Here is a 56693-nt window from a genome sequence, read left to right as displayed (position 1 = left end):
CCCAGGACGTGTGGCTGCGGGCGGCCGGAGCGGATCTGCAGGACGTCCGTGATCTGCGGGCCTGGCTGGTCACGGTGGCCGTGGTTGCCGGAACCGTTGTTGACGGGGCCGGACGCGTCGGAGCCGGTTCTGGTCGATGAGTGCGTCAGTTCGGCGATGCTTCTGATCATGGAGGAACTGAGCCCGCCGGAGCGGGTGGCCTTCGTCCCGCACGATGTCCTCAGTCTTGGGTTCGGCCGGATCGCCGAAGTGCTGGACGTCTGCCGGGTGCCTGGCAGCTTGCCTCGCGGGCACGGCGACGGGTGGCCAAGGCGAAGCAGCGCATGCCGCAGGCGCCGAAGGCGGAGCGTGAACGCGTGCCAGCAATCTTCCGCGCCGCGTACGAGGCCGGGGACCTGACCGGCCTGGTCAGGCTGCTGCACCCGGACGCCGTATACGTCACCGACGGCGGCGGCAAGGCCGCGGCGGCGCGCGAGCTCATCCACGGTGGTGAGCGCGTCGCCGAGGTGATGGTGCGCGAACTGTCACACCCCGAGGGGCTGTCTCGTCTCCCTGATGAGAACGCATACAGGACGACGGAGGGAATGCCCGCGGGCAGGTGAGATCGATCATGCGGGACGGCATACATCAACCTGCTGCGCTTCTCTCCGGTGATGCGCCGCTGCGAGCCCTGTGTGTGAACGGGCCGTGCGCTCGTCGAAGCCCCCTCCCAGTAAGGACTGTCATGCAAGCCATCACTGTTCGGGACCGTGACGCCGGTATCGCCGGGCTGTCGTTGTCGGACATGCCCTACCCCCACGCGGCCGAGAACGACGTCATCGTGCGGGTGCACGCCGCGGGCTTCACCCCCGGAGAGCTGGACTGGCCGGGCACCTGGACCGATCGCGCGGGCCGCGACCGGACGCCGAGCGTGCCCGGACACGAGTTGTCGGGTGTCGTTGAAGAGCTGGGGTACGGCACCACCGGCCTGAGTGTCGGCCAGCGGGTGTTCGGCTTGGCCGACTGGACCCGCAACGGCACGCTCGCCGAGTACACCGCGGTGGAAGCCCGCAACCTCGCTCCGTTGCCGGCGGACATCGACCACACGGTGGCCGCCGCGCTGCCCATCTCCGGGCTGACCGCCTGGCAGGGCCTGTTCGACCACGGCCGCCTCACCACAGGCCAGACCGTCCTGATCCACGGCGCCGCCGGCGGTGTGGGCTCGATCGCGGTGCAGCTCGCCCGCGAGGCCGGCGCCCGCGTCATCGGCACCGGCCGCCCGGCCGACCGGGACCGGGCGCTCGCACTCGGCGTCGACACCTTCCTCGACCTGGAAACCGAGAAGCTGGAGGACACCGGCGCGGTTGACGTCGTGTTCGACGTGATCGGCGGGAACGTCCTCGACCGGTCGGCCGCACTGGTGCGCGCCGGCGGCACGCTCGTCACCATCGCCATGCCGCCCAAGGTCCAGCCCACCGACGGGCGGGCCGTCTTCTTCGTGGTCGAGCCCGATCGCGCGCGGCTCACCGACCTCGCCCAGCGCCTGAGGGACGGCCGGCTCAAGCCGGCCGTCGGCGCCGTGCGGCCACTCGCCGAGGCACCCGCCGCATTCGCCCCGGTCACGCGCATCCCCGGCAAGACGATCATCCGCGTCATCGAAGACTGAAAGGAGGCTCCTCGTGATCACCATGCGGATCGCCGGTGGCCTGCTGGCCGTTGCCATGCCGGCCGGGGCCACCGGCTTTACCGCCTCGGCCCACACCGCCCAAGCCAAGGCGCCGACCGCGGCCGGGTCATCGAAGCGGCCCACGTGAAGGGCAAGACGTTCACCTCGGAGACTTTCCGCCCGGCGCACGCGCGATGCCGCACCGGCACGGCTTTCGTCTACGCCTACTTCGACGACCCCCAACGATGGGCACCGGTCCCAAGACGCGCCCGCGGCGCAGGTCACACGTACAGGGAGCGGCCCGTCGGTGCGGCAACTCCCCAAGGCGATCGGGATGCTGAGCACGGCGTCGGTTGCCTACCACCTGGCCAACCGGAGCGGGCGTGCGCGGTGGCTGCGTGCTGGGGTCCTCGCGCGGGTGGGGGGACGAGTCGTGGGCTGGGACAGACGCCGACGGAGGCGCGGTGTGTGCGTGTGTTCCGACTGGAGAGCCGCACAATGGTCACACACCGCGCTCCGATCGTGATCAGCGGCCGCCTCCGTGGCCGCCGCCTCCGTGGCCGCCGCCGCCGTGGCCGCCGCCTCCGTGGCCGCCGCCGCCGTGGCCGCCGCCGCCGTGGCCGCCGCCGCCGTGGCCGCCGCCGCCGTGGCCGCCGCCACCGTGACCGCCGCCACCGTGACCGCCGCCGTGGCCGCCGCCATGGCCGCCACCGTGGCCGCCGCCATGGCCGCCACCGTGACCGCCTCCGTGGCCGCCGCCTCCGTGGTCACCGTAGGAACTCACCGAGGTCTGCGGCGCGTGAGTCGGAGCGGCGGCAGCTGCGGTCCCCGCCGCGCCGATCGCTGCACCACCGGCCACGAGCACGCCTGCTGCGGAAACCGCAAAGAGGTGCTTCAGACGCTGTGCCTGCATGATCTGTACCTTCTCTGTTTCATCGACTTGCGCGTTGTCGGACACGCGAATGTCGGCCGCAGCCATAGCAGATGCGCGGCGTGATCTTGAATTCGCCACGTGTCATGAGGAAGAACTCCCCTGCCCGGCTCCGTAATCCCGCAGTGCGGGGCTTCACGAATGCGCGGAGGCCGCGGTCTTCAAAGAGGGTCTGCCGGAAGGGGCATACTGCCGGTTTCCGGCCCCTACTCACACACGCTAGTCCCCTCTTGAGCGATCGCATCTTGAGCGGACCGTCAACCGTTTGCCGCTTTGAGCGTGGCGGGTTCCTGCCGGCGCATGCCAAGCGCATCCAGGTCGGCCCGGTGGTCCGCGCTCAGTCTCGCTGAGCGCCTGCGGCTGTCGTCAACGAACGTGTCCAGCTTGACCGGGACCTCCTCCTCGCCGCCGTCGATGTCGATCGTCTCGACGTGTTGCGGGTTGCACCCGTAGGTGGCTTTCTTCGCGGGCGTGGAACTGGCGGGACGGTGGTGGTGTTGCGTTCCAGGCGGAGTTCTCGCCGGCGTTATGTGGCGATACCAGGCCGGCCACTTGCGGACCTCGTACTGGTCCAGGCCGCACTCATTCTTCGCGGTCTCGAAGCACTCCTCGACCGACCAGCGCGCACCCACCGCGGCCACCGCCTCCGCCAGCACGGTCCTCACTGGCGCGTGGCTGAGGAAGTAGGCGATCTCGGCCGAATCAGCGATGGAACGCCGCACCAACAACAGGTGCTCGAAGGCCGCAGCCGGTGCGGCCAGTGCCGCGCCCCGTCGGCATGCGGCGCCCCAGCTCCGGTTCGGAGGCGAAGCCCACCTCCTTGGGCGTCGCCGCATCCCTGCGCCGACGTGTGTCGCGCACCCATGACTCGTCCGGTAGGTACAACTCCCGGTCAGTCAGCACCCGTCCACGCGAGGACGCGTGGCCCAAGAACACGCCCACCTGACAGTTCTCAATCCGCCCCGCCGTGCCCGTGTACTGCCGCTGAACGTCGCCGATCGATTGCCCTTCTTCAAGAACCCCGTCTCGTCCACGACCAGCACCGCGGCGGCCTCGCCCAGGCGCTCGACCACGTAGGACAGCACAACATGGCGGACCCGGTCGGCGTCCCAGCGGGCGGCCCCCAGTAGCCGCTGCGTCGACCAGGGTGTCGCGGCACCGGCCTGCTCAGCCAGCTGCCACCCGTTCTGGCGCGGCACGTCTGCCAGCAGCCCCCCAGCCCCTCACATAGGCGACCGCCGTTGCCCGCGGCTCCGACCGCTCGAAACACCAGCGACCCGCGGCCCCGGACCCGCCAGCTCCGCACCCCACGGTTCCACCTGATCCGAAGTCACCACACGTCGATCATTGCAGGCAGGATGACCCACGCGGCGAGTGCCGCCGCGACACCACGGGAGACCTCGCATGGCTGACTACTATCCGTACCGAATCGCGACCAGGAGAGGGGACCTGACGCTGATCTGGCGGCCCGGAGAGGGCGATGCGCCCGATGCGCTCGCCGTTGACGGCCTTGGAAGACTCCTCGCGTTCCATGACCTCAAGACGCTGCAGGAATACTGTGTTCGCAACGGCTGGGAGCTCATCTTGGAAGGCGAAGCCACGCTCGATCTGGCCGTCGTACGTCAGTGGGTCGAACACCCTGGCCTTGGCTCGGTTTCGGCAGGGCTGCTGCTGGACGCGTGGAACTTCTTCGAAGACCTCTCCCGGAGCCTGAAGTCCGGCTCACCACTTCCCTCCCAAGGACCGATCCACGACAGCGCCTACGAAAAGATCTTCGGCGGCGAAGCTCTCGAACCGACCGCTGGCCAAGGGGCCTGGACGGACGAGGAGACCGCAGCCGTGCGCGAACTCCTCCGCGCGGGCCTGAATCTCTGGGAACAGGCCGTGCACAGGTCCGGCACCGACTGATCGAATCTACGAGTCTTCCGCGCCCACCCAGCTCAACTGTCTCTGTAGTACTGAGCTCAGATCAGCTGAGGGCCTGTTCGGCGGGCGCCCGTCGGCTCGGACTCGGCAGGTTCCGCGTCGGGTCGCGGGCCGAGGTCTCGGCCCGCGACCGCGAGGTCAGTCGCCGGCCGGAGTGCCCGTCACCTTCAGGTGGCGGACGCGGCCCACGTTGTCGAAGGATCCGAAGCCCACCCGGCCCGAGGCGAAGACCGGGTCGGTGGCCGTGATCAGCGGATTGGGGCTGCCGTCCAGGTAGACGGCGGTCTCACCGGTGTCGGCGCAGTGGGTGAGGCGCACCTTGTGCCACCCTTCGTTCTTGATCGCCGGAGGTGCGCCGAAGGTTCCGTTCCACTGGTCGTCGATGCGCAGCCGGTCGGCGTCGTTGACCGTGAACATACCGTTGTGCGGGTAGATGGTGTTGTCGCTCGACAGGTGCGCGTACTGGAATCGAGTGTCCGACTGATAGTCCCAGATGAGAATGACGTCACGGTTGGTGATCTCGACGGGGGTGTCGATCCGCACCTCCGCCTCGACGGTGACGGAGGAGTAGCGCGGGCCCGCGGTCAGGACGGCGTACTCGAAGGGGCGTCGCGGTCCCGGGCGGGCGACGCCCGGCTCGGTCATGATCGTCTCGCGTTCGGTGTACGCCCGCTTGGCCGGGGTGACCGGCGCCCAGTTGTCGGGGCCGGTGGTGTGGGTGGTGGGGGTGTTGCCGATCCCGCAGTTGGCGAAGGTGCGGGTCCCGGTCACCTTCCAGACCTTGCCGTTGGCCTTCGAGACGATGTACAGGCCGCCGCCGCGGTCGGAGCCGAAGCGCAGGTCGACACGTTGGTCACCGGCGAGGTCGCGCATGGTGACCGTCTTCCCGGTCGACTTGTCGAAGAGCATCAGCTGCTCGAGCGGTGCGAGGTCGGCGCCGCGGCGCATGTCGCGGGTGTCCGCGGCCAGGATCCGGCCGTCCACGAGGTCGCCGAAGATGTACTTTCCGCGCAGCGCCGGCGCGTCCTTGCCGCGGTAGACGAAGCCTCCGGCGATGGCGCGGCCCACGTCGGACCGGCAGTCCCAGCCGGGTTCCGGGTCGTGGTCGTAGGCGGCGACCGGGTAGGTGTAGCCGTACTGGGCGTCGTCGGCGGGAAGGGGGAGGATGCGGGCGCACGGGTCGGTGGTCCTCTTGTCGAATGCGAAGGGGCCCTCGCGCTCGCTCCAGCCGAAGTTGTCCCCGGCCTTGACCTCGTACACCGACTCGATGGCGTGCTCGCCTATGTGGCCGAGATACATATGGTGGCTGCTGCCCGCGTCCCAGCTGAAGCGGTGCGGGTCCCGCATGCCTATGGCGTAGATCTCCCCAAGGGCACCGGGCTCACCGACGAACGGGTTGGACGCGGGGATGCCGTACCGGCCGTTGGCGCTGTCGCGGCCCGCGGGATCGATCCGCAGAAGTTTGCCGTGCGGGAGCGCCAGGTTCTGCGGCTCGCTGTTGCCGACGCCCTGCCCTCCGTCGCCCACCGCGAGGTAGAGGAGGCCGTAGTCCTTGTCGTGGGGCTTGGCCGTCGGGTTGAAGTCGATCTGCTGAACGCCGTGGACCTGGCCGGTGAAAGCGATACGCAGCACCTCGCGATGGGTGCCGTGGAAGACGGCCGCGGAGGGGTCGTCGGCGGTCCACTCGGTGATGACGCCGTGATAGGCGGGCGTGCCGGCCTGCCGGTAGTCGGGGGTCTCGGTGGCCTGCGACGCGAGCTCGGTGTGGATGGTGTAGAAGCGCCCGTTCGTGCCGAACTCCGGGTGGAACGCGGCGTACCCGAAGCCCTGACCGAGGCCGCGGCCCGAGAAGAAGTGCGGGAATACGGCCTTGACGTCCAGGTAGGGGTGCGGGGTGCCACCGGAGGTGCTGGTCGCGGTGCCGGGGGCGGTGAGGTACAGGGTGCCGTTGAGGTCGGGAGTCGCCATCCGGCCGGAGCCGTCGGGGAGTTCATTGATGGTGTTGATCCGGGCGTGGCGCATCAGGCGCGGATCCGTTGGTGCCGGAACGGGATCCGACTTGGGGAATTGCGCGAACTCCTCCAGGACGAGGCCCGTCGTGGACAGGACGGGCTTCTGCGGAATGGGGTCGGTCAGGGCGGCTGTCGCCGCGGCGGGCTCGTCTGCGTGGGAAGGGGTGGCGAGACCGCCCAGTGCGAGGGCTGCGCTGACGGCCACGGCCGCCCAGTGCCTTCGATATGTACGTCGTGACGCCATGCGGGTCCCTTCGGGCTGGCGCGACAAGTAGGGAAAACGATCCAGGACGGGAACGTTCAGCGGCTCTGCGTCATGCGCCGGTACTCCGCCGCCACCTGTCCGGCCGGCACCGGGCGGTCCAGGAACAGGAGGTCGTCCATGCGGCAGTCGCAGGCGTTGTTCTCCCGGGTGTTCTGGGGGAAGCTGCCGCCGATCTTGATGCCGCGAGGATCGGTGGGCGAGGCGCGGTGGGGCGCCGGCGTGGTGGCGAGTTCCCAGGGGTCGCCCGGCGTGACGTAGAAGCCGTCCAGGGGCTTGCCGTCGCGGTACAGCGCGAGAATGCCGTCGCGGAAGTCGAATGTCGCGGCCAGGTGGACCCATTCACCGCGGGGCAGCAGTTCTTCCCAGGGGGCCTCGGCGGCGAAGGTCTGGGAGGCGCCGCTGTCCAGGCGTCTCCCCAGCGCGACCAGCTTCAACTCGCCGTTCACCTGGATGAGTTCGAGCAGCGCACGCACCGCGTGACCGTCAGAGGTTCCGGACAGTATGCCGGCCAGTCCGATCGCGTTGTAACGGTCGCTCGGATTGGGCGTGTTGGAGTTGAGGGCGGGATTGTCGCCCGTCATCTTGAACCAGCCCATGACGGTGGCACCGCGGGCACTGCGGAAGGCCCCGAGGGACGACATGCCCTCGGCGTCCCAGGCCCCGGCCTTCCAGTCGTCGTTGCCTGCGGTGGCCGGGTTCTGCTGGCGCACCTGCAGGGCGGGCGAAGCGCCCGGGTACGCTTCGTCGGCCACGCGCATCGCGGAGCCGCCGTTGATCAGGGTGAGCGTGGTGCCGGAGCGTCCGATGTCCTGCTCGCGACCGGGGTCGGCGGGGTCCGGGTGTCCGAAGTCGTACGCCGCCACAGCCTCGGCTCGCAGCGGAGTGTGGGCGGTTGAGGGGCGGGCCGCCTGGGCCGGAAACGTGGCGGCGGCAAGCGAGGCGGTCGCGGCGAGCGCGGCGACGGCGAGTGAGTAGCGTCTGGTGCGGGGCGGTGTCATACAGCCTCCCAGCGGCACTGAAGGGGCATTCGGCCGGGTTCTCCCGACCGGCAGAAAGCGCTTTCGTCCGCGTGCAGGCACCATGTAACCCCTTCGCCGCGCCCAGGACAATGGGCGTGTACTCGCCAAATTCTGAGCGCCCTCCGGCGGCGGCGCGGATCTCCTTGCGGACAAGGATGCTTGGAGCTGGCCATGCGTAGCGGTAGTTGGCCTTGCGTTCCAAGGCCATTGAGTCGAACTCTCCTTCGTCGTAGGGGTGGCCCGCGAGGGGGATGCGTACCATCCGTGGCGCATGAGTCTGGATGCATGAAGGCCGTGTGGTCCGGGGGCACGCCTCACGTAACCTCTACCTGTGCCAGACTCCCGCCTGCATCGCGTCGCCGTCCTTGTGCTCGAGGGCGCGAAGCCGCTCGATGTCGGAATTCCCGCGCAGGTTTTCACGACCCGCGCGAGCATGCCGTACGAGGTGCGGGTGTGCGGGGCGACGCCCGGTCTCGTGACCGGCGGCGATGGCCTCGCGTACTACGTCGCCCACGGTCTCGAGGCCCTTGCGTGGGCCGACATCGTCTTCGTCCCCGGCTACCGGTTTCCTGACCGCGACGACCCGCCGCAGGCGGTCGTCGACGCACTGATCACCGCCCATGCTCGGGGCGCGCGGCTCGCCGCCATCTCGACGGGCGCCTTCGCGCTCGCCGCCACGGGCCTGCTCGACGGCAGGCGCGCCACGACGCACTGGCACTACACGCGGGCACTCGTGGCCAGGCATCCGCTCGTCCAGGTCGACGAGAACGTGCTGTTCGTCGATGAGGGCAGTGTGCTCACCTCGGCCGGCGCCGCCTCCGGCATCGACCTGTGCCTGCACATCCTGCGCGGCGACCTCGGGGTGGCCGCGTCCAACCACGCGGCCCGCCGCCTGGTCGCGGCCCCCTACCGCAGCGGCGGCCAGGCCCAGTACGTGCCGCGCAGTGTCCCCGAGCCGCTCGGCGAGCGCTTCGGCGCCACCCGCGAGTGGGCGCTGCACCGGCTCGGCGAGCCCCTCACCCTCGACATACTGGCGCGGCAGGCGGGGGTCTCGCCGCGCACGTTCTCCCGGCGCTTCGTCGAGGAGACCGGTTACACGCCGATGCAGTGGGTGATGCGCGCCCGCATCGACGTGGCCCGTGAACTGCTGGAGCGGTCGCAGCGGAGCGTCGAGCAGATCGCCGCCGACGTCGGGCTCGGCACCGGCGCGAATCTGCGCCTGCACTTCCAGCGCATCCTCGGCACCACACCGAGCGAGTACCGGCGCACCTTCACCCGGGGTGAGTAACCCGCCCGGCGCCGCGTGGCGGGATCCTTTTGAACCGTGGCGATCACGCCACTGTCAGCGGCGCCAGCCGCGGGCGAGCCTGGTGGCGAAGGGAAGGGACATCACTCATGACTCGCATCGCCATCAACGGATTCGGCCGCATCGGACGCAACGTGCTGCGCGCACTGCTGGAGCGCGACAGCGCCCTCGAGATCGTCGCCGTCAACGACCTCACCGAGCCCGCCACTCTTGCCCGGCTGCTCGCCTACGACAGCACGGCCGGCCGTCTCGGGCGTCCGGTGACCGTCGACGGGGACACCCTCGTCGTCGACGGCCGTCGGATCACGGTGCTGGCCGAGCGCGAACCGGCACAGCTGCCGTGGGCCGAACTCGGCGTCGACATCGTCCTGGAAGCCACCGGCCGCTTCACCTCGGCCAAGGCCGCCCGCGCCCACAACAACGCGGGCGCGAAGAAGGTGCTCGTCAGCGCGCCGTCGGACGGCGCCGACGTCACGCTCGCGTTCGGGGTCAACACCGACGCCTACGACCCGGCCGTGCACACGATCGTCTCGAACGCCTCCTGCACCACCAACGCGCTCGCGCCGCTGGCCGCGGTCCTCGACGAACTCGCCGGTATCGAGCACGGGTTCATGACGACGGTGCACGCCTACACGCAGGAGCAGAACCTGCAGGACGGTCCGCACCGCGACGCCCGTCGCGCCCGGGCCGCCGGCGTCAACATCGTGCCGACCACGACCGGCGCCGCCAAGGCGATCGGCCTGGTGCTGCCGAACCTCGACGGCAAGCTGTCGGGCGACTCGATCCGCGTACCGGTGCCGGTGGGCTCGATCGTCGAACTCAACACGACCGTCGCCCGCGACGTGACGCGCGACGACGTGCTGGCGGCGTACCGCGCGGCAGCGGAGGGGCCGCTCGCCGGCATCCTCGAGTACTCGGACGACCCGCTCGTGTCGTCCGACATCACGGGAAATTCCGCCTCTTCCATCTTCGACTCGGCCCTCACCCGCGTCGACGGCCGCCACGTCAAGGTGGTCGCCTGGTACGACAACGAGTGGGGCTTCTCGAACCGCGTGATCGACACGCTCGAGTTCCTCGCCACCCGCTGACCGGACGCCGGGGTGGACCCCGCCTCCGTCGACCGCGCCGGCCAGCACTTCCTCTGGGCGTTCCAGTCGACCAGTCGGGCAGCCAGAGCGATCAGTCACAGAAGCGGGTCCGCCCGGCCTCCGGAGGGTGCGGGAGCGTCACGGCCGGTCAAGGTGCTCTTCGAGCGTCGCTCCGCGATGGCTTACGGCGCCCCTGACAGTCCGCGACGCCTCTCGCAGTCCGGCGGTTGTCAGACGAAGCTGGCTGCGTCCATCGCCCGAGCCTTCTCGCGGTCGGCCCGCAGGCTGTTGGCGTGGTCCGTGACGCTCCGGTGAACCGGCCAGGTCTTGAAGACCTGTCGTGATGCCTGTGAAGAGGCGGCGCTGGTGGTTGGTGACCGGCATGTGGGCCATGGGGTGGGCGGCTGTAACCGTTGTGTTCTGGCTCCTGGGCAAGGTGTTGGGCCAGCCGGCGAGCCTTGCGGGGTGCGCGGCGAGTGCGGCGTTGCTGATCGTCGTAGGTGAAATCGGTGACCGGGTGCGGCGCCGCTTCTTGGCTCGCTGCGAGCTGGGCTGAGAGGACGGCCTGCTGTCACCCGCACCGCTTGAACCGAGATCGCAGTGTCACACCCCTGGGTCACCTCATTGGGTGGGCCCCTGATCACGGTCCCGGAATCGGCGCGCCGACACCGGACGGGCTCCCCGCCCAACTACCCCGAGGGCGAAGGGGACTACGGCCGCGCCTGCTCGGTCTCGACTCCGTCCATGACCGCGTGGGCGTCGAGGACGAAGAACACCTTCACATCACGCTCGCTTCCGAGCGGTACACAGCGGAGGCCGCCTACGGGGACAACCGTCTGACCGATGTCGTCGAGCCCATGAAAGGCATCCGGCCTCCCGCGTACGGCGGACGGCCGGAGGCCTTGGGAACTGATCGCTGCCCGTCGGTGTCATGACGATCATGGCGCAACGTGGAAGCACGATGGGTGAGGATCCGACGTGGGCCGAGGTGCTGCTCACCCTTCTTCTCATGGCGGCCGTTCCCACCGTCGTCGGAGGGGCGGTGATCGTGTCCCTTGTCGGGCTGACGATGTGGGTGACAGCACCGCTGCGGCGGCGCAGGCGGAGCGGCGCTGACGACGGGTAGGCGGGGTCAGCCCTGGTCGACACAGGGGTGCCCGTGCCCGCGGCGCCGCGTGTCGTCCTGTCGTCACGACGCCTTGCGTTGACGTCTGATGGGCTCGCCCACTCGGTGCAGGTGGGTGAGTGCCTCGCGGTAGGACTGGATCAGGCCGGTTTCGTGGTACGGCACGTCGTTTTCCGCGCAGTACGCGCGTACGACGACCTGGGCCCGCCGTAGATGAGGAGTGGGCATGCTCGGAAACAGGTGGTGCTCGATCTGGTAGTTGAGCCCGCCGAGCATCACGTCGGTGAGCCGGCCGCCCCGCACATTGCGGGAGGTGAGTACCTGGCGGCGCAGGAAGTCGGGGCGGTCGTCGCCGGTGAAGGTGGGCATGCCCTTGTGGTTCGGGGCGAACGTGCAGCCGAGATACACACCGAACAGGCACTGGTGCACGGCGAGGAACACCACGGCCTTGCCGGGGGAGAGCACCAGGAACAGCGCGGACAAGTAGGCCGCCAGGTGAAGGAAAAGCAGTGTGCCCTCCAGCAGACGGCTCTTCAGCGACGGCGAGCGCAGCGCCCGCACGCTCGCCACGTGCAGGTTGAACCCCTCCAGCGTCAGCAGTGGGAAGAACAAGAACGCCTGGTGGCCGCCGATGAATCGGGCCAGACCATTGCTGTTGCGGGCCTGCTCGGTGGACCACACCAGGATGTCCGGGGCGACATCGGGGTCGAGTTCCTCGTGGTTGGGGTTGGCGTGGTGGCGGGTGTGCTTGTTCATCCACCAGCCGTAACTCATGCCGATGCCGAGGTTGCCGAAGAGCCGGCCCCAGATCGCGCTCGCACGACGCTTGCGGAACACCTGCCGGTGCGCCAAGTCATGTGCTACCAAAGCGACCTGGCCGAACATCAGAGCCATGAAGGCGGCGACCGTCAGCTGCCACCACGTGTCGCCCAGCGCGACGAAGGCCGCCCAGCCCGCCGCCAGCAGCCCGATCACCAGACCGAGCCGCACCGTGTAGTAACCGGGGCGCCGCCGCAGTAGACCCGCCTCGGTGATGCGCTGCGACAACCGGGCGAAGTCGCTGCCGGCGTCAGGGCGGGATCTGCGGGGCCGCACGGCGGCCGGGGCGGTCGTGACCGTGGCGTCGGAGGAAATCGTCATGCAGGCGAGTCTGGCTACGGCCGTCCCACCGCCACCAGCCTGTCAGCCGTAGGCCTCGCGGGGGGCCGAGCCCCCTCCATCTCAGGGGGTTGTCCCCACCCCTGTGCCCCCTGAGCTGGGCATTCGCCGGTTCGTCCGGAGCCGTGTGCCGGACCGGGTCGCCTCCGCCAGATGCCTCACAGAAGCCTCGGAGGGCATGCAAGGAATCCCACACGGAAACCGTGCCGCGTAGCGGTAGCAACCCGTGTCCTTTCCGCAGCGTCCTTTGAAGAAGGAGGCTGTGTCGTTGACCAGCCGCCGCGCGGCGGCCCTCTCCGCTGGCGTCGCGGGCACGCGGGCGGCTGCCCATTCGTCGACGGTGGGTTGGGCGCTGTCGCTGCGGGTGTAGGCGGGGGAGGGGGCAACCGCACGTTGCGGGCTCGGTGAGGCGAGCGGTATGGCGGAGGAAGATGCCGCGGGAGTGCCGGTGCGGCGGGGGGAGTGCCGGGGCGCGGCGGCGGGTCTACTGTGTCCACGGCCGGGGGGCGGCTGCTCCATGGCCAGGGCCTGTTCGACCGGGGCCGGAGGCCGGCCGGCCAGGTCCGGGGCGGCTGAGAGTACGTGAGTAGTGGGGGAATCGGGTCCGTGGCTTTGTTCACGAGTAGCGGCAGCGGATTTGTTCATCTCGCAGGGAGGCAGTCGGTGGCGGGCGGAGTCGATGTTCGTGAGAACGGGAGGCAGCCCGGTGGCCGACGTACTCCGGGGCGGGCAGCTGACCGGGCCGGTGCCACCGCGGAGGGCCGGGCTTGCTGAATCGGCAAACGAACTCGTCTTCTGGACGGGGCCTTCCGCAGGATTGGTGTTGAGCCAACGGAACGGCGCAAGAGGGCTGTCCCGGGGCACAGAAGACCGACAGTCCGGGAGGAGACGCATGTCGCAGCACGCAGTGGAGGTCACACACCGGTTGGTGTCCTCGCCGGGAGGCCGGATTCACCTTGCGGAGCAGGGAACCGGGCCGCTGGTACTGCTCGTCCACGGCTTCCCGGAGTCCTGGCACTCCTGGCGCCGGCAGCTGCCGGTACTCGCGGCGGCGGGATACCGCGCGGTTGCCATCGATGTCCGCGGCTACGGCCGCTCTTCCAAGCCGGTCGCGACGGAGGCGTACCGGATGCTCGACCTGGTGGAGGACAACGTCGCGGTTGTGCACGCCCTGGGCGAGGAGTCGGCGGTGGTCATCGGCCATGACTGGGGCGCGACCATCGCCGCGAACTCCGCCCTGCTCAGGCCGGAGGTCTTCCGCGCGGTGGGACTGCTGAGCGTTCCCTACACCCCGCGCGGCGGGCCCCGCCCCAGCGACGTCTTCGCCCAGATGGGCGGGGACGAGGAGTTCTACGTCTCGTACTTCCAGAAGCCCGGCCGCGCCGAAACCGAGATCGAACCCGATGTACGCGGCTGGCTCGCGGGCTTCTACGCGGCCCTGTCCGCCGACACCATGCCCGCACCTGGCGCGCCCGACCCGCACTTCGTCAGCAAAGCCGGCACGATGCGTGACCGGTTCCCCACTGGCCGGCTGCCCGCCTGGCTCAGCGAGCGGGACCTCGACGTCTACGCCGGGGAGTTCGAACGCACCGGCGTGACCGGAGCGCTCAACCGCTACCGGAACATGGACCGCGACTGGGAGGACCTCGCCGCCTTCGACGGTGCTCCCATCACTCAGCCATCCCTGTTCATCGGCGGCAACCTGGACGCTTCCACGACCTGGCTGACCGACGCGATCAACGCCTACCCGGTCACGCTGCCGGGCCTGGTCTCCTCCCACATCCTCGACGGTTGCGGCCACTGGATCCAGCAAGAACGCCCCGCCGAGGTCAACCGCCTCCTGACCGACTGGCTCGCCGCCCTGCCCGCCTGACGCACTCGCGCGGCGCCGCCCAATGTTGTCGAAACACGTGAACATCCGCGCCATGCGAAAAGGCGCCACTGCTGCCCAAACCGGTGGCGGGCAGAATGTGGTGCAGGGGAAGGAGTGGCAATGTCCCCTGATGGTTCTGACCTGCGGATACCTCCACCCAGCGGTTGCCGGTGGTGCGGGGTCGATGAGCGCGAGCACATGCAGCGGTGGAAGCCCCCTGCGGGCTGGCACGCCCGACGGAGCAGGTCGGATGTTCACGTTGCAGAAACCTCGGACCGAGGTGCGGGAGCTCCTTGAGCAGGCTATGTGCGGTCTCGGGGTCCCCCGCCCGTCCGACGGCCCCGGCATGCGCGCAGCCGGCGTCGAGCGCTGCCGGGTGTTCCGGTCCGAACGCCTCGATCACGGAGGGCAGTAGCTCCTCCACCTCGGCATGGGCGTGCATCCAGTTGCCCGATCGGCCCCCGGTGCGCGCCATGCCCCAGTGCGCGAGCAGCCAGACGGCGACGGGCACCCGTCAATCCGGACTACGTCACGCTCCTGTCAAGCCACGCCGTCCGGTCCGTGAAGATCCCGCGAGTCGCGATGAGTTCTGCGGCGTCCGGCGGTCGTACTGTCGAACCCGTTACCGAGGAGGACCGCTGATGCGCAGCGTGACCTATTCGATGAACGTCTCACTTGACGGCTACATCGTCGGGCCGGACGGCGGCTTCGACTGGACGGCGCCCGGCGAGGAGGTCTTTCGCTCCTGGATCGACGAGATCCGAGAGGTCGGCGTCCACCTGTTGGGACGACGGCTGTACGAGACGATGCTGTACTGGGAGACCGCCGACCAGGATCCCTCGCTCGACGACCCCACGCTCGAGTGGACCGCGATCTGGAAGCCGCTCCTCAAGGTGGTGTTCTCCACCACGCTGTCGGCGGTGCAGGGCAATGCCCGCCTGGCCTCCGGCGGCCTGGCCGAGGAGATCGAGCGGTTGCGAGCCGAGCCGGGGGAGGGCGACATCGCGATCGGTGGCGCGACTCTCGCCGCCGAGGCGGCCGCGTTGGGTCTGATCGACGAGTACCGGGCCAGGGTCTACCCGGTGCTGGTGGGCGGTGGCATTCCGTTCTTTCCCCAGCGCGAGCGCCGGGTGGATCTCGAACTCGTCGAGGCCCGTACCTTCAGCTCGAGAGTCGTCTATCTCCGCTACCGCGTGGCGCGCTAGCCTCGATCGTTCTTGAGGGTCCGTGAGCTTGCTGACGGACCCTCAAGAACGATCGAGGCCGATACTCCAGCAGCACTTTGAAACGAATGCGGCCTCGGCCAGTACGAAGTCCGCCGCTACACCGGCTGGATGCGGCACATCACCCTGGCCGTACTGGCGCATGCTTCCTCGCCGTCATGGCCGCCGACGCCGCAGCAAAGGGGGCAGCAGAAACGGTTCCTGCCTCGCCTCCCTCACCGTGTGAGAAGTTCGGCGGCTCCTGGCAACTGGCCACTCACCCAACGCCGTTCACCAGCCCCACAGCAGCGCACGCGCACTGAGATGGTCACACTGGCGCAGACGACGCCAAGCCGTCGCCCGCCGCTGCCACTATCAGCGGCGGCTGCACACGATCGAGGGGCGGTCCGGGAAAGAGAACACGGGCCGGAACCCAGCCCACTACACTCACCCAAACCGCTCCTGAACAGGGAAAACGTCAAAGTGCTGCTGGAGTATTAGGGCCAGCACAGCTCTCCTTGTCGCCCTCAGCCGAGCGGTCGTGCTGGTGGAAGGCACGGAGCACGCCGGGGTCACGCGCACCGCCCACACCACCTTCGACCACCGCAACAGCGGCTCGGGAGTCACCCAGCCCCTGACGGCAGCGAATTGTTCACGAGGTTCGGCAGCCACTGAGCCGGGATCCCGACACACGCCTCGCGGCCCGGAAACGGTATACAGCCCAGCCGGCGCCGAGCACGGCAGCTGTCCAGACGATGACCTCGGCGAGAACGATTGCCGGGGTCAAGGTGAGGTGAGGCCGGGGCGGCATCACGACCATCTGTACCGCAGCACCCACCGGCACCGTCAACCCGGCAAGCAAGCCGATCAGCCCAGGCCGCCTGATGGCTGCACCCACCACACCCAGGACCAACCCGAACAGCAAACCCGCCACTGACCACATGACCGTTTCCGCCGCGAACAAGGCCAGCGGTTCCCCCAAAACGAAGGCGTCCGTCACGTAATACGCCACCGAGGCCGCGATCAGTGCCAAAGCCCCAACCAGTGCGCCTCGGGCCCATGTCCCGGCCACCCAACCCATCCCGACCGCTAGCGCTGCCCAGGACCAGCCGGCGTCCATCAGCAGGCTGAGCACCTTGGCAGCCTTGGCCCAGACAGTGCCGACGAGCGGCATCCCGAGTTCCACGTACGGCGACGAAAACGCGTTGACGAGCGAGGTAGCCGCCCCGAACCCCAACCCGGCCGCGAGGCCCCCCACCACGATCTTCACATCGGAAGAATATCCAAGCCCGCGTACTCGTGGCAGGGCGAGCTGAGCCACCTCGCGCGACCGAGAACCGGTCCGCCTGGCGACGCCGCCACCAGGCCCGAGCCCAGGCCGGCCATTACCGCAGGCAAGCCGCGAATCAGACATGAAGATCACGACGTCGGGGCGGGCAGTTGCCGGCTTCGCCCTGCAGGATGCGTTCGAACCAGTCCGCAGTCAGTTCCGCGCAGCGGGCAGGTGAACCGGCAGCATGGAGTATCTCCACCACGGACTCCTGGACTTGGGGGATGTACATCTGGTTGTGCACTTCGGTGCCGAGCACTCCCTGCCCGTCGAAGAACGCACCGAATACGCAGGAGATGGAATTGGTTCCAGGCGTCACCGGATGGAGCAGGGCCAGCAGATGCGCGAACGCGGTCTCCTCGGGGCGGAGGATGAGGGTGTCGTGCGGTTCGCATGGCCAGGTGACAGCCCGCTCGCGTAGTACGGATACGAATGTGCGCCATGCGCCTTCCAGCCTCTGGAACGCGTCCTCGTCAGTCTCCCCGGCTGAGAACCAGGGCACGTACACTCGGCTGTCATGGCCTGCACCGTAGCTGACAGGCTGCCTGATCAGGTCGACGTCACCCAGGCCACGACGAACATCACGATCTACAACTGGAGTTCTTGGGCCGCGGTCGGTACGGCGCCGGTGGCCGTGGTCCATTGGGCGAGTGCCGTGGCCAGGTTGAGAGGGCCGGTGGACTGGGTGGCGTGGGCGATGTAGCCGTCCGGTCGGACGAGGACGGCGCGCAGGGCGGACCAGGTGCCGCTGGGGGATGGCGCCGCGCGCACGTCGATGTGGGCGGAGCCGATTTCGGCGAGGCCGCTGTCGGGGGTGAGGTCCAAGAGCAGGTAGCGGTCATGACGCAGCGCCTGGTGGAGTGTTCCGCCGTCAGTGAGGGGGAGATCCGGCGCTCGCGTGCCCACCAGCGGGTGGGTGCCTTCGGGCTGCGGGTAACTCAGGCTGAGGCCGGAGAGCCATCCGGCCAGTTGCTCGGCGGTGTCGCCGCCACGGCTGATCAGATCGCTGACCAGGTCGCGCAGTGCCTTTCCGCCGGCCGTGAAGGTGTGCATCAGTGCCCCCTGGGCCAGGGTGTTGGCCATGAGCTGCTCTGCCACGTGTCGGCGTTCGTGTTCGTAGCAGAACGCGCCGTCGATCAAGTGGGCGGGAGCCCAGCCGTGGATCTCGGCGGCCAGCTTCCACGCGAGGTTCGCCGCGTCCTGGAGTCCTGCGTTGAGTCCCTGCCCCCCGGCTGGCAGGTGGACGTGGGCGGCGTCTCCCGCGAGCAGGACGCGTCCGGAGCGGTACCGCGCGGCGCGGCGGGTGCTGTCGCTGGCTCGGGAGATCCAGGACGCGGCACGCAGCCCGAAGTCGGTGGCGGCGACACGTCGCAAGGTGGCACGCAGTTCCTCCAGGCCCAACGGCATGGCCTGCCGTTGCCGTACCTGCTCGGAGGTGAGTCCGGTATCGGCGGCCTCGGCGCCGAACAGACGCCACACCCCGCCTTGCATCGGCACGGCGCTGACGTAGCCCGTGTCGCGGTGCCACACCTGCCGTGCCGCCACCGGCGGATCCGTGAGCTCGACGTCCGCGACGAATCCCACCATGGTCGGCGGCACGCCCGGAAACGGGATCGAGGCCTGCTCGCGGACGCGGCTGTGGGCGCCGTCGGCACCCACCAGGTAGGCGGTGGTGCGAGCGTGGTTGCCAACGCGCACACGCAATCCGCTGTCGATCTTCTCCCATCCCCACACTGCCTGCCCGTAGTGCACCGGGACACCCCGCCAACGCAGGTGGTCGGCCAGGAATCGCTCGGTGTCAGCCTGGGCGATCAGCAGGACAAAGGGAAAGGGCGTGTCCAGGCCGGAGTAGTCGAGCCTGTCAGGCAGGACGGCGAAGTGGGTGCTGGATACCGGTGTGCCGTGGTCGACGAGGACCTCGGCCAGCCGGCGCCCTCCGACAGTCTCGACCGTGGCCAGGACCTCCAGCGTGCGTGGATGCATGGTGGTGGCCTTGGAGTGCTTGCTTGGGCCTTCGTTGCGCTCGAAGACCTCGACGCGTACGTCGGCGGCGTCCAGCAGGGCGGCGGTCATCAGTCCGACGGGCCCGGCACCTGCGACGATGACCTGTGCGGTCATCGGTGCCCCGCCTGCGGGCGCAGGAGTGCCACCCCTGCGCCGAGTCCCGCGGTGGAGGCGAGGTGGACCAAGAATGCCTTCCGGTTGGGGGCCCACACGCCGGTGGTTGGCCCACCGGACCACATCGCGGTGCTGATCCCGGCGGCCGCGGCGGCCATGCCGCGCCACACGGCACGGCTCCTGTCCTGCCCGGCCATGACGCCCATCACGAGGACGCCTACCGAGCCTGCAGTGATCAGTACTTCGCGTGCCATGTGGTACTGGACGTGCCCCTCCCCGTGGCGCGCCTCCGGGGCGCGGTACGTCTCGTCGGTGATGTGGGCGGCCGTCTGCCATACCGAGGGCGCCAGTGCGGCGACCCCTGCCAGGGTGACCACGGCCCCGGCTTTCTGTCGTGCCGAATTCATCGGCTTCCCGACCTTCCTCGAACTACTCACACCCCAAAGCCCGCTCTTCCGGCGCGGGACAGAGGGAGACCGACACGTCGAGCTGCGATTTGAAGGTGGCTTCCGCCCGGAGTGTCGCTCCGTCAGCCAAGATCAATCTCACCGGGATTTTCCGTACGCCGACTACTCACCACAGTACGAGCTACTGGATACGAGAACGTTCCACGAACTGCTGCCGAAGAACATCGAAGGCACCCGCGCAAAGGGGAAGATCAGGCTGTTCCGGATGGGCCCGCAGCGGGACGTCGACAGTCTCTGGCCGGTGGCAGGACCCTTGCTCACCCGGAAGATCAACATGGGGCTGGCCGAGAAGAACTGGGACGGTCTGCTGCGGCTCGCAGGGCCGATCAAGTTCGGGCACGCCACCGCCTCGCTGATCGTCGGGAAGCCGTCCGCCTCGTCCCGGCAGAACTCCCTGGCCGCCGCGCTGAAGGAGTACGGGACGCTTCGCCGCACGGTCTACGCCGCCCGCTATCTGGCGGACGAGACCAACCGCAGGAAGATCGCTCGGCAGCTCAACAAGGCGAGTCCGTGCACTCCTTGCGCCGCAGCCTGCTGTACGCGCACGTGGGCGCGATCCGCCAGCGGGAGGTTCTGTCCGCTCATCCCGGCGTAAACGGAACCATCCGGGGCGTTCAGGGCCAGGACGAACAACTCGGCGATGTCGTCGACGTGAACCAGCGCCCAGTGGTTGGAGCCGTCTCCGACGCAGGGCACGGCACCGGCGGTGCGCCCCGGCTCGACGAAGTACAGCTGCACCAGCCCGCCGGAACGCCCGTAGACCAGCCCCGGCATCACCACCACCGGATGCCCTCCGGTGGCCGCCCGGGCGAGCACACGCTGTTCGTTCTCCAGACGCCAAGCGGTGATCCGCGGCGGGTTCAGCGGGGCGTCCTCGTCGACGACCCCGTCGGTATCGCCGTACACCCACACCCCGCCGGTGTGCACGTAGGGACGACTTCCCGCGCCCTCCTGCGGCGCCTGCGCCGCGGCGCGATCGATCTCCGCTGTGCCCTCGGTGTAGTCCCCCCGAGATGGATGACCCCGTCGGCCTGGCGGGCCCCCTCCCGAAGAACGTCGACGTCGGTCAGCGTCCCCTCGACAGGGACGGCGCCCAGGCCCGACACGATGCGCGCGGAGTGCTCGGTACGCGCCAGCGCCGTCACCATCCCACCGTGTCGGATCAGCGCCTCTATGGTGGAGCGGCCGATGTAACCAGAGCCGCCTGTGATGAAGACCCGCATCCCTCTCACGGTCCCTCCGGATGGCGGCGGGATGTCCGCCACTCCTCGAGCCTGCCGCCGCGCAACGGATGACGCCTGCGGAGCGTCTGCCGGAGGGGCCAGTTGTCCCCCCAGCAACTGACGGCCGTCAGCTCGGTCCACCGCTGTTCCTCACAGACGGTCCTGGTCGCCTTCGTCGGTGGGTCGGAATGGGGGCGCGTGCTCGGTAGTGCCGGTGGGTGCCGGCGGGAAGGTGCGTTGGACGGCGATCGCGGCGGCGTCGTCGGCCAGGTGCCCGCCGACGTGGGCGAGCAGGTCGGCACGCAGGTGACGGATCAGTGCTGAGGGTTTGTAGTGTGCCCAGGATGCGGCCCGTTCGGCCAGCGGGTAGAAGGCGCCCTGGGCGTCGCGGGCTTCGGTCACGCCGTCGGTGTGCAGTAGCAGCACATCCCTGGGCTCGAAGGTGAAGGTGTCGACGTGGTAGTCGGGGCGGGTCAGCTCGCCCAGGCCCAGCGGCGGCGCGGGGTGGGTGGCGCGCAGTGTGGTGACCTGCCAGTCGCGCAACAGAAGAGGTGGCGGGTGCCCGCAGACGACCATCTGCACCATGGGGTGCTCGTCGGGGATGTCGAGGACAGCGGCGGTGATGAAGCACTCTCCGACCTGATCCCGTTCGCTGGGTTCGGCCAGGTGCCAGCACACGCTGTGGTCCAGGTAGGCCATGAGGTCGGGCAGGGTGGCCTCGCGGTGTGCGGCCTCTCTGAACGCGCCGAGCAACAGAGCGGCGTCGCCGAGTGCGGTCAGGCCCTTGCCCATCACATCCCCGATGATCAATCTGGTGCCGCATGGCGTACGCACAGTCGCGTAGAGGTCGCCGCCGATCAGGGACTGCTCCTGAGCGGCCAGGTATACCGACGCCACCCATAGCGGGCCGATACGGTGCGGCAGTGGCCTGAGCAGCACGCGCTGCGTCGTCTCCGACACGGTCCGCACCTGCGTCAGCTCACGAGAGTGCCTGCCCTGCAAGTAACGGAACACGGTCACGATCGCCGACACCACCAGCAGGGAGATGACCTGCGAATCGAAGTACAAAGTCCCCAGAAGGATCGGGGGTGTCAGACCGATGCTGAACAAAGCCGCCACAGCGACCACGCCCATCACCGCGGTGAGGACGGGGCCGGCGAACGATGCCGTGATCGCGGGCGCCACGATCAGCAGCGGACCCAGCGGTACGCCGCGGGGACTGAATACATCGGCCAGAGTGATGGCCAGGATCAGCCCGAGCGGCACCGCCAGCAGGGCAACGCTGGGATGCCCCGAGCGCTGCCGGTGAGAAAACACCTGCCCCAGGAGGTGCATGGTTTCCGGTTACCCCGACCGGGCAGCCCCGCACACGCCGGGGAGCCGACGGCCCCGTACGGCGCCAGGCACCATCGGTGAGCAGGCACAGGCCGTTGAGGCCGACGAGGACGGTGGAACCCTCATGTTGCCGAGCCCGGCGAGGAGCTGGCGCAGATCCTGGAGCAGCAGCGCACGGCGTTCTCGAATATCGACTCCTCGCCGACACGATCGGCTCCCCGGGCGAGCGCGCCATCAGGCAGCGCCTGGACACGATCGAGCGCGTGCTGTTCGCCCTCGCCCCGCATTCTCTGCTTGGCTGCGGTCATCCGCGCCCCCTTTCTTGGTCGGCCGACCAGATTCCTGTGATTCGCTTTTGCGCCTAGGTGCCCGAAACTCCTCGCGTCGCTTTGGTCATCACCGCCGACCGGCCACTGGCCTTGTTCTTCCGCGCGATGCTGCCGGCATCCGCATGGTCCTCCGCCACGGATGGTCCCCGGAAGAACCCTGTTTTCCGTTACGTCTCGACTGGGCAGGATGGCTCAACTAATAATTATTAAGGGTGGTAAATCCCCCGCCTGCTCGCCGCGGAGGTGACCGAATGTCCGAGCAGGCCCCTGCGGACGTGGCCGCTACCAGACTGCGAGTGATCACCACTGCGGGGGAGAGCCTGTCAGGTGCCGACCTTCTGAGCTTCGCCCTGGACCATGCGGTGACGGAGTCCGGTGGTCTGGGCGGCATGGTGCATCTACGCGGTCCTGGCAGCTGCGGGCTGCAGCTGACGGCAGTGCACGGGCTGCTCCGCACGGCCGTTCGGAACTGGGCGGAGATCGAGGAGGCGAGCGGCACCGCTCCAGCCCGCGCAGCGGCCCGCGGGACACCGGTATGGAAGCCTGCTGAGACCATCGAGCACCGCACTGGCGCGACGCTGCCGGGCGGGGGCGGGCTGCTGGCCGTTCCCCTGATCGCCCCCGAGGGGATACAGGGCGCGCTGTCCGTGCTGATGGCCCCCGCCGAGGAGCCCACGCCGCAGCAGCGCGCGGCCGTCGAAGTGATCACCGCGTGGGCCGCGCTGCGTCTGGGGCAGCTCTCGGCCGACCGGCAGGTACAAAGCCATCACAGCCGGGAGGGGCCACGGCCACCCCAGGGGGAAGGGGCACGCCGACCCCGCAGCGGGCCCGCAATCGGCCGACACAGTGAACCCGTACGGTCGGCCGGTCCGGAAGGAAGCAGCGGCACGGCCCTCACCGCACCGGACTCGATGCGCCGAGCGCTGTGGCAGATGAGCGACGCGTTCTTCGTGGTGGACGGCGCATGGCGCGTCACCTTCGTCAATGCGGAGGCGGAGCGGCTGCTCGGCGCCTCGCACGCGCTGCTCGGCCGAACTCTGTGGGACATCTTCGCAAACCTGCGCGTCGACCACGCCGCGCCGGGCCTTGAAACACGCTGCAGGCAGGCCGTCGACAGCGGCGCCCCGGCCACCTTCGAGATGCGCTGGCCCACCAACCAGCGCTGGTACCTCATGCGGCTGGTGCCGGTGCCGGACGGACTGACGGTGTATGCCGCCGACGTCACCGAGAGCCGGGCCCGGGCGGCGGAACGCGCAGCCGTCGAACGGGCCGCAGCGGAGCGCACCGCCCGGGTGACCGAGTTGACCACCGCACTCGCGCAGGCCCTGACGATGCGCGATGTGGTGGCGGCCATCGCGGCGTGGGTGCTGCCTCCGTTCAGCGCCTCTGGTCTTGTCATCCAGATCATTGAGGGCAGGGTGATACGCGTCGCCGGGTCCGTCGGATACTCGCGGGCCTTTCTCGACAAGATCGACGGAACTTCTGTCACCACCGTCTCTCCCGTCGCGGAGGTGTACCACAGCGGGAAGCCCGCGTTCATCGGCTCGGCCGAGGAGTACGTCGCTCGCTATCCGCTGATGTCCGGACTTCTCAGCGCATCCGGCAAGGCAGCCTGGGCCTTTCTGCCGCTGATCGTCTCCGGCCGCTGCATCGGGTGCTGCGTCATCTCCTTCGCCGAATCGCACCTCCTCGACGGAGAGGAGCGGGCCCTGCTCACCGCGCTCAGCGGACTGATGGCGCAGGCCATCGAGCGTGCCCGGCTGTACGACACCGAGCACACCCGCGCCAAGGAGCTCCAGCGGGGACTGTTGCCGCGTGCCCTCCCGTCGCTGCGGTTCGTGGACACGGCCGCGCGTTATCTTCCCGCCAGCGAGGGCATCGATGTCGGCGGTGACTGGTACGACGTCATTCCCCTGTCCGGCGCCCGGGTGGCCCTGGTCGTCGGTGATGTGATGGGACACGGCCTGCCCGAGGCGGCCACCATGGGGCGGCTTCGCACCGCTGTGCACACGTTGGCCGACCTGGAGTTCCCGCCGGCAGAACTGCTCAACCGCCTCAACGACCTGGTCAACGACCTCGGAGAGAACTTCTACGCCACCTGCCTGTACGCCGTGTACGACCCTGCCTCCGCCACCTGCACCTTCGCCTGTGCCGGGCACCCTCCGCCGGCCATCGTCCGCCCGGGACAGCCCGTGCAGTTCTCTGACTGCCCGCCCGACCCACCGCTGGGTGCCGCGCGGCCACCGTTCGAGACGAGCGAGATCGATCTCCCGGAGGGGAGCCTGCTGGTGCTCTACACCGACGGTCTGGTGGATGCCGCCACCGGAGACATCGACGACGGGATGAACGACTTGGCGAGGGTGCTGTCGAGCGCGGTCCTCAGTTCCGGCGTCCAGCCCAGCGCAGGGACAGCCTGGCGTGACGGGGGCCGAACCGGATGCACGAACGAATCGCTGGCACGTCTGTGCGATGACGTGCTCGCCGGCGTGCTGCCGGACAGGCAGCTCACGGATGACGACGCCGCGCTGCTCATTGCCCGCATGCATGAAGTGAATCCCGGGGACGTCGTGGCCTGGCCGCTGTCCGATGGGCCGATCGCTGCGGGCGAGGCGCGGGAACACGTCCGGGGGCAGCTGGCCCGTTGGGATGTCGACGCGCTGACCATGGCTGCTGAGCTGCTGGTCAGCGAGCTGGTCGGAAACGCCGTCCGGCATGCGAAAGGTCCCATCGGGCTGCGTCTGCTACGGGGCGAGAGGTTGATATGCGAGGTCTCCGACAGCAGTTTGACCACGCCCCGGATCCGTCACGCCTCGGAAACCGACGAGGGCGGGCGCGGGCTGCAATTGGTGGCCGCCCTCTCCGATCGCTGGGGAGCCCGCTACACCTCTGCCGGAAAATGCATCTGGACCGAACAGCAGATGCCGTGACCACCGCCCCGGCCAAGTGGCCCGGTAGATCGACCCGCCGTGCTTTCGGCCCCACCGGCCCCATGGACACCCGCCGTCGAACCCAGGTGCTTCCACGACAGCGCCCCGGACAGCGGAAACTCCGGGATGCCCTCAGGAACCGGCCGACTGCCCGACGGCGGCGAGACTCCGCCGTGCCGACCGCGTCGAGAACGATCCGAACCCGGCGCAGTCACATGATCGGCCGGACAGCTCCTGGTTCGCCAGCAGCAAAGTGCTGCTGGCGAACCAGGAGTTGCGGGACATGACGTTGGTGACACAGGCCAATGCCGGTGAAACCGAGGTGCCTCGACGGGCATCGATCGGGTAGCGTGCGGGCCATGTCGAGTCCTGAGTCGGACAAGGTGGGGGCTTTCGGTCACGCCGCCGGCCCCCTGAACCACTGAGCTCATAGCCCTGTCGTCGCGCCGCATCGTCTGGCGGGACGCGTGTTTCTCTCGGGGCTGGCCGCGGTGACGAGATGACCTTCTCGTGCTTCTCCTCACCTCGGAGCCACTCGATGCCTCTCCCGCTGTATCTGCTTGCCATGGCGGTCTTCGCCATGGGCACTTCGGAGTTCATGCTCGCCGGCCTCTTGCCGGACATCGCCTCAGATCTCGACGTCACCGTCGGGACAGCAGGCATGCTGACCTCGGTCTTCGCGATCGGCATGATCGTCGGCGCTCCCCTTGTGGCCGCGCTTGCCCGCAACTGGCCCAGGCGCTCCAGTCTTCTCGGGTTCATCCTCGCTTTCGCGGCAGCTCACGCCGTGGGCGCCATCACCACGAGCTTCCCGGTCCTGTTCGCTACCCGGGTCGTCGCCGCGCTCGCGAACGCGGGGTTCCTCGCCGTCGCTCTGACGGCTGCCGCCACGCTGGTCCCACCCGACAGGAAGGGACGTGCGCTGGCCGTGCTGCTGTCAGGCACGACGGCGGCCACGATCGTCGGTGTCCCTGGTGGCTCGGTGCTCGGCACCCTGCTCGGCTGGCGGGCCACATTCTGGGCTGTCGCCGCTCTCTGCCTGCCCGCCGCTCTCGGCATCCTGAAGGCCATCCCAGCGGGACGTGTGAAGGAACAGGAGACTGGCGGGCCAGCCGTGCGAGCGGAACTCGCCCAGCTGGCAAGGCCGCGGTTGATCCTGGTGATGCTGCTGGGCGCGCTGGTGAACGCGGCAACCTTCGCCAGCTTCACCTTCCTCGCCCCCGTCGTGACCGACACCGCCGGGCTGGACAAGCTGTGGATCTCTGTCGTCCTGGTGCTCTTCGGTTTCGGTTCCTTCGCTGGGGTCACCATCGCTGGTCGACTGTCCGACCAGCATCCTGGCCCGGTCATCGCGGTCGGCGGTCCGCTGCTGCTCATCGGCTGGCCGGCCCTGGCCGTGCTGGCCGACAAGCCGGTCGCTCTGCTCGCCCTCGTGTTCGTCCAGGGTGCCCTGTCGTTCGCGCTGGGCAGCACCCTGATCACGCGGGTCCTTTACGAGGCCGCGGGAGCCCCCACCATGGCCGGCTCCTACGCGACCGCGGCGCTCAACGTCGGCGCTGCCGTCGGCCCCCTCATCGCCGCGACCACCCTCGGCACCGGAGTCGGGAACCTCGGGCCGCTGTGGTCGAGCGGATTCCTGGTCGCTGTTGCGCTGCTCATCGCGTTCCCCCTCCGCACGGTGATCGCGGCCGGCCGGAGCACCAAGGTGCTCTAGTGACGTATGCGAACGCCCCCTTGACCATCGAGGGACGCCGAAGGCTCATCGAACGCTGCCGCACCCGTCCGATCGCCCACGTCGCCGCCGAGGCCGGCGTCTCCCGCGCCTGTCTGTCCAGGTGGAAGACCGCTACGACCACTACGGTGAGGCCCGGCTGCAGGACCGCTTGACGTCCCGCACTCCTCACCTCGGTTCCTCGATCCTGACGGCTCCGTCAACCGGCGCCCGCCGAAACAGTTCGTGGCCCGCTACCCGGCCACACGGTCCACCTGGACGTCAAGAAATTGGACGCATCCTCGATGGCGGCGGGTGGCGGGCACATGGACGCGACTCCCGTTGTCGGTGATCAGGCGAACGAACCGGTGGATGCCGTGGGCGGCGAAGAACGCGCGAACACCGGCGATATGGACGTCTTTCTCGGCCTGGACGTCGGCAAGGGCGAACACCACGGCACCGCCCTGACCCGGGCAGGCAACCCGATGACGTCAGCGGCCGGGGACGGGCAGAGCCCCCTCGGTGTACTGGGCGCGCCCGAATCCGAACGACCAGTCCTGAGGGCCGCTCTCCACGATGGAGACGAAGACGTCCTCGCCGCCGATGCCGAGGTCCTCCAACCGCTCGGCGACGGCTCGGAAGACGCGTTGCTTGACCTCGGTCGTGCGTCCTGCCTGGGTGAAGATCTGGATCAACACGAGCCGGTCGGTGCGTGCGAAGCCGAGGCCGGCGTCGAGGGCAATGACGTGGTCGGCGTCGTGCTCGGTGATGAGCTGGAATCTGTCCCGCTCGGGGATGTGCAACACATCCACCAGCGCGCGGTGCGTCGCGTCGGCGATCGCCCTCAGCTCGTCGGGACGACGGCCGCGGATGAGATCGATCCGTACCAAAGGCATGTCTGTTCCTTGTCGGTCTGTTGCGGACGACAGGCCCGCCTCGTAGAAGGCGTGCTCGATCTCCGGCATCCTTCAGAGAAGTGAGCCCAGCCGTCGTGGTGGGCCGGGACCACGACGCCGGCGCCGAGGACGGCGGCCGTGGCAGCGCCGCTCGGGCTGTCCAGCGACAGTGGCCGGCCGTCGAACTTCGCCGGGACGCGTGCTGCTCCCGCACGCAGGACGGCCGCGTCGATGCCCGGCACCGACCGGGGATCTCCGCGATCGTCCGGATCGAGGCGTTGTCACCGCTCACGCACACGGTGGGAAACCCCCGCCCGGACAGCCCGAACCCGGTGACCTCGCAGTTCACGTTCCCGTCGCCGTCGCCTTCGCCGTCCTCGGGGCCGTGGACCGCGGGGACCGCCGTCACCGTCGGATCGCCCCCGCCGTCCCGGCGCGGCAGGGCGTGGCTCGCCCACGGGAAGAGGCCGACGGCCGGTGGTCCCAGTCGCTGCGTGGCCACGGGCCCGGTGAGCATCATCGGGGCGGTCTTCGCGAACACGCGGCCGCGCTCGTCGAGGATGTCCGCATGCGCTTCGTGGCCAACCAGGACGCGGTCGACCGGCCCCACCCTGTCCTCGTCGCCAGCAGGTCCGGCGGGCTTGGTGAGATACCCGTAAGGTCCGGGTCCGTCGAAGGTCGGATCGCCGACGATGCGCAGGCCGCCGATGTCGATGACGGCTGTCGGGCCGCCCAGGAGGATGATTGCGCATTCCTGCCAGGACAGTCTCGTCGTACTCATCGTGGTCCTCGCTGCATGGTCCGGTCACCGTCAACGCTAATGACCGCCCAGCTTTGTCTGAAATGCCTGGGGCAACGCATGCATGCATATCAGGCATCGACGCAGCTCAAAGGCGGGCCGCCACGTGCGTCACTCCGTATTCGTCCGGAGGGCTGTGTCCAGGAATCGGCGGATCAGCGTGCGCTGGACGTCGGGCAGGTAGACGAGGCTGACCGGGCTCGGCGGGGCGTCGGTGAGAGGCACGAAGCGGAGGGCGGCGTGCTGGGTGCGGCGCCGCGCGACCTCGGGGACGATACCGATCCCGCGGTTGGCAGCCACCGTCTCCAGCCACTCGTCGTAGTTGGACGTCTCGATGATCTGGGCCGGGCGCTGGTCCACCGGCCACGACCAGGGGCCGGTGGTGCCGCTGACCGTGTTCACGACCAACGGCCAGTGCTGCACGTCCGACCAGTCCAGATGACCAAGGCGGGCCAGATCGCAGCGCTCGGAGCACACCGCGATGCGCGGCTCGTCGTACAGGCGCACGGTGCGCGCCCGTCCGGGTACGTCGACGTCACCCCGGATCAGCGCGATGTCGACGGTGCGCTGGCGCAGCGCCTGGAGAGGATCATCGGTCCGCGTCAGGTCGACCGACGCCCCCGTGCTCTCCTCGAAGTGGCTGACGACCTGCTGAGCCCAGGGGTCGGGCAGCAGCCAACTGAAACCGAGCCGCAGCGTGACACGGCGGCTCACCACGGCGAGGGCCTCGTCCAGCGTTGCCAGCACCCGCTCGGCGTGGACCAGGAACTCCGCGCCGGTGTCCGTCAGTTCGACGTGCCGCGAGGAGCGGTCGAGCAGGCGGACGTTCAGATTCCCCTCCAGTTGCGCGATCGTACGACTCAGCGCCGGCTGCGTGATCAGCAGTTCTTCGGCGGCACGGGAGAACGAGCGGTGGCGGGCCACGGACGTGAAGGCCCGCAGGTGACGGAGTTCGACATCCATGCCCCTGGCACCCCTCTCGCGCATCCATGCCTGCGGCGCATAGCAGCAGCGTAACCGGCATTTCACAGCCGCGCGTGCGCTGCCTAGCGTCGAAGTCGGCCCGTGAACGCCACCCAGGAAGGAGCCCAAGCCGTGAAGGCATCAGCCCTGCCCCGTCCCCGAACGCAGTCGCCCTGGACGATCGTCGTCCAGGCGGCGGCCGCCCTCGCCGCGGGAATGGGAGTCGGCAGGTTCGTCTACACCCCCATCCTTCCCCTCATGCACGAGCAGGCCGGACTCTCCTCGGCACTCGGGGCGAACCTGGCCACGGCGAACTTCATCGGCTACCTCGCAGGAGCCCTGGCCGCCATCGCCGCCCCCGCCGTCGTACGGTCGGCCGCGGCACTGCGGGGTTCGCTCGTCGTGCTGGTGCTGACGCTGGCGCTCATGCCGGTCACGCACGACGGCACCGCCTGGTTCGGCTTGCGTCTCATGGCCGGTGCCGCCAGCGCGCTGGTCTTCGTGATCGCCGTCAGCGCGATGCTCTCCCGTCTTCGCGCCCACGCCCACCACCTGGTCGGCTGGGCCTTCGGCGGGGTCGGTGCCGGAATCGCCCTGTCCGGCCTGCTGGTCGTCGCCGTGCACGCCGCGTCCACCTGGCAAGCCGCCTGGTGGACCTGCGCCACGCTCGCGGCCGTGCTCACCGCACTCGCCTGGCCCCTGACCCCGCAGCCGGACGCCGTCAGTTCCGCGACAGTCGCGCGGGCCGAACGGCCCCGCACCCACCGCTGGTTCCTCTCGCTGCTCGCCAGCTACACCTTCGAGGGCATCGGCTACATCATCGCCGGTACCTTCCTGGTCGCCGCGATCCAACAGGGCGTCAAGGGTTGGCTCGGTGGCGGAGCCTGGATCGTGGTCGGCCTCGCCGCCCTTCCCTCCTGCGCCCTGTGGACCCAGCTGGCCCGCCGCTGGTCCAGGCCGGCCCTCCTGCTGGCCTCGCTGACCATCCAGGCCATCGGCATCGCCCTGCCGGCACTGCTCGGCGGCACCACGCCCGCGCTCGTGTCCGCCGTACTGTTCGGCGCCACATTCATGGGCGTCAGCACAATCACCCTGTCCATCGGAAGCCATCTTCAAGTACCCCGGGCCGTGGCCCTGTTGACCACCGGATACAGCGCCGGCCAGATCCTCGGCCCGCTGCTCGCCACCCCGCTGCTCAGCCACGGCTACCACCAGGCGCTCCTGCTCAGCAGCGCGATGGTCGTCGCCGCCGCGGTCGCGTCCGCCGCCGTCTGCGTCCGCTTCCCGCACCACCTCGGCCCCGTGACCACGGCGGCCTGACACCCCCGCCGCTGCCTTACCCCCAGGAGGAGTTGTCGTGAGCACCCTGCTGTCCGACCTCGGAGCAGACCTTCCTCTCATCGCGGCGCCGATGGCCGGCGGACCGAGCACCCCCGCACTGGTCACTGCCGCAGCCCGCGCGGGCGGGCTGGGGTTCCTCGCCGGCGGATACAAGACCGCACAGGCACTCGCCGGGCAGATCCACACCACGCGCGCCCAAGGCGTCGCCTTCGGTGTCAACCTGTTCGCCCCCAACCCGGTCCCCATCTCCCACGAGGCATACCAGCGCTACGCGCAGGCGGTGCAGGTGGAGGCCAACCGCTACGGCCTCACGCTGCCCGAGGAGCCGATCGAGGACGACGACCACTGGACGGACAAGATCGACCTGCTCACCTCCGCCCCCATCCCCTGGGTGTCCTTCACTTTCGGCATCCCGGACCGCGCCGTCGTCCGCGCTCTCCGCACCGCCGGGAGCACCGTTCTGCAGAGCGTCACCTCGGCCGAAGAAGCGCGCCTGGCCACTGAATCCGGCGTCGACGCGCTGATCGTCCAGGCCCCGGCTGCCGGCGGGCACTCGGCCACGCTCAGCCCCGCACGGCCGCCCCAGCCCATCCGGCTCACCGACCTGATCACCGCGGTGCGCCACGCCGTCGCCCTGCCCATCATCGCCACCGGAGGAATCACCACCGCCGCCGACGTGGCCGCCACGCTGGCCGCTGGCGCCGAAGCCGCCATGATCGGCACCGCCCTGCTGCGCACCCACGAGAGCGGAGCATCCGCACCGCACAAGGCGGCCCTGGTCGACCCCGTCTTCGCCACCACCGTCACCCGCGCCTTCACAGGACGGCCCGCACGCGCCCTGCGCAACCACTTCATTGATCAGTACGACCCCATCGCCCCCGAGGGCTACCCCGCCCTCCACCACCTCACCGGCCCACTCCGCAAAGCGGCCACCGCTGCCGGTGACATACGACTGATCCACCTGTGGGCAGGCACAGGGCATCGCCACGCGAAGGCCGAACGCACCCTCGACACCTACGCCCGTCTCGCGGGCCGGCTATGAGCCAGCTGAGACCATCGAACCCATGGGCCACGAACCTGCGCACTGCCCGGCGCCGGAAGATGTCCACAGCCCTGGACTGGACAACGCGAACAACACGGACAGCACTGTGACCAGCCGTTCAGCCCCGGACACGACAGGATCACCGCCGGGACAGGCCCCGCTCCTGCCGGACTTGCCCAGGCCGTGACGACTGCAGGGGAGAACGCCGGCACCCGGGATCCGGCCCGGCAACACCGCGCCGGATCCACACATACGGCAGGGGAGCCCTGTGTGTCCGCCGTGCCTCCGCCTTCCACCAGCGATACTGACATGACGCTCTACCGGACCGTCCTTGCCCAGGGCCCGCGCGAGGACTTGGCGGCCTTCCCCCCACCATCGGCTGCCGGCCGAGCAGTGGCCTGTTCTGCGCCGCTTGGTCAGCCCCTACATCCGCGAGGTCTGGGAGGAAGCCTTCCCCGAGCTGCCCCGCACCGCTGAGGCCGACGCGACCACCGCGTGAAGCTCACTCTGCTCCACGAGCGTCTCCTCCCCGACATCCTCGACCTGATGTATCCGCAGGTCACCACGCCTCCCCAGCCGTGGTTGCGAGCCCGACATCCCCTATGCGCCTCTCGCAGCCGACCCCCAGAACAGAAAAGGGGAGAGTGGGGTGGGCTGTGGCTGGCGGTCGGCGCGGCCAGGGATCGGGCGCCCTCAGCGGTCTGTTGCGCGTCGGCGGGGCCTTTGCGCTCCGTGCCAGGCCGGGAGCCGGCAACGCCAGAGTGGCGAGAACGCTCCCCAACTGCGGCATCAGCTGCGCGGTCCTTTCACAGGGGGGCGATCAGCGCCGCCGGGAGGGGGAAGCATGGCGATCGTGAGGGAGTTCCGGACGGAGGAGCTGCCCGTGGCCGAGCGGTTCGGCAGCTGGCTCGACATGGCGAACAGCGCGTTGATACCCAACAAGCTCCGCAGCGAGCACGAGGACGACTTCCGGGCCGGCCTACGACTGCTGGACCTCGGCGAGGTGCAGGTGTCCGTGCTCCGGTACCCACCGCTGGAGACCCACCGCACCCCCAGGCTGATTCGCCAGTCGGACCCCGAGTCCTACCAGCTGTACCTGAACCTGCGCGGGGGACACCGGATCGTGCAGGACGGCCGGGACACCGCCATCGGGCCCGGGGAGCTGTTGCTGTACTCGACCTCCAGACCCTGGAAGGGCTGGGCCGGGGGTGATCCGGACGCTGTGGAGGGCGTGATGATGCAGTTCTCCCGCGCCATGCTCCCCATGCCCGCCCCCCAGGTCGATCCGCTCACCGCGCAGCGCCTATCGGCGTCCGACGGGATCGGCGCACTCGTGTCCGGCTACCTCACCCAGCTGGCCGCAGGCGCCGCCGGGTACCAGGCGGCCGACGCCGCGCGGCTGGCCGTCATCGGCGTCGATCTCGTAGCCGCGCTCCTGGCCCACCACCTCGACGGCGGCACTCAGCTGCCCCCCGATTCGCACCTGCGCGTCCTGAAAGCACGGATCTGCGCCTTCATCGAGCGGCAACTCGGGGACCCTGGTCTCTCCCCCGCGGTCGTCGCCGCCGCGCACCAGATCTCTCTCCGCTACCTCCAACGGCTCTTCCACGACCAGGGAATGACCGTCTCCAACCGGATCCGCGAACGCCGGCTGGAGCGCTGCCGCCGAGACCTGGCCAACCCCCAGCTCGGCTCCCGCCCCATCCACGCCATCGCCACCCGCTGGGGCTTCACAAGTGCCGCGCACTTCAGCCGGGCCTTCCGAGCCGCATACGGCATGCCGCCCGGCGACTACCGGCAGCTGATGCAGCAGGACTGGGACCTCCAGGCGCGCCCAGTCAACACAAGTGCGCGCACCGTCAATGACCTGCCGACCGTCCCCCGGAAGAATCAGTGCCGCACAGATCATCAGGTGTTCCAACCCGAGCGGGGCCATGCGTAAGAAGAGAACGATCAGGCGATCCACATGGGCCAAGGCCGCCGCTCCGCATCTCTTGCAGGAGGACTCTGTGTTCGACCTCATGTCCCGGACCTTGCGGCGCCGCATCGTCAGTGCCGCCGCCGTCGCCGCCATGACGCTCGGCGGTTCGATCGTCGCCATGTCACCCAGCCAGGCGGCCTCGGCCCCGGCTGCGACAGCCGCCGCGAACTCCGGCACCGTAGCGCCACTCGCGGTGGTCAACCTCGGCCTGAGCACCACACAGGCCACCTACGTGCAGTGCTGGCTGAAGTACGGCAACTACGGCTACACCGGCGCCCTCGACGGCCAGTTGGGCACCGAGAGTTGGAAGGCCTTCCAGCGCTACCTCAAGCCGACCTATGGCTATACCGGCGCCATCGACGGAATCGTCGGCAGCGGCACTGTGAGCGCACTGCAACGGTTGCTGAAGGCCCACTACGGCTACACCGGCGCCATCGACGGAAAGGCTGGAAAGGGAACGCAGGACGCGTTCAAGACATTCGCCAACGCCCAGCGCACTTTCTGCTGAACCCGAAACACTGACCGGCCGGCAGCAACGCCCACATGATGGTGGGCGCGGGTGCGGTCCCAGACCGGGTCCTGTTGGGCCCGGGCAAGGACGGCGATTGCTCTGACCAGGTCGATATCTCGGGGCAGTGGCCAGTGCAGGTCGGCGTCGGTCCGCAGGATGTTCGCCAGGACGACGGCGTCCTGGTGGTCCGACTTCTTGCGGGATGCGGCATGCCGGTCCCGGTGGCCGGCGAGCCATCGGGATGATCGCTTGGACCTGGCGTCCGGGCCCGCAGGCAGGCCGCCAGAGTCACCGTGAGGTCTCGATCGCGATGGGGATGGAGTCGCTGGGGCTGTCACCGTGCTCGGCAAGCAGTCGCAGTAGGTCCTGGAGGCCTGCCGCGTCATCGGTGATCCGAAGCTTGCCGAGCAGCCGGGCGTCGGAGTCGACCATCTGGAGCACCGCCAGGTCTCCACCACGCCTGGTACTGGCACATCACCTTGTCGATGGCCGCCCTCGCCCACCTGACCGCCGTCCGGACCTCAGAAGCCGCCAAAGGGGCACCGTAGACGACGAGTACAACCTCATCCCCCCTCAGCGTCCCGCAGATCTGCCGGTTGGCTTTGAGTGATCCGGGCGATGAGGTTGTCGCGGTGGTCACGGCGAATCGCGGCGTACAGATCTGCCTTCGACTCCGACATCGAGCCCCCTCCAGCAGACGCTGCCATACCGACTTGAAGACCACATTGGTCCATCCCCTGCCTCCGCTACTGGCGACGGGAGTCGTGCTGCCAACGGACGCCGAGGTCCTGCTTGATACGGCTGATCAGGTCGCCTGACTTGGTGCCGTGGTGAAGCGGTGGGGCTGTGAAGCGGGTGGCACGGGCACCGGCGTCCGGTGGAACGGCGCCTACGCCTTCGGCCCGCTGCCCACTGGGTCCGCACCGGCGTCGTCTTGCGGCTCCGCGGCCTCCACCACCGAGACGGCGCCCGTGGCGGTCACGATCGGCGGCGTGAGCACCGAGGCGTAGTCGTGCTCGGCGGAGTAGGTGAGGAAGCCCAGGTGCGCCTCGTAGCGGTCCAGGACGTCGTCGATCACCTGCTGGTGGGACAGGCCCATGAGGTCGTAGCCCTCGGAGCCGGTCTGGGTGAACACCTCGACCCGGTAGTAGACGTCCGTCTGGCGGGACATGCGTCCGCCGAACATCGGCACCGGGGCCTCGACGGCCTGCACCTGGTAGTGGAAGTTGCGGTGCTCGGGCATCGCGACCACCAGCGCGTGGCTGGAGATGCCGGTGTGCTCGTTCGGGACCAGGTCCAGCGTGGCCTGGTAGCCCTGCTTCCCGAATTCGCGGACCACGTCGGCCAGCGCCGGCTGCACGGTGCGCTCCACGAACTGGGCCACCTGCTTCTTCGAGGGGTAGGAGCGCATCCGCTCCAGCCGCTGGCGCCAGGTGCGCTCGGGCACGTGGCCGCCGTGCGCCGCCGTCGACTGCCGGCGCAGGACCCGGCCTTCGCGCTCGGCCCGCTCCATGCGCAGGACCTTGGAGAAGGAGGCCATCACCAGCCAGGCGATGACCGTCACCGGCAGGGCGAAGATGAGCGTCGCGTACTCCATGGTGGTGACCCCGCCGGCCACCAGCATCGCGATGGTCAGCACCGCGGTGAGCACCGCCCAGAAGATGCGCAGCCACTTCGCCCCGTCCTGCGACGGGTTGGGGATCGAGGAGGAGAAGTTGGACATCACCATGGCGCCGGAGTTGGCGCTGGTGAGGTAGAACAGCAGTCCGGACAGCGTGCCGAGGCCTATCAGGAAGCTGGCGCCGGGGAACATCTTCAGCAGCGCGAACCAGCCCTCCTCCGGGCTGTGCAGGGCCAGCTGGGCGAACTTCGTGTTCCCGTGCAGGACCTGGTACATGGCGCTGTTGCCGAAGATGCTCACGATCAGGAAGTCGCAGAGCACGGGGGCGGCGATGGCGGCCATGACGAACTCGCGCAGCGTCCGGCCGCGGGAGATGCGGGCCAGGAACAGGCCCACGAACGGGCCCCAGGCCAGCCAGAACGCCCAGAAGAACAGGGTCCAGCCGGCCATCCACTTGGCGCCCCCCTCCTGGTAGGCGAAGGTCTCCAGGGTTCGGTCCGGCAGCGAGAAGACGAACCGGCCGATGTTTTCCACCAGGGCGTTGAGCAGGAACGCCGTCTGTCCGGTCACCAGGATGTAGAGCAGCATGGCCGCCGCGCTCCAGATGTTCAGCTGGGAGATCAGCCGGATCCCCTTTTCCACGCCCGAGGTGCAGGCGGCGATGGTCATGATCACGGCCACGACCACCAGCGCGATCTGCAGGGACAGGCCTCCATGGAGGCCGAACAGCAAGGCGAAGCCGACGTCCAGTAGCACGACGCCGATGCCCATGGAGGTGGCGACGCCGAAGACGGTGCCGACCAGGGTGACGATGTCGATGGTGTCGCCGAGCCCGCCGCGGACGCGCTTGCCGAGCAGGGGGTACAGGGCGGCCCGGATGGACAGCGGCATGCCCCAGCGGTAGGCGAAGTAGCCCATGGCCATGCCGAGCAGCGAGTACATGGACCAGCCGGCCACGCCGTAGTGGAACATGGTCCAGACCACGGCGTCCTGGGCGGCCGCGCCCGTCTGGCCCTCGCCCGCCGGCGGAGCCATGTACTGGGTGATGGGCCCGGTGACGGAGTAGAAGAGCATGTCGATGCCCACGCCGGCGGCGAACAGCATGGCAACCCAGGTGAAGAGCTTGTACTGGGGCCGGGAGTGGTCGGGGCCGAGCCGGACGGAGCCCTCCTTGGACAGCGCGACCCAGAGGACGAACACGATCACCACGGTCACGGTCAGGACGTAGAACCAGCCGAGGTTCTCCGCGATCCAGGCCACCATGGTCTGCATGGTGCCGGCGGCGTGCGCGGGCACGAGCATGGCCCAGAGGGAGAAGGCGACGATGACGGCCGAGGCGATGATGAAGACGCGCCGGTTAACCCTGGGGCCGGGCTCCTCGATGAGTTCCGCGGGGGCCTTGCTGAGCTCCTGGCTGGAGACGGGAGGACGGTTCTCGGCCTCGTGGCCGTGGCGCCGCCGTTCGGTGCCGCCCAGGTGGCGGCGTTCGATCGGGGCCTTCGGCGGCTCGCCCCCGGGGCGGGGCGTGTTTGCGGCTTCGAGCATGCAGTCCTCCTCCTATCGGGGACGAGTTTGGGCGGGCGTCAGCGTGGGCGGACGTCCGCGGCCTCGATCCGAAGGGATGGGGGAGGCCGTGCACAGTGGGCACCCAGTCGTGGGGGCCTACCTGCCAATGTTAGAACGCCTAACAAAATGTCTCCGTGAACCGCTTCGGGTTTGGTGGAGATCTCAGATGTTGGTTGTGACCTGGGCTTTCGTGGTGCTCAGGGCTTTGTATTTCGGCGGGCGGGATGTGCCCTATCTCACCGTGGAGCCGGGTGTGGTTGTACCAATCGGTCCATTCTGTGGTGGCCAGCCCGACCTGGCCGAGGGATCGCCAGAGCCGCGGCATCATGGGCGGTTCAGCTGGTGGCCGGCCGGGGGAGTGGTGGCCACCGGTGGGGGAGGTGCATGTGGGGGCTGCGGTGGCTGGATGTGCGGTGGGGTGGAGGCCAAGCCCGATGTGCGGGCCCTGCGTGCGGGCCACGGGGGTGCGGCGCGGCGTGTGCACGTCGGCCGTGGATCGCCATGCGATGGGGTGTTGCGGTGGTGCTGACGACGGATGCCGGCGCGTTGCCGGAGGCGAAGCCGGGCAGGCCGGCCCGGGCGGGCAGCGTGGGCGCGGCACGGGGTGGTGTTTCGGGCTGCGAGGATCGCGGTGGCCGCTGCCGCGCGCACCGCGTCGCAGTTGTTGATTGATCACGAAGGTCGGGTCTGTCCGCCGTTCTCCTCCTCGTCGTCCTGGGCGTCGGGCGCTGGCAGGCCGCCGGTGTGCGGTGCGGCCCTCGCCACCATCTCGGAGAGCCGTCTGCAGGCCTCTTCGATCTTTTCCTGGGTCTGGTTCCGCTCGGTGATGGCGGCGGCGAGCAGCAGCGCGGTCAGCGCGGCGGTGCCGTTGAATGCCTGCAGTGAAATCATGTCGGTGAGCAGCGTGTGCCCGGCGAACGGGCCACTCCTGCGGGTGGCGGCGAGGATGGCGAAGGTGGATACGGCCAGCGCGCAGGGTGTGGCTCCGGCGCGCTGGAAGCGGAAGGCTGCCCAGGTCAGCAGCGGGAAGCCGAGGAAGAGCAGCGGTGCGGGGGAGGTTTGCAGGAGACCGACGGCGATGGTGGCCGCGACAAGCAGCGATCCCTCCGCCCATCCGGATCGAGGGATGTCCTTCGGCCAGTGCGCCGAGCGGAGGACGAGCAGCAGCGGCGTGACCAGCAGGACGCCCATGGCGTCGCCGGTCCACCAGACCCACCAGGTGAGCCAGAATCCGCCAGGGGGCAGCGCGTGAGCGAGGTTCAGGGCGCTGCTGCCCACGGTGGCGCTGATGAGCATGCCGGTGAGCGCGCCGAGGAAGACGAGTGCGAGCGCGTCCTGGAAGCGGTTCATCCGGGGGCGGAACCCGGTGCGGCGAAGGAGCGCGTAGGAGCAGAGGGGCGCGAGTGTGTTGCCTGCCGTGATGGCGAGCACGGCGGGGGTCGTTGGTCCGAGTGAGATGTTGATCAGGAAGGCGCCGAGCGCGATCCCGGGCCAGATCCGCGGGCCGATCAGGAGCAGGCCGGCCAGGGCGATGCCGGTCGGAGGCCACAGCGGCGTGACCTGGCCGCGCACGAGTTGTTGGAGCAGTCCCAGCCTGCCGGAGGCGTAGTACAGCACGGCGACGGCGCCGATCTGCAGGGCCGTCATGCCAACGCGCCGGAGCCTGTCGCGGCTCGCAACAGTCATCGGGAAGTCTTCCCTTCGGCTTTGCTCCGTCGTCCATCGTCCGCTGCTCCTGCCGTATCCACCACACCGCTGCTCCTCTGTGTGACCTTGCGACCTTGCGTGATGTGCTCTGCCGGGATTGCTTCGGGTGACCGCTCGCGGGGCGGTGTCGTGACCCGATGGTTCCGCCTCCGCCGCATCGCTGTGGGTCTGTGCGGCTTCAGCGCGGGGTGGGCAAGGCGGGGATGGCCCTGTTGTCGTGCGCGTCGCTGGGGTGGTGGTCGGCCAGGGCCTGCACGAAGTCGTGCAGGGGCGTCGGCGCGCACATGTTTTCCGGCGCCCGCGGGTGTCTGCCGGCGGTATCGCTCTTGCCATGGTTCGCCCGTAGGCCGTCCTGTGCGGGCTCGGGAGGTTGGGGCTGCCGTCCGGGTGGTGTCACGGGGGCAGCGCTGCCGTGAGGGCGCAGGCCAGTGCGGCGACCGTGGGCCGGGACGATGGATCGGCCCGTAGGCAGGTGTCGATGGCGGCGGCGAGGGCGAGCGGCAGGCGTCGCCGGGTCCCGATCGGTGGGGCGGCCTGTTCGAGCTGCCAATACCGGTCATCGGTGTCATGGTCGTGGCCGTCTGTCGCAGCCTGGCCGGCTTCGCAGGCGACCGGTTCCTCTCCGCAGGCTGTTTCGAACAGTGTGACGCCGATGCCCCAGACGTCGGTGGCGGCCGTGAGCGGCCCGCCCCGGGCCTGCTCCGGAGCGAGATAGCAGCACGTGCCCAGTCCCGCGGGGGCGGGCCCCGGAGGCCGGGCGAGACTCAGGTCCAGTACCTTGGCGTGGCCGCGGTCGACCACGACGTTGGCAGGCTTGAGATCCAGATGGAGCAGGCCCCGACCGTGGAGGTAGTGGACCGCCGAACACATCTGCACCCCGAGCAGCGCCACATCGGCGGCGGCCGGCCGCCGCCGCATCCGGTGCACGAGGTGGGACAGGGTCTCACCGGTCAGTGTCTCCAGGACGACGAGCGGCTCGGGCGAGGTGAACGTTTCGTAGCCACGGACCAGGTGTGGATGGGCGAAGTCCCGCAGCCACCGCCCCTCGCGCAGCAGCCGCTCGCCCAGCCGCTGCTCGCCGCGGTGGTCCGGCCGCACCACCTTGATCACGCACCGGCAGTCGCGTTCCTCGCTCCAGGCGTCGTAGACGTCGAGCCAGCCGGTGCGCGCCAGATGCTCCAGGATCACGTAGCCCGGCGCCGGTTTCGTACCCGGGGCCCAGGGGGCGGGGGCGCTCATGACAGCACCGCGCCCACGCTGAGCCGGTGCAGCCGGGCGTACGTGCCGTCGCGGCCCAGCAGGTCGTCGTGGGCGCCGTGCTCGACGATCCGGCCGTGGTCGAGCACCACGATGCGGGTGGCGTCCCGGACGGTCAGCAGGTTGTGGGAGATGACGACGGTGGTCCGCCCGGCCATGAGCCGGCGCAGCGGGTCCATGATCCGTCGGCCCGACCGGACGTCGAGTCCGGTGGTCGGCTCGTCCAGCAGCAGTACAGGCGCGTCCCTGATCATCGCCCGGGCGATCGCCAGGCGCTGGCACTGTCCGCCGGACAGCGTCCGGCCGCGCTGGCCGACCAGCGTGTCATAGCCCTCCGAGAGCCGCTCGATGAACTCGTGCGCGTCCGCCGCGCGCGCCGCCGCGACGACATCGGCGTCCGTCGCGTCCGGCAGGCCGTAGGCGATGTTCTCCCGCACGGTGCCGTGGAAGACAAGGGTCTCCTGGAGCACCACCGCGACGTTCTCCCGTACCGCGGACAGGCTCAGGTCCCGCAGGTCGGTGCCGTCGAGGAGAACCGCGCCCCGGTCGGGGTCGTAGAAGCGCAACTGGAGCTTGGCGACCGTCGACTTGCCGGCCCCGCTCGCCCCGACCAACGCCAGCGTTTCGCCCGAGGCCACGTGGAAGGACACGTCCGACAGCGCCCACGAGGAGGCACCGGGATAGCGGAACCAGACGCCGTCGAGCTCCACGTCCCCCCGCGCGCGGCCGATCCGCCGGGCGCCCGGAGCCTCGACGACCTGTGGCCGCTGGTCCTGCAACTCGATGATCCGCTCGGCCGAGGCGGAGGCCGCGTAGAAGGTGTTGCCGAGGCCGGACAGGCCGCGGACCGGGCTGTAGAGCTTGCCGATCAGCGCGAGGAAGACCAGCAGTCCACCCAGGGTGAGCTGTCCCTGGGCCAGCTTCCAGGTGCCCAGGCCCATCACCGCCAGGCCGCCGGTCACCTCGATGATCTCGACGACGGGCGAGTAGACGGCCCGGATCCGCGTCGAAGCCATCGCCGCCCGGAACTTGCCCACGTTCTCCCGCTGGAACCGGTGCTCCTCCCACCCCTGCCGGTTGTACGCCTGCACCAGCGCGACGTTGCCGAGCGCCTCCTCGGCGACCGCGCTGAGCGAGCCGCTGCGGCGCCTGCGTTCCCGTGACGCGGCCTTGATCAGCCGCGAGAAGTGCCGGGCGGCGGCCCAGAACAGCGGCACGATGGCGAGGGCGAGCAGGGTCAGGTCCCACCGCAGGTAGATCAGCATGCCGAGGTAGACACCCAGGCAGACCACGTAGTAGAGGGCGTCCGCCACCCCGGAGAGCAGGAACGTCTCGACCGCGTCGACGTCGCCCGTGATGCGGGACAGCACGTCCCCTAGCCGCCGGCGTTCGAAGAAGCCGAGCGACAGCCCCTGGACGTGCCGGAACACATCGGCGCGAAGAGAGAGCAGGAAGCGCTCGCCGACCCAGGCCGATGTCACGTCGTCGGCGAACCGCAGCACCCCGGAGCAGACGATGAGCCCCAGGTAGACCGGTGCGAGCCAGAGCAGCGGCCGCAGATCGCGGGGGACGAGCACAGCGTCCACGACGGTTTTGAACAGCCAGATCTCCGAGGCGTTCACGGCCGGGCCGACCAGGCTGAAGAGGAGAACGGGGACGAGCCATCGCCGACCGCCGCGCGTGTAGGGCCAGAACCGCCGGAACACCTCACGCGGCGCCATCGCGGGCGCGGCCGCCACGACGGCGTCGGAAGCCTCCACCGACAGCAGACGCCGCAGGACATGCACCATGAGACGCGCACCTCGGGGGTCTGCGAAGCGGACCGGGACTCCAGTCTCCGGCCCGCCCAGCACTCATTCGGTCAGTGGCGGCTACGGCGGTGTCCGCTGCGGTGACCCGAACGGTGTCCGCTGCGGTGGTGCGAACCGTGTCCGCTGCGATGACGCGAACCGTGTCCGCTGTGGTGCCTCGACGAGCGGTGGTCGTCGTTCCTTGCAGGCATGAGTTTGCTGAAGATAGCCATTGCTCCTCCTGAATCTCGCTAAGGAACTCTCTCCACAGTAGTTACGTCTCAGGGCCGGATTCGGATGGCTCGCAAACGAAAAAATGCCGTTCTCAGCCACAACGGGCTGCCGGCCCCCGGTGCAGCGCGCCTCGTCGCCCGCAGCGATGCCCCCGCCCGCCTCCCGGCAGTGCCGGCCGGCGTGCCCGAGGCCGCCGCCACGGTGCTGCGCACGGCCTGTGAGCTGCTGTGGCGTTCCTACCTCTGCTACCGGATTGCTCGGAGTCCCGGTGCCGTCCCTGAGGCCGGCGCGGTGATCGTTGGTGGCGAGAGCGGCCCGAATCACCGACCTTTCGGACTTGGCCTGGGCCTGCGACATCCGGACCGCTGTGTCGAACGTCAGGTGGCCCTGCGCTTCAAGCAGATCGGCGGGCTCACCTCGAAGGCCGGCGGCCGCCTGCCAGACGGCCGGACTTGGGATGATTACCGGACCAGTGGGGCAGCCGGGGTGGCCGGTGCCTGACAGGCAGACCTGAACGCGTGCCGGCACTTGTTGCGGTCGGCCGGTCGGCCGGTCGGCGGGTCGGCCGGTCGGCGGGTCGGCCGGTCGATCATGTGGCGGTGCGGCGGGAGCGGGCCAGAGCCAGCCCACCGATGGCCACGCCGGTCAGCGCCACCAGTGCGGCCGTGCCGCCCACGAGGCGCCCGGTGGCCAGCCTGCAAACGGCTGCCGACTGGACCGAGTCATGCGCGTCGGCCCGCTCGCTGCTCACCCTTCCCGGCTGCTGTGCGCCCCCGTCCCACAGCCCTCCGCGGTCGTTCATGCCCCTGAGTAACAACTTTGTCGTCCCGGGATGTTGACGAAGCAAAGTTCTGGGGCCAATGTTGCTGATCGCTTGCCGCTTACACCTAACCTCACTCCCGGAGGTCCATGTGTGTGACCTGCACGATCAGCATGAGCACGAGCACGAACCTCTGAACACGAGCGGCCCCACACTCAGCAGACGACGCATCATGCAACTCCTCGGCGCCGCCGGCGTGACAGCCGCCGCGATGACCGCGGAGGCCGACCCCGCGATGGCAGCCGCCGCAGACGACAGTCCGGCCGCCGGCTACCGCGCCCCCACCGGCCTCGCCAAGGACAGCCCCGCCAAGACCTCCGCGCTCGCCTGGATCACCGCCAACGCCGACCAGGTCACCGGGCTCAACTCCGAGATCTGGGAGAACTCCGAACTCTCGCTGCGCGAGTGGAACTCCTCACTCGCCGAGGCGGCGTTCCTGGAGAAGGCCGGATTCCGCGTCGAGTTCGGCACCGCGGGCTTCCCGACCGCGTTCACCGCGACCTTCACCTCCGGCAGCGGCGGACCCGTGCTCGGCTTCAGCGGCGAGTACGACGCGCTGCCCGGCCTCTCGCAGAACAAGGGCGTCGGCCACCACGACCCGCGTGAGTACGTCCACGACCCCTTCGCGCCCAGCTACGGCCCCGGCCACGGCTGCGGCCACAGCGCGCTCGGCACGGCCGCGGCCGCCGCGGCGGCCGCCGTCGCGCAGGCGGCGAAGAAGCACAAGCTCCCGGTGACCGTGAAGTTCTTCGGCTCGACGGCCGAGGAGACGCTGATCGGCAAGACCTACGCCGTCAGCAAGGGCGTGTACGACGGCCTGGACGCCTTCCTCGACTGGCACCCGTCGACCGCCAACGCCACCGGGTGGGGCTCCACCACCGCGATGACCGCCGTCACCTTCACCTTCCTCGGCGTCGCGGGCCACGGCGGCACCCCGCTGGGCAACAAGAGCGCGCTGGACGCGGCCGTGATGATGGCGACCATGTCGGAGTTCCTGCGCGAGGAGAACCTGGCCCCCTCGGGACGGCTCCACTGGGTGATCAACAACGGCGGCGACATCCCCAACGTCACCCCCGAGATAGCCGAGATCTCCTACTACGTCCGCGAGGGCAGCCCCGCGCGCGTACAGGTGCTCCTGGACAAGGTCATCGCGGTCTCCGAGGCCGCGGCCAAGGCCAGCCAGACCAGCGTGCGCCACCGCATCACCTCGGCCTGCTGGAACCAGCTGCCCTCCAAGTCGTTCGCGGAACTCCTGCACGAGAACATGCGGCAGATCGGACCGCCCCGGTTCACCGACGAAGCGCACAAGCTCGCGAAGGACCTCCAGGCGTCCCTGGGACTGCCCCAGAAGGGCATGCACGACACGATAGGCGACCTCACTCCACCCAACCCCGCCTTCCTGGGCGGCGGTTCCACGGACGTCGCCGACATCAGCTGGAACGTGCCGACCGTCTCGATGGGCGCGGCGCTCGCCCCCATCGGCACCAAGATGCACACCTGGTCCACCGCGGCCTGCGCGGCCGCCGCCCCCGGCCAGGCCGCCGTGCTCGCGGCCGCGCGCTATCTGGCGGCCACCGCCGTCGACCTCGTCACCCAGCCCGACCGGCTCAAGGCGATCAAGGACGAGTTCAAGGAGCGTACGCGCGGGGTGCAGTGGAAGACGGCACTACCCGACGGCTACGAGCCGCCGATGTACGAGCCCCCGGAGTGGTTCCTGAAGAAGACCGGCCAGAAGTGGCCCCCGAAGAACATCACCTGGCCGCCCCAGCGAGTCGTCTCCCAGGAGAAGTTCTCCTCCCTGGGCCCGGACCTCGCGCCCCAGACGTAGGAGGCCGTGCCCGAGATCTGAGCTGTGGTGCCGGGGCGCCGACGAGGAGCCGGCGCCCCCGGCACCACCTCATCGGCGTCCCGCCGCGCACCGACATCCTGCTCCTGGCCTTCGCCGCCGGCCGTCTCGCCCTCCGCACCAGCTGCCGGACCCTCGGGCTCGGCCGCCGCGCCGCCTCGGGTCGGCGGGGCCTCGACCGTGTCCGCGTCGTGCGCCCGCAGCCGGTCCTGATCGCGCAGATTGAACGGGCGAGGGCTCGGACCGCACTTGGCCCGAGCCCTCGTTCTTCCTTCCGCCTGGCGGCGGTGCCGGTCAGCAAATAATGGTTTCGACGACCAAAGTTTCGCGCGGCGGTCAGGGACTCCTCTCGGAGAAGGAGATCGGCCGCACCATGGGCGTCATGAAGCAATCCGCCCATAAGCGGCTGCGGCGCCTGGACCAACGGGCCTGATCCACGCTCCGGCTGACGAGAACCGGGGAGACGGAACAGGAATCCCGTCACGGCTCACGAGTCGGCGGCGGCTCCCGGGTGTTCACAAACTCCTCCCCGGAGGCCGATCTGGCCCGTGGACGGGACGGGAACGCAGCAGGCCGCCGGGAGCCTTTCGGCGACGGGAGCAGCCCGCGCCGCTGACGGTTCCAGTGACCGGCGGCGGCGCTGTCGAGGCGCGCGGCCAGTCGGCCGACGGTGATGTCTTCGTCGGTTCCGTGTGCGATCGAGTCGGGGCCGTCGACGCCTTCGCCGGGGCGAGGCGGCTCAGCCTTCTGCCCCGACCTCCCACACTCGGGCGAAGTTGGCGGCGTACGCCTCGACCACGCCGGGCTGGGACAGCTCGACCATCGCCTCGTCGTTGCGCTGCAGAGAGGTGGCGTTGAAGTTGTGACTGCCCGTCATCACCCAGCCCCGATGGGCGCCGGGGCCGGTCGGGTCGGTGACCACCATGTACTTGGAGTGGATGCGCCCGGCTTTCGTGCTGCCGTCGAGCACCCTGCGCGGAACGCCGGCCGTTTCCAGCGCCGCCGTGACCTCTGGGTCGGCGATGCCGTGCACGACGCGCACCTCGCATCCGGCCGTCACGAGTTCGGCGAGCTCGTCGACGATCGCGAGCCGGGTGGCGTCCCACTCGGACTGGCCGATCTCCACGCGGGTGCGGCCGTCCTTCCTGCAGCCGACCTCGGCGAGGCGTTCGGCGATCGGGTCGCGGTCGGCGACCGGGTAGAACTGGGCGGTCACCTTGCCGCCCTGCATCCCCCCGGTGACGGTGGTGTCGTAGTCGGGGTTCTGCACCTCGGCGGCGAGGTCGTCGAAGTAGCGGCCGTATCCGGCGAACAGCTTGCGGTTGTCGGGCAGGACGACCAGGTTGTTCCAGTAACTGGTCGAGTTGACGTCGGTGATGTTGTTCGACGCCTGGACGACGACGTCGCGTCGCCCGCCGACCGACGAGAACAGGGAGAACTTGTTGTGCATTCCTTTGGTGCCCTGGCAGGAGGTCGTGTTGCCCTCGGGGCTCGGGTGACTGCAGACGTGGACCCAGGACGAGGCCGACTTGTCGGTGCCGAGGGTGTCGATGAGTTTGGCTGCGGCGGGGTTGTTGATCTGATAGCCGTCGATGACCATGCGGACCTCGACGCCGCGCCGGTGGGCGTCGAGTAGCGCCGCGACGTAGTCGGAGCCCGCGTCGCCCGAGACGACGAACTCGGCGATCTCGATCGACTCGCCGGCCGGGGCCTGCTTGATCAGCGAGCAGATGCGCTCGACGACCGCGGTCGGGGTGCCGGCGACCGGGTCGTTGAAGACCGCGTCGGTTCTGACCGGTACGTCGGCGGCGTTGCGGCAGGCGCTGCGGGCGGGCTCGTTGAGGGCGGCCTGCGCGGTGGGGGCGACCACTGCCTGTGTGCACACCGTGGCGGCCAGGGCCGCGAGGCCGGCTATGGCAACGGAACGTGATCGACGCATGGGGTGTCTCCTGTGCGGTGCAGCCACTCCCGAGCGGAGCGGTCAGGAGCGGATGTTTCTGAGTCCGCCTGCACGCCAGGTGACGGCATCGCCAACCCGAGGCCTCCGGCACGCGAATGATCACGTGTACCGACAAAGTAGCGAGGTTTCGTGGCAGGTGAGCTGGTGAAGTGCTGCCTCGTCGTGAACTCGCCGAATGTGGAGCGGAGTTGCTCGATCCGCCGCAGTTCCTCCGCCTCGGGCGTCTCAGTGACCGGCCCCGGCGCGGATGGCTCGGGCGACCGGGCTCGGGGGGTCGAGGCCCACGTGGAAGGAGAAGACCGAGAGGGCCATGTGCCGTTCGTCGGCGCTGAGTTCGTGGTGGAGTAGGGCGGCGTGGCGGTGCATGTCGTCATCGATGGCCGAGAGCTTCTGGGCGCCGTCCTTGGTCGCGGTCACGATGGTGACGCGCCTGTCGGTCTCGGACGGGGTACGGGTGATGAGACCCATCTCATCGAGACGCCGCACGAGGCGTGAGGCGAAGTCGGCGGCGATGTCGAGGCGCGCGGCCGGCCGACCGACGGTGATGTCCCCGTCGGTTCCGCAGACCTGGAGCAGGGCCTGATGGGGCAGGGGTTTCAGGCCGTGTTCCTTGGCGCGGTCCTCGGCGATGCGCAGGATGCGGCGGATGACGTAGCGGGCTTCAGTGACATTGCGTGATCGCTGCTCGTAGGTGTCGGGCTGATCTGGCCGACCAGCGCATCCCGTTCACCGAAGCCACGGTCACGGCCGGCGACGACGGCTCGTACAGGGTCGCCCGGAAGGCACCTGGTGCGCACGCAGTCTCCATCCACGCGAACGGCCGCGTGGTCGCTCGCGGCGGCGCCGAGGGCGGGGTCACGGTGCGCGGGCTGCCCGCGGCCGACCGGCAGTGGTTCGACCTGGTGCCGGACCGCGGGGCCCGCTGTGCCTCGCCGACCGGCTGATCAAGCTGAAAAAGTGTCATCGGCCTGGACGTGGGCCTCGCCGCCGTCAAGGCCGCCCATCCCCATACCGACAGCGCAGTGGTCTATACCTCATGGCGAACCTCGGGTATATGTTGTTCAATCCCGCTCGAAAGTAGGTTGGAGTGCGCATGAATGGACATGCAGCTCGACTGATCAGAGGGGCGGCGCTCGGGATATCCGTGCTCCTCCTGGCAGTGCCGTCCGCGGTGGCCGCACCGGGACTCGGCCCCGCGAAGACCGATCTCAACCCGCGGCCGGCCGTGGTGCCCGCTCTTCAGCAGTGGGAGGGCGGAACGGGCTCGTTCGATCTGCGCAAGCACAGCCGGATCGTGCTGGCCAAGAAGCAGGTCGACGAACTCGGCGACCAGGGCGCACAACTCTCCACCGAGATCGCACAGGTGACGGGGCGGAAGCTGGACGTGTCCCCCCGGATCCCTCAGGACGGCGACATCGTCCTGTCGATCGATCCCTCCCTTGCCGACGCGGCGGGTGACGCCCGGTTCACCGAGGAGGGCTACACCCTCACGGTCACCGATCGCAACGTGACGATCGCCGCGCCGACCACGAGGGGTGTCTACTACGGCACCCGCAGCCTCCTGCAGATCCTGCTGCTCGACGACGGTCGCGACTCCGTCCCCGTGGGTACGGCCGTGGACGGCCCAACTACAAGGTCCGCGGGTTCATGCTGGACGTCGGGCGGCGGTTCTTCACCGCCGACTACATCCGCGACTACCTGCGGGTGATGGGCTGGTTCAAGCTCAACGAGCTGCAGCTTCACCTCAACGACAACGGTTTCCCGCGCGGCAGGCCCTGGAGCGAGGTTGAGGCCGGCTTCCGGCTCAAGACCGACAACCCCGAGCTGGCCGGGCTGGCTTCCAAGGACGGGGCGTATGACCGCGCGGACTGGGAGTCCTTCGAGGACACCGCCGCCGCGAACGGCGTCACGATCATCCCCGAGTTCGACGCGCCCGCCCACTCGCTGGCGTTCATACGGTTCCGCCCGTCGCTCGGCCTCAACAACGGCGATTCCGACCACCTCGATCTGTCCAAGCCGGAGACCACCGCGTTCATGAAGTCGGTGTTCGACGAGTTCACGCCTTGGTTCCGTAGCCCCGACGTGCACTTCGGTGCCGACGAGTACACGGTGGACAAACCCCGCTACAAGGTCTACTTCAACGAGATGGCCGCCCACATCCGCTCGCTCGGTAAGCATCCGCGGGCCTGGGGCAGCCTGTCGGTCATGGCGGCCAACAGCGAGGGTTACGACCGCGACGTGACCATGAACAGCTGGAACAACGGCTGGCACGGACCGCAGGCGCTCAAGCGAGACGGTTACTCATTCATCAACACCAACGACGCCCTGCTCTACATCGTCCCGTTCGCGAACTACTACCACGGCCACGGGCTGGACGGGAAGTACCTCTACGACCAGTGGGAGCCGAACGTCTTCCCCAACGGGCAGAGCGTGGCCCCCGGCGACCCGCAGTTGCTCGGAGCCATGTCGGCGGTGTGGAACGACCTGACCCTGGACAATTACTCTGAACTGGACGTGCACAGGCTGGTCGAGCCCACATTCGGCACGCTGGCGCAGAAGATGTGGAGCGGGGCCAAGGCCGGCGTGCCGTACAGCGCCTTCCTCGAGACGGTCCGCAAGCTCGGCGTGGGCACCGGGCTGACGAAGGTTGCGACGACACTCGCCGCGTCGGTGTCGGGAGAGGTGAGCCTGGGCAAGGAAGCGACTGCCTCCGCCGGCACGGCGGCCGCGGCCTTCGACGGGGTGCGCACCACCCAATGGGCCAGCGGTCCGGGAGACGAGGCATGGCTGCGGGTCGACCTCGGCAAGCCGGTCGCGATCAGCAAGGTCGAGTTGGACTGGGCGCCCGCGTACGGGCGGGACTACGAGGTCCAGGTGTCACGGGACGGTGAGAACTGGACCACCGTCGCGAGCCGTACCGGCCGTGAAGCCGCAGGAGTGGACACTCTCGCGTTCGAGCCGGTCACGGCACGGCAGGTACGTCTCGTCGGCACGCATGCGGGCAACAAGCAGAACGGGTACGCCCTGTGGAGCATGCGTGTCTTCGAGGTCCCCGACCTGGCGCTGCACCGGCCGACGACGGCGTCCTCATCCGAAGTGGCGAGTCTGGGACCGGAGAACGCCACCGACGGCGACGGCACGACCCGGTGGGCCAGTGCCTACCGCGACGGTGAATGGATCCAGGTCGACCTCGGTTCCCCGCAGACCGTCCGGCGTGTCCTGCTCGACTGGGAGACGGCCTCCGGTCGTGATTACGACATCCAGGTATCCGACGACGCCGCTGACTGGAAGACGGTGGCTTCGGTTCGGGACAAGCCGGCCGGCGCCCGCGTGGACGATCTCACCCTCGACCCGGTGACTGCCCGGTACGTGCGGATGCAAGGCATCAAGCGGACATCCAACTACGGCTACTCGCTGTGGCGCCTGGAGGTTCGATCCATGAGCCCGGAGCCCGACCTCGCGTAGGTGCTTCCGGGTCTGGGTGCGGCGTACGGAGCGGGGGCTCAGTACCGCCTCGTGCAGGGGCGGTCCCGTGTACGTGCAACGGGATCACGGGATCGCCGACGGCACCGTCCTGTCAGAGCACCGTGCGGGCCTGTGCTCTGGCCGATGGCCTGCGTGAGGTGGCAGGCCTGGGTGCCGACGAACGCGGCACCGCGTTGCGCCGTAGCTCCCGCGAGACCGTCGACGGAGAGCGGCTCAGGCGGCGGGCGATGTCCCGCACCCTGCACTCTTTCGTCCTCAGCACCGCGATCTCCTCGCGCTCGGCGAACTGACAGGTAACGGCCCCACGGTGGATCAAGGGTCGGCCAGGCGTCGAGGTTATGGGTGTTGATGGCGGCCAGCAGTTGGTCGACTGTCGCTTCGGGGGCGTTCCCCCGGGTCGAGCAGTTGTCCGTGATCTACTTCCTTCGCTATTCTGATACAGGTAGCTGTATTGATTCAAAGGTTTGGATCGAAAAGTGGTGCAGGTCAAGGCGGCACGGGGCTACGATTCCAGTCGGCGCCGCGAGCAGGCCGAGCGTAATCGGGCGGCGGTGCTCGATGCGGCTGAGCTGCTCTTCGAGGAGCGCGGTTACGGCGCGACGACGGTCTCCGCCGTGGCGGCCGCAGCCGGGGTGTCGGTCGAAACCGTCTACAAGGCCTTCGGCGGCAAGGCCGCTTTGGTGCGGGCCCTGTGGGAGCGGGGGCTGGCCGGCCGGGGCCCTGTGCACGCTCAGGAGCGTTCGGACGCCATGCGCGAGAATGCGGCCGACCCGCACGCGATCGTCCGGGCGTGGGGCGGCTTCATCACCGAGGTCATGCCCGCAACCGCACCTGTCCTCCTGCTGGTGCGCGCGGCTGCCGCGACCGAACCCGAGATGGCCCGGCTCCGGGTGGAACTCGATGACAGTCGGCTGGCCCGGATGGAGGTCAATGCCCGGTTCCTCGCCGACCGCCATCACCTGCGCGCCGGCCTGACCGTCGAACACGCCCGGGACATCCTTTTCGCGTACAGCGCGCCCGAACTCTACGAGCTGCTGGTGCTGCGCCAGGGCTGGAGCCCCGAAAGTTACGGGGTGTTCATCAGCGAGAGCCTGTCGGCGGCGCTGCTGTCCGCGCCGGAGGAGCCGTGATGAGTTGCGGGGGCCCGGCTCAGGCTTGCGGCAGCTTCTGCGGATCCGCAGCCTCCAGCCCGCCGCGTGATGCGAGCTCAGAACAGCCTCTGACCGTCGAGTTCCTTGCGGGATGAACCGGACAAGCAACTGGTGCCGCCGCCTCCACTCCCTCGATTAGTTTGATCTATGTTCACCTGCTTCGCGCTGTTGGTGAAGTAAAGGGCCGTTAACTTACCGTTTGAGGCTTTCGAGCCTTGCGGCAGGGCTGGCATGGCCTTCTCACCGTGATCGGCGCGCCGGTCATTCACGATCTCCGACCGTCCAGGCCGGCGACTGCTGGTGGGTGCCGAGCCGGCACCGCAACTCGCAGGTGGGGGGCTCCTCATGTCGTTGGCGGACGCCCTGCCACTCGGCACGGCCGGGTTCGGCGCGGGCGGGGTCCTACGGGACGCATCCCGTTGCTCAACCCGAAATCACTTCGGAACTCGAAGCAAAGGGAGCGTTCAGATGCGGATAACGCGCCAACGCGCTGGTGGCCTGGTGGCCTCGGCCGTCCTGGCGGTGACAGCCCTCAGCGGGACTGTCTCGTCGGCTGCCGCCGATACCACCGCCACCAGCTCCGCCGCGACCACCAGATCCACCGCTGCGGCTGCCGGTGTACCGCGGCCGGACCATGTGGTCATGGTGATGATGGAGAACAAGGGCTACGACGACATCCTCAACAACCCGTCCACCAAGCCCCAGGACCAGGTGCCGTACATCAAGTCCCTGGAAGCCCAGGGTGTGTCATTCACCAACTCGTACGGTATTACGCACCCGAGCCTGCCCAACTACTACGCCCTGCTGTCCGCCTCGGACATCGTCAAGACCAACGACTATCCCGCGCCGTCGTCCGTCGACACCGACAACCTCCCCAACCAGTTGGTGACCCAAGGGCACAGCTTCGCGGACTACGCCAACCAGGCCAAGCCCACGCAGTGGCTCCGCTACAAGACGACGCCGGGTACCGCGGATCACCTGAACCCGATGGACAAGCGGCAGGAGGACTTCCCGACCACGCCGGACGGGTTCGCCAAGCTGCCCACCGTCTCCTTCTACGTGGGCAACGGCCAGCAGAGCATGCATGACGGGACCCTCGCGCAGGGCGACGCCTTCATCAAGAAGACCTTCGACTCGTACATCCAGTGGGCCAAGACGCACAACAGTTTGTTCGTGCTGACCTGGGACGAGGACGACTTCACCCCGTCCAACCACATCCCGACGATCATGGTCGGGCCGATGGCCAAGGCCGGCGAGTACAACGAGCACATCACGCACTACAACGTGCTGAAGACGCTGCTGGACATGTACGGCCTGGACCACATCAACCACACGGCCGACCCGGACGTTTTGACGATCACTGACGTGTGGGACACGTCGCAGACCGAGCGCCTGGAGGGTATGGCCGGGCGATGCCTGGAGAACCACCAGACCGACCCGGCGGAGCCAGGCAAGCTCGGCCTGTGGCACTGCGAAGAAGCTGCCAACCAGCAGTGGGTCAGGCACGGAGACGGCACGATCCGCCAGTCCGACAAGTGCCTGACCGCCACTGCGGACGGGAAGACCGGACTCGCCGACTGTGACGGCACCCCCGCGCAGAGCTGGCAGCCCGAGACCAATGGTTCCCTGCGCAACCCGGCATCCGGCCGCTGCCTGACCGTCCCCGGCCCGGACATCGCCAACGGAACCCCGGCGGAGCTGCGGGACTGCGACGGCACGACCAGCCAGAAGTGGATCGTTCCCGGCTACAACGCGCACAACTCGCTCACGGTCGACCGGCCTTCGTTCGTCAAGCCCGGCGGCACCGCCACAGTGACGGCCACCTACACCAACGACGTCAGCCCCGTGGCGCTGTCGGGCGCCTCCGTCAACCTCACCGTGCCCAAGGGCTGGACGGCTAAAGCCACCTCGCCCACCACGGTCGTCACGCTCAAGCCCGGCCAGTCGGTGAAGACCACCTGGGCGGTCACCGCCCCGGCGGACGCAAAGCCCGGTGACCAGGCACTGTCCGCGCAGGCCACCTACAAGAACGCGAAGAGCAGTGACGAGGGGGCCAGCACGATCCGCGTCGGGTACAACCCGGTCGATGCCACCGTAGCTACTCCCGCGGGCCTGGATCTGGTCGCCGGACACTCCACATCTGTCCGGGTGAATGTCACCAACAATACGGCCCGCAGCACGGACGTTACGGTGCAGGCGGACGTGCCGTCCGGGTGGACGGCGAGCGCACCACAGCCCGTCTCCCTGAATGCGTGGGAGTCCAAGACCGTCACGTTCTCCCTCACCCCAGCTAAGGACGCGTTCGGCCACGCGACGGTCACGCTGTCCGCCAACGGGGAGTTCCCCACTGCGAGCAGTACTGTGTCGGCGACCGTCGGCAAGCCGATCATGATGGTCGGGGAGACCGATGCCAGCAGTCATGAGTTCGCGCTGAGCCCGAATCGATACAGTGCCTATCCGTCGACGTTCCCTAATGACGTCACCTTCACTGCGGGTGTGAGCAACCCGGCCACCGATTGGAGTTACATCCAGCCCGGGCCTCTCGACTCCTGGGCCAAGAGCCAGTCGCACACGTTCACGTTGAACTTCAACCTCGCCACTGCGCCGAGCAGCGATCTGACGTTCACCGCCTGGCTCGAGGATACCCACCCCACTGCCCCGCCCGCGCTCGCGATCGGACTCAATGGCGCCGCGGTGAGCAACGTCCAGACCCCGGCCGGCGGCGGCGGTGGCGCCTCATCGGCTAATAACACCAAGCCGGCCACGCTGAACGTGACCCTGCCCGCCGCCAACCTCAAGGCCGGCGACAACACCGTCACCATCACCACAACCGGCGGATCATGGATGGTCTACGACGCCTTCGCCATCCGACAGCTCCCGTGAACCGCACCAGCTGACAACTCGCCAAGTCTGCCGCACGCGGCCGCTGACAACCGTCGGCAGCCGGGTGCGGCCAGGACCGCCGCCGTGGTGCTCCCAGAAGACGAGCTCCCAGTGCCGCGGCTACGTCGTGGGGTTCGAGATCACGGAGGAGGGCGTCACCCATCTCGCCGAGCACCATGCCGCCTACGCCGCCGCTTATCCGAAGCTGAATCTGCCCGACCGGTTTGAAGCGGCGGGGACTGGAAACCGAGTGGCAGCCACCGCGCCAGTCCCCGACCCTACTCAGGTCCCGTTGCCCAGTTCGAACCTGGTCCAGTGGACACCGTCGGTGGATATGCCCCAGCTCCCAGCGCCGAAGCTGTCGCCCCACAGATAGCCGAGCGCCGTCGTGGTCACCCATCCCGACATCCCTCCGGAGTTTCGGAGGCGCGCGAAGGAACGACCGCCGTCAGTACTGCGCCAGATGCCGTCCTCACTGTAGATCGTCAGGCTGCCGTCGACGGCGGCGACCGGCGTGCCGAGCAGGGAGCGCGGTTCCACGCTCTTGCGGTGCTCCCAGACGCGCTCCCAGGTGCGGCCCCCGTCCGTGCTGCGGTGGAGGGCCAGCAGGCCGTTCTTCACGTTGCCCTCGTCGGGCAGCTGGCCCGGCTCTGCCGCGTAGAGCACCTTTCCGGTTCCGGTCACGCGCAGGGCCCAGACCGACTCTCCGGTTACCGTCGGCCGGGACAACCGCCAGCTGAGTCCCCCGTCCTCGCTGACGGCGAGTGCGACACGGCCGGAGTGCGGGTCACGACCGGAGGCGAAGACCAGGTCCTTGGTCTGCCCGGCCGGGATCACGGGGGGCCGGAGTGGGGGCTGAGTGGCCAGGGACCGGAACTCTCCGGTGGTGGGCAGGGCCGTGAGGATGCGGGCGTGCTCACAGTTGTTGCCCTCCTGGTCCGTCCGTGTGCAGTCCTCGAACAGGGTGACGCCCTCGGGCAGCATCAAGGCCGTGCCCCAGGGCCTGGCTGAGCCCGGCCGCCAGTGGCGTCCCCCGTCACTCGTGAACCAGGTCCGGTCCGGCGGAGGCCACACGCCCTCCGTGATCAGCGCGCGACCGGGCCCCAGCACCCTGAGCGTCGCCGTGATGCCGTGCTCCACGGTCACGTCCGCCAGCGGGGAACGTCCGAGCCGCCAGGCGTCGGCACCCTTGTCGAGCACGGCGACTCGCTGCCGACAACGTGTCTTCCCACACTCGGCGAGCAGCGCGAACCCACTGGCGTCCCTGGCGAAGTCGACGACGACCGAGCTGCCGGGCAGGTCCGTCCCGTACGGAATCCGGGGGACGACCGCCGCCTCTGGGAAAGCGGTGCGCTCACCCGCCTGCGTGCCCCCGTCCTTGCTCCTGTCCGTGTCCATCTCGACGCATGCCGACACCGAAGCCGGCATTATCAGAAGGATGGTGGCCAAGATGCCCCAACTGCACCTGCCCTTACGCCCGCGCCGCCTCATGGGAAGCCCCCGATCCGACCGGTATGCCCGGCCCGCGATGCACCGTCATCTCTGGTACACCGCTCGCCGCGCTCGGGTTCCCACTCTCTCGCGACGACCACACGGAGTACCTGTCGTCCACCACGGACTACATGTACGGCCCGGTCGACCGGCCGGCGAAGGCGGTGAAGACCGGCAACGGCACGGGGCCGGTGTTGATGCAGGCGCCGTCGCCGAGCACGGTGACGTTCTGGCAGTGCTCGGCCAGGCCCGAGTCCCGCCAGGGCCTTCCCCCGTGGTGGTGGACACGCGTTGGCATGTCATGCGGCCAGCGTGAGCTTAGCCGTGTGGTGTCGGTGTTCGTATTCGTTGGGGCTG

46 protein-coding genes and 8 pseudogenes (1 of these 54 running past the window's edge) are annotated in these 56693 nt (G+C 69.1%); 26 read left to right on the top strand and 28 right to left on the bottom strand.

Features of this window, described 5'->3' with window-relative positions:
• The 4 genes and pseudogenes from ACFY3J_RS29310 to ACFY3J_RS29295 form a co-directional block, all read left to right on the top strand.
• Nucleotides 1-518, top strand: a pseudogene (locus tag ACFY3J_RS29310) (RNA polymerase subunit sigma-24); its annotated part reaches 19 nt to the left of the window's first position; the annotation flags it as partial.
• Nucleotides 519-724: 206 nt separating this feature from the next.
• Nucleotides 725-1645: an NADP-dependent oxidoreductase gene (locus ACFY3J_RS29305; protein ID WP_384185849.1), complete on the top strand. Its 921-nt coding sequence runs from the start codon at nt 725-727 to the stop codon at nt 1643-1645.
• A gap of 13 nt (nt 1646-1658) precedes the next feature.
• Nucleotides 1659-1793 carry a hypothetical protein gene (locus tag ACFY3J_RS29300; protein ID WP_384185847.1) on the top strand — a complete coding sequence of 45 codons (135 nt, stop codon included), beginning with the start codon at nt 1659-1661 and terminating at the stop codon, nt 1791-1793.
• Nucleotides 1794-2186: 393 nt separating this feature from the next.
• Nucleotides 2187-2642 carry a hypothetical protein gene (locus ACFY3J_RS29295; protein WP_390842061.1) on the top strand — a complete coding sequence of 152 codons (456 nt, stop codon included), beginning with the start codon at nt 2187-2189 and terminating at the stop codon, nt 2640-2642.
• Between the two features lie 191 nt (nt 2643-2833).
• On the opposite strand, the gene ACFY3J_RS29290 is transcribed toward ACFY3J_RS29295, so the two are convergent.
• From ACFY3J_RS29290 to ACFY3J_RS29280, 3 genes are read right to left on the bottom strand one after another with little or no spacing between them, the layout of a single operon-like run.
• A complete protein-coding gene (locus tag ACFY3J_RS29290; protein WP_384185842.1) occupies nt 2834-3298 on the bottom strand; it encodes a hypothetical protein in 465 nt (154 codons plus the stop codon).
• On the bottom strand, nt 3279-3533 hold the full coding sequence (locus ACFY3J_RS29285) for a transposase (protein ID WP_384186042.1): 255 nt from the start codon (nt 3531-3533) through the stop codon (nt 3279-3281). Before ACFY3J_RS29285 ends, ACFY3J_RS29290 begins: the two co-directional genes overlap by 20 nt.
• Nucleotides 3473-3784, bottom strand: coding sequence for a transposase (locus ACFY3J_RS29280; protein WP_384186039.1), 312 nt, complete (start codon nt 3782-3784; stop codon nt 3473-3475). Before ACFY3J_RS29280 ends, ACFY3J_RS29285 begins: the two co-directional genes overlap by 61 nt.
• 196 nt (nt 3785-3980) lie before the next feature.
• Between ACFY3J_RS29280 and ACFY3J_RS29275 the strand changes: the two genes are divergently transcribed.
• Nucleotides 3981-4484 (top strand): hypothetical protein, encoded by a 504-nt coding sequence (locus ACFY3J_RS29275; protein ID WP_384185839.1) that lies wholly within the window; start codon nt 3981-3983, stop codon nt 4482-4484.
• A 156-nt stretch (nt 4485-4640) separates the two neighbouring features.
• On the opposite strand, the gene ACFY3J_RS29270 is transcribed toward ACFY3J_RS29275, so the two are convergent.
• Both ACFY3J_RS29270 and ACFY3J_RS29265 read right to left on the bottom strand, forming a co-directional pair.
• Nucleotides 4641-6719 (bottom strand): PQQ-dependent sugar dehydrogenase, encoded by a 2079-nt coding sequence (locus ACFY3J_RS29270; protein WP_390842060.1) that lies wholly within the window; start codon nt 6717-6719, stop codon nt 4641-4643.
• 95 nt (nt 6720-6814) lie between these two features.
• Nucleotides 6815-7777, bottom strand: a complete 963-nt coding sequence (locus ACFY3J_RS29265) for a hypothetical protein (protein WP_384185833.1) — start codon at nt 7775-7777, stop codon at nt 6815-6817.
• A gap of 352 nt (nt 7778-8129) precedes the next feature.
• Here ACFY3J_RS29265 and ACFY3J_RS29260 point away from each other — a divergent pair, with 352 nt between their 5' ends.
• From ACFY3J_RS29260 to ACFY3J_RS29250, 3 genes are all read left to right on the top strand, one after another.
• Complete coding sequence (locus ACFY3J_RS29260; protein WP_384185830.1) at nt 8130-9086, top strand: GlxA family transcriptional regulator; 957 nt, start codon at nt 8130-8132, stop codon at nt 9084-9086.
• A gap of 107 nt (nt 9087-9193) precedes the next feature.
• The gene (gene gap, locus ACFY3J_RS29255) at nt 9194-10192 is read left to right on the top strand and encodes a type I glyceraldehyde-3-phosphate dehydrogenase (RefSeq protein WP_390842059.1); all 999 of its coding nucleotides are present in this window, start codon (nt 9194-9196) and stop codon (nt 10190-10192) included.
• 940 nt (nt 10193-11132) lie between these two features.
• Entirely contained in the window at nt 11133-11318 is a 186-nt protein-coding gene (locus ACFY3J_RS29250; RefSeq protein WP_390842058.1) for a hypothetical protein, read from the top strand.
• A 63-nt stretch (nt 11319-11381) separates the two neighbouring features.
• On the opposite strand, the gene ACFY3J_RS29245 is transcribed toward ACFY3J_RS29250, so the two are convergent.
• Nucleotides 11382-12458 carry a fatty acid desaturase family protein gene (locus ACFY3J_RS29245; RefSeq protein WP_390842057.1) on the bottom strand — a complete coding sequence of 359 codons (1077 nt, stop codon included), beginning with the start codon at nt 12456-12458 and terminating at the stop codon, nt 11382-11384.
• 910 nt (nt 12459-13368) lie between these two features.
• Here ACFY3J_RS29245 and ACFY3J_RS29240 point away from each other — a divergent pair.
• The 3 genes and pseudogenes from ACFY3J_RS29240 to ACFY3J_RS29230 form a co-directional block, all read left to right on the top strand.
• Nucleotides 13369-14349, top strand: coding sequence for an alpha/beta fold hydrolase (locus ACFY3J_RS29240; RefSeq protein ID WP_390842056.1), 981 nt, complete (start codon nt 13369-13371; stop codon nt 14347-14349).
• Nucleotides 14350-14990: 641 nt separating this feature from the next.
• Complete coding sequence (locus ACFY3J_RS29235; protein WP_384185816.1) at nt 14991-15554, top strand: dihydrofolate reductase family protein; 564 nt, start codon at nt 14991-14993, stop codon at nt 15552-15554.
• An 84-nt stretch (nt 15555-15638) separates the two neighbouring features.
• Nucleotides 15639-15874, top strand: a pseudogene (locus ACFY3J_RS29230) (IS701 family transposase); the annotation flags it as partial.
• Between the two features lie 329 nt (nt 15875-16203).
• On the opposite strand, the gene ACFY3J_RS29225 reads toward ACFY3J_RS29230, so the two are convergent.
• The 4 genes from ACFY3J_RS29225 to ACFY3J_RS29210 form a co-directional block, all read right to left on the bottom strand.
• Complete coding sequence (locus ACFY3J_RS29225) at nt 16204-16821, bottom strand: hypothetical protein (protein WP_384187191.1); 618 nt, start codon at nt 16819-16821, stop codon at nt 16204-16206.
• Between the two features lie 136 nt (nt 16822-16957).
• Nucleotides 16958-17383 carry a hypothetical protein gene (locus ACFY3J_RS29220; RefSeq protein ID WP_390842055.1) on the bottom strand — a complete coding sequence of 142 codons (426 nt, stop codon included), beginning with the start codon at nt 17381-17383 and terminating at the stop codon, nt 16958-16960.
• Between the two features lie 86 nt (nt 17384-17469).
• Nucleotides 17470-18999 (bottom strand): FAD-dependent monooxygenase, encoded by a 1530-nt coding sequence (locus tag ACFY3J_RS29215; protein WP_384187197.1) that lies wholly within the window; start codon nt 18997-18999, stop codon nt 17470-17472.
• On the bottom strand, nt 18996-19406 hold the full coding sequence (locus tag ACFY3J_RS29210) for a hypothetical protein (RefSeq protein WP_384187200.1): 411 nt from the start codon (nt 19404-19406) through the stop codon (nt 18996-18998). Before ACFY3J_RS29210 ends, ACFY3J_RS29215 begins: the two co-directional genes overlap by 4 nt.
• On the opposite strand from ACFY3J_RS29210, the pseudogene ACFY3J_RS29205 reads away from it, so the two are divergent.
• Nucleotides 19315-19908, top strand: a pseudogene (locus ACFY3J_RS29205) (Tn3 family transposase); the annotation flags it as partial. The gene ACFY3J_RS29210 and the pseudogene ACFY3J_RS29205 sit on opposite strands and share 92 nt — an antisense overlap.
• Nucleotides 19909-19916: 8 nt before the next feature.
• Here the strand turns inward: ACFY3J_RS29205 and ACFY3J_RS29200 are convergent.
• The 4 genes from ACFY3J_RS29200 to ACFY3J_RS29185 form a co-directional block, all read right to left on the bottom strand.
• Nucleotides 19917-20393, bottom strand: a complete 477-nt coding sequence (locus ACFY3J_RS29200) for an NAD-dependent epimerase/dehydratase family protein (RefSeq protein ID WP_384187203.1) — start codon at nt 20391-20393, stop codon at nt 19917-19919.
• Nucleotides 20327-20689 carry an NAD-dependent epimerase/dehydratase family protein gene (locus tag ACFY3J_RS29195; protein WP_384187206.1) on the bottom strand — a complete coding sequence of 121 codons (363 nt, stop codon included), beginning with the start codon at nt 20687-20689 and terminating at the stop codon, nt 20327-20329. Before ACFY3J_RS29195 ends, ACFY3J_RS29200 begins: the two co-directional genes overlap by 67 nt.
• 150 nt (nt 20690-20839) lie before the next feature.
• Nucleotides 20840-22024, bottom strand: coding sequence for a PP2C family protein-serine/threonine phosphatase (locus tag ACFY3J_RS29190; RefSeq protein WP_390842054.1), 1185 nt, complete (start codon nt 22022-22024; stop codon nt 20840-20842).
• Nucleotides 22025-22146: 122 nt separating this feature from the next.
• The gene (locus ACFY3J_RS29185; protein WP_384187211.1) at nt 22147-22332 is read right to left on the bottom strand and encodes a hypothetical protein; all 186 of its coding nucleotides are present in this window, start codon (nt 22330-22332) and stop codon (nt 22147-22149) included.
• A 272-nt stretch (nt 22333-22604) separates the two neighbouring features.
• Between ACFY3J_RS29185 and ACFY3J_RS29180 the strand changes: the two genes are divergently transcribed.
• The 3 genes and pseudogenes from ACFY3J_RS29180 to ACFY3J_RS29170 form a co-directional block, all read left to right on the top strand.
• Nucleotides 22605-25280: a SpoIIE family protein phosphatase gene (locus ACFY3J_RS29180; protein WP_390842053.1), complete on the top strand. Its 2676-nt coding sequence runs from the start codon at nt 22605-22607 to the stop codon at nt 25278-25280.
• A 538-nt stretch (nt 25281-25818) separates the two neighbouring features.
• Complete coding sequence (locus tag ACFY3J_RS29175) at nt 25819-26994, top strand: Cmx/CmrA family chloramphenicol efflux MFS transporter (RefSeq protein WP_390842052.1); 1176 nt, start codon at nt 25819-25821, stop codon at nt 26992-26994.
• Nucleotides 26994-27331: pseudogene (locus tag ACFY3J_RS29170) on the top strand (helix-turn-helix domain-containing protein); the annotation flags it as partial. The gene ACFY3J_RS29175 and the pseudogene ACFY3J_RS29170, both read left to right, overlap by 1 nt.
• Nucleotides 27332-27482: 151 nt before the next feature.
• Here the strand turns inward: ACFY3J_RS29170 and ACFY3J_RS29165 are convergent.
• The 3 genes and pseudogenes from ACFY3J_RS29165 to ACFY3J_RS29155 form a co-directional block, all read right to left on the bottom strand.
• Nucleotides 27483-27887: a tautomerase family protein gene (locus ACFY3J_RS29165; protein ID WP_384187268.1), complete on the bottom strand. Its 405-nt coding sequence runs from the start codon at nt 27885-27887 to the stop codon at nt 27483-27485.
• Nucleotides 27873-28668, bottom strand: a pseudogene (locus tag ACFY3J_RS29160) (MBL fold metallo-hydrolase); the annotation flags it as partial. The pseudogene ACFY3J_RS29160 and the gene ACFY3J_RS29165, both read right to left, overlap by 15 nt.
• Nucleotides 28669-28797: 129 nt before the next feature.
• Nucleotides 28798-29649, bottom strand: a complete 852-nt coding sequence (locus tag ACFY3J_RS29155; protein WP_384187219.1) for a LysR family transcriptional regulator — start codon at nt 29647-29649, stop codon at nt 28798-28800.
• Between the two features lie 132 nt (nt 29650-29781).
• Here ACFY3J_RS29155 and ACFY3J_RS29150 point away from each other — a divergent pair, with 132 nt between their 5' ends.
• The 4 genes from ACFY3J_RS29150 to ACFY3J_RS29135 all read left to right on the top strand — a co-directional run bounded on the left by ACFY3J_RS29150 (nt 29782) and on the right by ACFY3J_RS29135 (nt 34521).
• On the top strand, nt 29782-30969 hold the full coding sequence (locus tag ACFY3J_RS29150) for a YbfB/YjiJ family MFS transporter (RefSeq protein WP_384187222.1): 1188 nt from the start codon (nt 29782-29784) through the stop codon (nt 30967-30969).
• 37 nt (nt 30970-31006) lie between these two features.
• On the top strand, nt 31007-32032 hold the full coding sequence (locus tag ACFY3J_RS29145; RefSeq protein ID WP_384187225.1) for a nitronate monooxygenase: 1026 nt from the start codon (nt 31007-31009) through the stop codon (nt 32030-32032).
• 844 nt (nt 32033-32876) lie between these two features.
• Nucleotides 32877-33974 carry a helix-turn-helix domain-containing protein gene (locus ACFY3J_RS29140; protein WP_390842051.1) on the top strand — a complete coding sequence of 366 codons (1098 nt, stop codon included), beginning with the start codon at nt 32877-32879 and terminating at the stop codon, nt 33972-33974.
• 79 nt (nt 33975-34053) lie between these two features.
• Nucleotides 34054-34521 (top strand): peptidoglycan-binding domain-containing protein, encoded by a 468-nt coding sequence (locus tag ACFY3J_RS29135; RefSeq protein ID WP_384187271.1) that lies wholly within the window; start codon nt 34054-34056, stop codon nt 34519-34521.
• Nucleotides 34522-34565: 44 nt separating this feature from the next.
• On the opposite strand, the pseudogene ACFY3J_RS29130 reads toward ACFY3J_RS29135, so the two are convergent.
• The 5 genes and pseudogenes from ACFY3J_RS29130 to ACFY3J_RS29110 all read right to left on the bottom strand — a co-directional run.
• Nucleotides 34566-34956 (bottom strand): annotated as a pseudogene (locus ACFY3J_RS29130) (transposase); the annotation flags it as partial.
• Nucleotides 34957-35413: 457 nt separating this feature from the next.
• Entirely contained in the window at nt 35414-37690 is a 2277-nt protein-coding gene (gene betT, locus ACFY3J_RS29125; RefSeq protein ID WP_390842050.1) for a choline BCCT transporter BetT, read from the bottom strand.
• Nucleotides 37691-38383: 693 nt separating this feature from the next.
• Nucleotides 38384-39358 (bottom strand): MASE1 domain-containing protein, encoded by a 975-nt coding sequence (locus tag ACFY3J_RS29120; RefSeq protein WP_384187236.1) that lies wholly within the window; start codon nt 39356-39358, stop codon nt 38384-38386.
• Nucleotides 39359-39811: 453 nt separating this feature from the next.
• Complete coding sequence (locus ACFY3J_RS29115) at nt 39812-40657, bottom strand: serine/threonine-protein kinase (RefSeq protein ID WP_384187238.1); 846 nt, start codon at nt 40655-40657, stop codon at nt 39812-39814.
• A complete protein-coding gene (locus ACFY3J_RS29110; RefSeq protein ID WP_384187241.1) occupies nt 40654-42465 on the bottom strand; it encodes an ABC transporter ATP-binding protein in 1812 nt (603 codons plus the stop codon). Before ACFY3J_RS29110 ends, ACFY3J_RS29115 begins: the two co-directional genes overlap by 4 nt.
• 297 nt (nt 42466-42762) lie before the next feature.
• On the opposite strand from ACFY3J_RS29110, the gene ACFY3J_RS29105 reads away from it, so the two are divergent.
• Nucleotides 42763-43200: a DUF5131 family protein gene (locus ACFY3J_RS29105; RefSeq protein WP_384187243.1), complete on the top strand. Its 438-nt coding sequence runs from the start codon at nt 42763-42765 to the stop codon at nt 43198-43200.
• A gap of 88 nt (nt 43201-43288) precedes the next feature.
• Here ACFY3J_RS29105 and ACFY3J_RS29100 read toward each other — a convergent pair whose 3' ends face one another.
• Entirely contained in the window at nt 43289-43501 is a 213-nt protein-coding gene (locus ACFY3J_RS29100) for a hypothetical protein (RefSeq protein WP_384187245.1), read from the bottom strand.
• Between the two features lie 190 nt (nt 43502-43691).
• Here ACFY3J_RS29100 and ACFY3J_RS29095 point away from each other — a divergent pair, with 190 nt between their 5' ends.
• A complete protein-coding gene (locus tag ACFY3J_RS29095) occupies nt 43692-45347 on the top strand; it encodes an amidohydrolase (protein WP_384187248.1) in 1656 nt (551 codons plus the stop codon).
• A gap of 757 nt (nt 45348-46104) precedes the next feature.
• Here ACFY3J_RS29095 and ACFY3J_RS29090 read toward each other — a convergent pair.
• Together ACFY3J_RS29090 and ACFY3J_RS29085 are read right to left on the bottom strand one after the other, a co-directional pair.
• A complete protein-coding gene (locus tag ACFY3J_RS29090) occupies nt 46105-47304 on the bottom strand; it encodes a phosphatidylserine/phosphatidylglycerophosphate/cardiolipin synthase family protein (RefSeq protein ID WP_390842049.1) in 1200 nt (399 codons plus the stop codon).
• A gap of 246 nt (nt 47305-47550) precedes the next feature.
• Nucleotides 47551-47925, bottom strand: a complete 375-nt coding sequence (locus tag ACFY3J_RS29085) for a MarR family transcriptional regulator (RefSeq protein WP_390842096.1) — start codon at nt 47923-47925, stop codon at nt 47551-47553.
• A gap of 74 nt (nt 47926-47999) precedes the next feature.
• On the opposite strand from ACFY3J_RS29085, the gene ACFY3J_RS29080 reads away from it, so the two are divergent.
• The 3 genes from ACFY3J_RS29080 (at nt 48000) to ACFY3J_RS29070 (ending at nt 50790) form a co-directional block, all read left to right on the top strand.
• On the top strand, nt 48000-48269 hold the full coding sequence (locus ACFY3J_RS29080; RefSeq protein ID WP_384187254.1) for a hypothetical protein: 270 nt from the start codon (nt 48000-48002) through the stop codon (nt 48267-48269).
• 200 nt (nt 48270-48469) lie between these two features.
• Nucleotides 48470-49033 carry a glycoside hydrolase family 20 zincin-like fold domain-containing protein gene (locus ACFY3J_RS29075; RefSeq protein ID WP_390842048.1) on the top strand — a complete coding sequence of 188 codons (564 nt, stop codon included), beginning with the start codon at nt 48470-48472 and terminating at the stop codon, nt 49031-49033.
• Nucleotides 48973-50790: a discoidin domain-containing protein gene (locus ACFY3J_RS29070; RefSeq protein WP_390842047.1), complete on the top strand. Its 1818-nt coding sequence runs from the start codon at nt 48973-48975 to the stop codon at nt 50788-50790. Before ACFY3J_RS29075 ends, ACFY3J_RS29070 begins: the two co-directional genes overlap by 61 nt.
• Before the next feature lie 178 nt (nt 50791-50968).
• Here ACFY3J_RS29070 and ACFY3J_RS29065 read toward each other — a convergent pair.
• Nucleotides 50969-51173: pseudogene (locus ACFY3J_RS29065) on the bottom strand (helix-turn-helix domain-containing protein); the annotation flags it as partial.
• Between the two features lie 114 nt (nt 51174-51287).
• On the opposite strand from ACFY3J_RS29065, the gene ACFY3J_RS29060 reads away from it, so the two are divergent.
• Complete coding sequence (locus ACFY3J_RS29060) at nt 51288-51941, top strand: TetR family transcriptional regulator (protein ID WP_390842046.1); 654 nt, start codon at nt 51288-51290, stop codon at nt 51939-51941.
• 663 nt (nt 51942-52604) lie between these two features.
• On the top strand, nt 52605-54845 hold the full coding sequence (locus ACFY3J_RS29055) for an alkaline phosphatase family protein (protein WP_390842045.1): 2241 nt from the start codon (nt 52605-52607) through the stop codon (nt 54843-54845).
• 282 nt (nt 54846-55127) lie between these two features.
• On the opposite strand, the gene ACFY3J_RS29050 is transcribed toward ACFY3J_RS29055, so the two are convergent.
• On the bottom strand, nt 55128-56273 hold the full coding sequence (locus tag ACFY3J_RS29050; RefSeq protein WP_390842044.1) for a WD40/YVTN/BNR-like repeat-containing protein: 1146 nt from the start codon (nt 56271-56273) through the stop codon (nt 55128-55130).
• Nucleotides 56274-56517: 244 nt separating this feature from the next.
• Nucleotides 56518-56598 (bottom strand): annotated as a pseudogene (locus ACFY3J_RS29045) (IS5/IS1182 family transposase); the annotation flags it as partial.
• Between the last annotated feature and the right edge of the window lie 95 nt (nt 56599-56693).

The organism is Streptomyces sp. NPDC001231, assembly GCF_042896885.1.
In the GTDB taxonomy this organism is placed as follows: Bacteria; Actinomycetota; Actinomycetes; order Streptomycetales; family Streptomycetaceae; genus Streptomyces.
This window is presented reverse-complemented; position numbering and strand designations above follow the sequence as displayed.

Excerpts from the sequence above, each read along its gene's own strand:
- ACFY3J_RS29165 (WP_384187268.1), bottom strand. The coding sequence starts at position 27,887 with ATGCCTTTGGTACGGATCGATCTCATCCGCGGCCGTCGTCCCGACGAG.
- ACFY3J_RS29095 (WP_384187248.1), top strand. The coding sequence starts at position 43,692 with ATGCAACTCCTCGGCGCCGCCGGCGTGACAGCCGCCGCGATGACCGCG.
- ACFY3J_RS29305 (WP_384185849.1), top strand. The coding sequence starts at position 725 with ATGCAAGCCATCACTGTTCGGGACCGTGACGCCGGTATCGCCGGGCTG.
- ACFY3J_RS29135 (WP_384187271.1), top strand. The coding sequence starts at position 34,054 with ATGTCCCGGACCTTGCGGCGCCGCATCGTCAGTGCCGCCGCCGTCGCC.
- ACFY3J_RS29090 (WP_390842049.1), bottom strand. The coding sequence starts at position 47,304 with ATGCGTCGATCACGTTCCGTTGCCATAGCCGGCCTCGCGGCCCTGGCC.
- ACFY3J_RS29235 (WP_384185816.1), top strand. The coding sequence starts at position 14,991 with ATGCGCAGCGTGACCTATTCGATGAACGTCTCACTTGACGGCTACATC.
- ACFY3J_RS29190 (WP_390842054.1), bottom strand. The coding sequence starts at position 22,024 with ATGCACCTCCTGGGGCAGGTGTTTTCTCACCGGCAGCGCTCGGGGCAT.
- ACFY3J_RS29055 (WP_390842045.1), top strand. The coding sequence starts at position 52,605 with ATGGTGATGATGGAGAACAAGGGCTACGACGACATCCTCAACAACCCG.
- ACFY3J_RS29195 (WP_384187206.1), bottom strand. The coding sequence starts at position 20,689 with ATGCGGGTCTTCATCACAGGCGGCTCTGGTTACATCGGCCGCTCCACC.
- ACFY3J_RS29155 (WP_384187219.1), bottom strand. The coding sequence starts at position 29,649 with ATGGATGTCGAACTCCGTCACCTGCGGGCCTTCACGTCCGTGGCCCGC.
- ACFY3J_RS29110 (WP_384187241.1), bottom strand. The coding sequence starts at position 42,465 with ATGGTGCATGTCCTGCGGCGTCTGCTGTCGGTGGAGGCTTCCGACGCC.
- ACFY3J_RS29050 (WP_390842044.1), bottom strand. The coding sequence starts at position 56,273 with ATGCCGGCTTCGGTGTCGGCATGCGTCGAGATGGACACGGACAGGAGC.
- betT (WP_390842050.1), bottom strand. The coding sequence starts at position 37,690 with ATGCTCGAAGCCGCAAACACGCCCCGCCCCGGGGGCGAGCCGCCGAAG.
- ACFY3J_RS29175 (WP_390842052.1), top strand. The coding sequence starts at position 25,819 with ATGCCTCTCCCGCTGTATCTGCTTGCCATGGCGGTCTTCGCCATGGGC.
- ACFY3J_RS29070 (WP_390842047.1), top strand. The coding sequence starts at position 48,973 with ATGCTGGACGTCGGGCGGCGGTTCTTCACCGCCGACTACATCCGCGAC.
- ACFY3J_RS29120 (WP_384187236.1), bottom strand. The coding sequence starts at position 39,358 with ATGACGGCCCTGCAGATCGGCGCCGTCGCCGTGCTGTACTACGCCTCC.
- ACFY3J_RS29140 (WP_390842051.1), top strand. The coding sequence starts at position 32,877 with ATGGCGATCGTGAGGGAGTTCCGGACGGAGGAGCTGCCCGTGGCCGAG.
- gap (WP_390842059.1), top strand. The coding sequence starts at position 9,194 with ATGACTCGCATCGCCATCAACGGATTCGGCCGCATCGGACGCAACGTG.
- ACFY3J_RS29210 (WP_384187200.1), bottom strand. The coding sequence starts at position 19,406 with ATGAATTCGGCACGACAGAAAGCCGGGGCCGTGGTCACCCTGGCAGGG.
- ACFY3J_RS29275 (WP_384185839.1), top strand. The coding sequence starts at position 3,981 with ATGGCTGACTACTATCCGTACCGAATCGCGACCAGGAGAGGGGACCTG.
- ACFY3J_RS29105 (WP_384187243.1), top strand. The coding sequence starts at position 42,763 with ATGGCTCGCAAACGAAAAAATGCCGTTCTCAGCCACAACGGGCTGCCG.
- ACFY3J_RS29215 (WP_384187197.1), bottom strand. The coding sequence starts at position 18,999 with ATGACCGCACAGGTCATCGTCGCAGGTGCCGGGCCCGTCGGACTGATG.
- ACFY3J_RS29185 (WP_384187211.1), bottom strand. The coding sequence starts at position 22,332 with ATGACCGCAGCCAAGCAGAGAATGCGGGGCGAGGGCGAACAGCACGCG.
- ACFY3J_RS29245 (WP_390842057.1), bottom strand. The coding sequence starts at position 12,458 with ATGACGATTTCCTCCGACGCCACGGTCACGACCGCCCCGGCCGCCGTG.
- ACFY3J_RS29240 (WP_390842056.1), top strand. The coding sequence starts at position 13,369 with ATGTCGCAGCACGCAGTGGAGGTCACACACCGGTTGGTGTCCTCGCCG.
- ACFY3J_RS29180 (WP_390842053.1), top strand. The coding sequence starts at position 22,605 with ATGTCCGAGCAGGCCCCTGCGGACGTGGCCGCTACCAGACTGCGAGTG.
- ACFY3J_RS29265 (WP_384185833.1), bottom strand. The coding sequence starts at position 7,777 with ATGACACCGCCCCGCACCAGACGCTACTCACTCGCCGTCGCCGCGCTC.
- ACFY3J_RS29115 (WP_384187238.1), bottom strand. The coding sequence starts at position 40,657 with ATGAGCGCCCCCGCCCCCTGGGCCCCGGGTACGAAACCGGCGCCGGGC.
- ACFY3J_RS29100 (WP_384187245.1), bottom strand. The coding sequence starts at position 43,501 with ATGAACGACCGCGGAGGGCTGTGGGACGGGGGCGCACAGCAGCCGGGA.
- ACFY3J_RS29250 (WP_390842058.1), top strand. The coding sequence starts at position 11,133 with ATGGCGCAACGTGGAAGCACGATGGGTGAGGATCCGACGTGGGCCGAG.